General features: G+C 52.8%; 62 protein-coding genes and 1 pseudogene (1 of these 63 running past the window's edge). 17 read left to right on the forward strand and 46 right to left on the reverse strand.

Annotated elements, in window-relative coordinates:
• The 4 genes and pseudogenes from APU11_RS27525 to APU11_RS25120 form a co-directional block, all read right to left on the reverse strand.
• Positions 1 to 131, reverse strand: a pseudogene (locus tag APU11_RS27525) (DDE-type integrase/transposase/recombinase); the annotation flags it as partial.
• Between the two features lie 123 nt (positions 132 to 254).
• On the reverse strand, positions 255 to 662 hold the full coding sequence (locus APU11_RS25110) for a hypothetical protein (protein WP_060578738.1): 408 nt from the start codon (positions 660 to 662) through the stop codon (positions 255 to 257).
• 1 nt (position 663) lies between these two features.
• Positions 664 to 1242: a hypothetical protein gene (locus APU11_RS25115; RefSeq protein WP_060578739.1), complete on the reverse strand. Its 579-nt coding sequence runs from the start codon at positions 1240 to 1242 to the stop codon at positions 664 to 666.
• Complete coding sequence (locus tag APU11_RS25120; protein ID WP_060578740.1) at positions 1220 to 1576, reverse strand: hypothetical protein; 357 nt, start codon at positions 1574 to 1576, stop codon at positions 1220 to 1222. The genes APU11_RS25115 and APU11_RS25120 overlap by 23 nt, the downstream gene beginning before the upstream one ends.
• Before the next feature lie 526 nt (positions 1577 to 2102).
• On the opposite strand from APU11_RS25120, the gene APU11_RS25125 reads away from it, so the two are divergent.
• The 7 genes from APU11_RS25125 (at position 2103) to APU11_RS25155 (ending at position 5916) form a co-directional block, all read left to right on the forward strand.
• Positions 2103 to 2738 carry a type II toxin-antitoxin system RelB/DinJ family antitoxin gene (locus tag APU11_RS25125; RefSeq protein ID WP_228719179.1) on the forward strand — a complete coding sequence of 212 codons (636 nt, stop codon included), beginning with the start codon at positions 2103 to 2105 and terminating at the stop codon, positions 2736 to 2738.
• Entirely contained in the window at positions 2735 to 3418 is a 684-nt protein-coding gene (locus APU11_RS25130; protein WP_060578741.1) for a hypothetical protein, read from the forward strand. Before APU11_RS25125 ends, APU11_RS25130 begins: the two co-directional genes overlap by 4 nt.
• Before the next feature lie 44 nt (positions 3419 to 3462).
• On the forward strand, positions 3463 to 3681 hold the full coding sequence (locus tag APU11_RS25135) for a hypothetical protein (RefSeq protein WP_011091034.1): 219 nt from the start codon (positions 3463 to 3465) through the stop codon (positions 3679 to 3681).
• A 2-nt stretch (positions 3682 to 3683) separates the two neighbouring features.
• Complete coding sequence (locus APU11_RS25140; protein ID WP_004187413.1) at positions 3684 to 3893, forward strand: hypothetical protein; 210 nt, start codon at positions 3684 to 3686, stop codon at positions 3891 to 3893.
• Positions 3894 to 3961: 68 nt separating this feature from the next.
• Positions 3962 to 4600 (forward strand): hypothetical protein, encoded by a 639-nt coding sequence (locus APU11_RS29075; protein WP_239691346.1) that lies wholly within the window; start codon positions 3962 to 3964, stop codon positions 4598 to 4600.
• A gap of 144 nt (positions 4601 to 4744) precedes the next feature.
• Positions 4745 to 5065, forward strand: coding sequence for a hypothetical protein (locus APU11_RS25150; protein ID WP_004187415.1), 321 nt, complete (start codon positions 4745 to 4747; stop codon positions 5063 to 5065).
• Positions 5066 to 5067: 2 nt separating this feature from the next.
• Positions 5068 to 5916 carry a 3'-5' exonuclease gene (locus tag APU11_RS25155; RefSeq protein WP_004187418.1) on the forward strand — a complete coding sequence of 283 codons (849 nt, stop codon included), beginning with the start codon at positions 5068 to 5070 and terminating at the stop codon, positions 5914 to 5916.
• A 22-nt stretch (positions 5917 to 5938) separates the two neighbouring features.
• On the opposite strand, the gene umuC is transcribed toward APU11_RS25155, so the two are convergent.
• The 3 genes from umuC to APU11_RS25170 all read right to left on the reverse strand — a co-directional run bounded on the left by umuC (position 5939) and on the right by APU11_RS25170 (position 8432).
• A complete protein-coding gene (gene umuC / locus APU11_RS25160; protein ID WP_040119741.1) occupies positions 5939 to 7204 on the reverse strand; it encodes a translesion error-prone DNA polymerase V subunit UmuC in 1266 nt (421 codons plus the stop codon).
• The gene (gene umuD / locus APU11_RS25165) at positions 7192 to 7626 is read right to left on the reverse strand and encodes a translesion error-prone DNA polymerase V autoproteolytic subunit (RefSeq protein ID WP_059329323.1); all 435 of its coding nucleotides are present in this window, start codon (positions 7624 to 7626) and stop codon (positions 7192 to 7194) included. The genes umuC and umuD overlap by 13 nt, the downstream gene beginning before the upstream one ends.
• Positions 7627 to 7778: 152 nt before the next feature.
• Positions 7779 to 8432 carry a CPBP family intramembrane glutamic endopeptidase gene (locus APU11_RS25170; protein ID WP_060578742.1) on the reverse strand — a complete coding sequence of 218 codons (654 nt, stop codon included), beginning with the start codon at positions 8430 to 8432 and terminating at the stop codon, positions 7779 to 7781.
• Between the two features lie 79 nt (positions 8433 to 8511).
• On the opposite strand from APU11_RS25170, the gene APU11_RS25175 reads away from it, so the two are divergent.
• The 5 genes from APU11_RS25175 (at position 8512) to APU11_RS25195 (ending at position 13763) form a co-directional block, all read left to right on the forward strand.
• The gene (locus tag APU11_RS25175; protein WP_060578743.1) at positions 8512 to 8895 is read left to right on the forward strand and encodes a DUF1496 domain-containing protein; all 384 of its coding nucleotides are present in this window, start codon (positions 8512 to 8514) and stop codon (positions 8893 to 8895) included.
• A 104-nt stretch (positions 8896 to 8999) separates the two neighbouring features.
• A complete protein-coding gene (locus APU11_RS25180; RefSeq protein WP_004187436.1) occupies positions 9000 to 9395 on the forward strand; it encodes a lytic transglycosylase domain-containing protein in 396 nt (131 codons plus the stop codon).
• A 44-nt stretch (positions 9396 to 9439) separates the two neighbouring features.
• On the forward strand, positions 9440 to 10702 hold the full coding sequence (locus APU11_RS25185; protein ID WP_060578744.1) for a hypothetical protein: 1263 nt from the start codon (positions 9440 to 9442) through the stop codon (positions 10700 to 10702).
• A gap of 10 nt (positions 10703 to 10712) precedes the next feature.
• Entirely contained in the window at positions 10713 to 11663 is a 951-nt protein-coding gene (locus APU11_RS25190; RefSeq protein ID WP_004206886.1) for a DsbC family protein, read from the forward strand.
• Positions 11664 to 11675: 12 nt separating this feature from the next.
• Positions 11676 to 13763, forward strand: coding sequence for a hypothetical protein (locus tag APU11_RS25195; RefSeq protein ID WP_023302493.1), 2088 nt, complete (start codon positions 11676 to 11678; stop codon positions 13761 to 13763).
• A gap of 414 nt (positions 13764 to 14177) precedes the next feature.
• On the opposite strand, the gene dqlB is transcribed toward APU11_RS25195, so the two are convergent.
• Entirely contained in the window at positions 14178 to 14273 is a 96-nt protein-coding gene (gene dqlB / locus APU11_RS29145) for a DinQ-like type I toxin DqlB (RefSeq protein WP_004206884.1), read from the reverse strand.
• A gap of 836 nt (positions 14274 to 15109) precedes the next feature.
• Between dqlB and APU11_RS25205 the strand changes: the two genes are divergently transcribed.
• Positions 15110 to 16429, forward strand: coding sequence for an IS1182-like element ISKpn6 family transposase (locus tag APU11_RS25205; protein ID WP_004152397.1), 1320 nt, complete (start codon positions 15110 to 15112; stop codon positions 16427 to 16429).
• A gap of 249 nt (positions 16430 to 16678) precedes the next feature.
• Here the strand turns inward: APU11_RS25205 and APU11_RS25210 are convergent, their stop codons facing one another.
• From APU11_RS25210 to tnpA, 5 genes are all read right to left on the reverse strand, one after another.
• Positions 16679 to 17560 carry a carbapenem-hydrolyzing class A beta-lactamase KPC-2 gene (locus tag APU11_RS25210; protein ID WP_004199234.1) on the reverse strand — a complete coding sequence of 294 codons (882 nt, stop codon included), beginning with the start codon at positions 17558 to 17560 and terminating at the stop codon, positions 16679 to 16681.
• A 51-nt stretch (positions 17561 to 17611) separates the two neighbouring features.
• Complete coding sequence (locus APU11_RS29190) at positions 17612 to 17851, reverse strand: hypothetical protein (protein ID WP_004152395.1); 240 nt, start codon at positions 17849 to 17851, stop codon at positions 17612 to 17614.
• Positions 17848 to 18627: an IS21-like element ISKpn7 family helper ATPase IstB gene (gene istB / locus APU11_RS25220; RefSeq protein WP_004152394.1), complete on the reverse strand. Its 780-nt coding sequence runs from the start codon at positions 18625 to 18627 to the stop codon at positions 17848 to 17850. Before istB ends, APU11_RS29190 begins: the two co-directional genes overlap by 4 nt.
• Positions 18624 to 19649 (reverse strand): IS21 family transposase, encoded by a 1026-nt coding sequence (istA, locus tag APU11_RS25225; RefSeq protein WP_060578746.1) that lies wholly within the window; start codon positions 19647 to 19649, stop codon positions 18624 to 18626. Before istA ends, istB begins: the two co-directional genes overlap by 4 nt.
• A 106-nt stretch (positions 19650 to 19755) precedes the next feature.
• On the reverse strand, positions 19756 to 22785 hold the full coding sequence (gene tnpA / locus APU11_RS25230; RefSeq protein ID WP_004152392.1) for a Tn3-like element Tn4401 family transposase: 3030 nt from the start codon (positions 22783 to 22785) through the stop codon (positions 19756 to 19758).
• A gap of 109 nt (positions 22786 to 22894) precedes the next feature.
• Between tnpA and tnpR the strand changes: the two genes are divergently transcribed.
• Positions 22895 to 24610 (forward strand): Tn3-like element Tn4401 family resolvase TnpR, encoded by a 1716-nt coding sequence (tnpR, locus tag APU11_RS25235; protein WP_004152391.1) that lies wholly within the window; start codon positions 22895 to 22897, stop codon positions 24608 to 24610.
• A gap of 799 nt (positions 24611 to 25409) precedes the next feature.
• Here the strand turns inward: tnpR and repA are convergent.
• From repA to APU11_RS25310, 14 genes are all read right to left on the reverse strand, one after another.
• Complete coding sequence (gene repA / locus APU11_RS25240; RefSeq protein WP_159174305.1) at positions 25410 to 26465, reverse strand: plasmid replication initiator RepA; 1056 nt, start codon at positions 26463 to 26465, stop codon at positions 25410 to 25412.
• Between the two features lie 296 nt (positions 26466 to 26761).
• Complete coding sequence (gene repC / locus APU11_RS25245; protein WP_023893611.1) at positions 26762 to 27004, reverse strand: IncL/M type plasmid replication protein RepC; 243 nt, start codon at positions 27002 to 27004, stop codon at positions 26762 to 26764.
• Positions 27005 to 27072: 68 nt separating this feature from the next.
• On the reverse strand, positions 27073 to 27726 hold the full coding sequence (locus APU11_RS25250; RefSeq protein WP_044706695.1) for a hypothetical protein: 654 nt from the start codon (positions 27724 to 27726) through the stop codon (positions 27073 to 27075).
• A 1-nt stretch (position 27727) separates the two neighbouring features.
• Positions 27728 to 29923 (reverse strand): DotA/TraY family protein, encoded by a 2196-nt coding sequence (locus tag APU11_RS25255; protein WP_015062834.1) that lies wholly within the window; start codon positions 29921 to 29923, stop codon positions 27728 to 27730.
• Entirely contained in the window at positions 29916 to 30512 is a 597-nt protein-coding gene (locus tag APU11_RS25260) for a hypothetical protein (protein WP_015060003.1), read from the reverse strand. The genes APU11_RS25255 and APU11_RS25260 overlap by 8 nt, the downstream gene beginning before the upstream one ends.
• Positions 30509 to 31717: a conjugal transfer protein TraW gene (gene traW / locus APU11_RS25265; RefSeq protein WP_060578747.1), complete on the reverse strand. Its 1209-nt coding sequence runs from the start codon at positions 31715 to 31717 to the stop codon at positions 30509 to 30511. The genes APU11_RS25260 and traW overlap by 4 nt, the downstream gene beginning before the upstream one ends.
• Positions 31714 to 34764 carry a conjugal transfer protein gene (locus tag APU11_RS25270; RefSeq protein WP_060578748.1) on the reverse strand — a complete coding sequence of 1017 codons (3051 nt, stop codon included), beginning with the start codon at positions 34762 to 34764 and terminating at the stop codon, positions 31714 to 31716. The genes traW and APU11_RS25270 overlap by 4 nt, the downstream gene beginning before the upstream one ends.
• On the reverse strand, positions 34761 to 35255 hold the full coding sequence (locus APU11_RS25275; protein ID WP_004187480.1) for a hypothetical protein: 495 nt from the start codon (positions 35253 to 35255) through the stop codon (positions 34761 to 34763). Before APU11_RS25275 ends, APU11_RS25270 begins: the two co-directional genes overlap by 4 nt.
• Positions 35256 to 35300: 45 nt before the next feature.
• Complete coding sequence (locus APU11_RS25280) at positions 35301 to 35690, reverse strand: DUF6750 family protein (RefSeq protein WP_011091078.1); 390 nt, start codon at positions 35688 to 35690, stop codon at positions 35301 to 35303.
• Between the two features lie 16 nt (positions 35691 to 35706).
• Positions 35707 to 36237: a conjugal transfer protein TraQ gene (traQ, locus tag APU11_RS25285; protein WP_060578749.1), complete on the reverse strand. Its 531-nt coding sequence runs from the start codon at positions 36235 to 36237 to the stop codon at positions 35707 to 35709.
• 23 nt (positions 36238 to 36260) lie between these two features.
• On the reverse strand, positions 36261 to 36965 hold the full coding sequence (gene traP, locus APU11_RS25290; RefSeq protein WP_060578750.1) for a conjugal transfer protein TraP: 705 nt from the start codon (positions 36963 to 36965) through the stop codon (positions 36261 to 36263).
• An 11-nt stretch (positions 36966 to 36976) separates the two neighbouring features.
• On the reverse strand, positions 36977 to 38326 hold the full coding sequence (gene traO, locus APU11_RS25295) for a conjugal transfer protein TraO (protein ID WP_015062830.1): 1350 nt from the start codon (positions 38324 to 38326) through the stop codon (positions 36977 to 36979).
• 11 nt (positions 38327 to 38337) lie between these two features.
• Positions 38338 to 39489 (reverse strand): DotH/IcmK family type IV secretion protein, encoded by a 1152-nt coding sequence (locus tag APU11_RS27535; protein WP_072200522.1) that lies wholly within the window; start codon positions 39487 to 39489, stop codon positions 38338 to 38340.
• A gap of 8 nt (positions 39490 to 39497) precedes the next feature.
• Positions 39498 to 40211 carry a DotI/IcmL family type IV secretion protein gene (locus APU11_RS25310; RefSeq protein WP_239691347.1) on the reverse strand — a complete coding sequence of 238 codons (714 nt, stop codon included), beginning with the start codon at positions 40209 to 40211 and terminating at the stop codon, positions 39498 to 39500.
• Positions 40212 to 40278: 67 nt separating this feature from the next.
• Between APU11_RS25310 and APU11_RS25315 the strand changes: the two genes are divergently transcribed.
• Together APU11_RS25315 and APU11_RS27540 are read left to right on the forward strand one after the other, a co-directional pair.
• Positions 40279 to 40689: an H-NS family nucleoid-associated regulatory protein gene (locus APU11_RS25315; RefSeq protein ID WP_060578753.1), complete on the forward strand. Its 411-nt coding sequence runs from the start codon at positions 40279 to 40281 to the stop codon at positions 40687 to 40689.
• A gap of 28 nt (positions 40690 to 40717) precedes the next feature.
• Complete coding sequence (locus tag APU11_RS27540; protein WP_172693602.1) at positions 40718 to 40873, forward strand: Hha/YmoA family nucleoid-associated regulatory protein; 156 nt, start codon at positions 40718 to 40720, stop codon at positions 40871 to 40873.
• On the opposite strand, the gene APU11_RS25320 is transcribed toward APU11_RS27540, so the two are convergent.
• From APU11_RS25320 to mobA, 8 genes are read right to left on the reverse strand one after another with little or no spacing between them, the layout of a single operon-like run.
• A complete protein-coding gene (locus APU11_RS25320) occupies positions 40874 to 41386 on the reverse strand; it encodes a hypothetical protein (protein ID WP_011091071.1) in 513 nt (170 codons plus the stop codon). It abuts the gene before it with no gap.
• Positions 41352 to 44654, reverse strand: a complete 3303-nt coding sequence (locus APU11_RS29080; RefSeq protein ID WP_239691348.1) for an LPD7 domain-containing protein — start codon at positions 44652 to 44654, stop codon at positions 41352 to 41354. Before APU11_RS29080 ends, APU11_RS25320 begins: the two co-directional genes overlap by 35 nt.
• Positions 44655 to 44678: 24 nt before the next feature.
• Complete coding sequence (icmT, locus tag APU11_RS25330; RefSeq protein ID WP_004187310.1) at positions 44679 to 44939, reverse strand: IcmT/TraK family protein; 261 nt, start codon at positions 44937 to 44939, stop codon at positions 44679 to 44681.
• On the reverse strand, positions 44929 to 46092 hold the full coding sequence (gene traJ, locus APU11_RS25335) for a plasmid transfer ATPase TraJ (RefSeq protein WP_004187313.1): 1164 nt from the start codon (positions 46090 to 46092) through the stop codon (positions 44929 to 44931). The genes icmT and traJ overlap by 11 nt, the downstream gene beginning before the upstream one ends.
• A 10-nt stretch (positions 46093 to 46102) precedes the next feature.
• Positions 46103 to 46882, reverse strand: coding sequence for a type IV secretory system conjugative DNA transfer family protein (locus APU11_RS25340; protein ID WP_004187315.1), 780 nt, complete (start codon positions 46880 to 46882; stop codon positions 46103 to 46105).
• Entirely contained in the window at positions 46879 to 47379 is a 501-nt protein-coding gene (locus APU11_RS25345; RefSeq protein WP_004187320.1) for a DotD/TraH family lipoprotein, read from the reverse strand. The genes APU11_RS25340 and APU11_RS25345 overlap by 4 nt, the downstream gene beginning before the upstream one ends.
• A gap of 13 nt (positions 47380 to 47392) precedes the next feature.
• Positions 47393 to 49372 carry a TraI/MobA(P) family conjugative relaxase gene (gene traI / locus APU11_RS25350; protein ID WP_060578754.1) on the reverse strand — a complete coding sequence of 660 codons (1980 nt, stop codon included), beginning with the start codon at positions 49370 to 49372 and terminating at the stop codon, positions 47393 to 47395.
• The gene (gene mobA / locus APU11_RS25355) at positions 49359 to 49676 is read right to left on the reverse strand and encodes a plasmid mobilization protein MobA (RefSeq protein ID WP_004206923.1); all 318 of its coding nucleotides are present in this window, start codon (positions 49674 to 49676) and stop codon (positions 49359 to 49361) included. The genes traI and mobA overlap by 14 nt, the downstream gene beginning before the upstream one ends.
• Before the next feature lie 276 nt (positions 49677 to 49952).
• Here mobA and APU11_RS25360 point away from each other — a divergent pair, with 276 nt between their 5' ends.
• Positions 49953 to 50318, forward strand: coding sequence for a hypothetical protein (locus APU11_RS25360; RefSeq protein WP_060578755.1), 366 nt, complete (start codon positions 49953 to 49955; stop codon positions 50316 to 50318).
• A gap of 500 nt (positions 50319 to 50818) precedes the next feature.
• Here APU11_RS25360 and APU11_RS25365 read toward each other — a convergent pair whose 3' ends face one another.
• The 11 genes from APU11_RS25365 to APU11_RS25415 form a co-directional block, all read right to left on the reverse strand.
• Complete coding sequence (locus APU11_RS25365) at positions 50819 to 51355, reverse strand: hypothetical protein (protein WP_011091066.1); 537 nt, start codon at positions 51353 to 51355, stop codon at positions 50819 to 50821.
• Positions 51356 to 51487: 132 nt separating this feature from the next.
• Complete coding sequence (locus APU11_RS25370; protein WP_004187333.1) at positions 51488 to 51799, reverse strand: hypothetical protein; 312 nt, start codon at positions 51797 to 51799, stop codon at positions 51488 to 51490.
• Between the two features lie 55 nt (positions 51800 to 51854).
• Positions 51855 to 52301: a single-stranded DNA-binding protein gene (gene ssb, locus APU11_RS25375; protein ID WP_342669442.1), complete on the reverse strand. Its 447-nt coding sequence runs from the start codon at positions 52299 to 52301 to the stop codon at positions 51855 to 51857.
• A gap of 59 nt (positions 52302 to 52360) precedes the next feature.
• Positions 52361 to 52582 (reverse strand): hypothetical protein, encoded by a 222-nt coding sequence (locus APU11_RS25380; protein ID WP_004187336.1) that lies wholly within the window; start codon positions 52580 to 52582, stop codon positions 52361 to 52363.
• Positions 52583 to 52736: 154 nt separating this feature from the next.
• Positions 52737 to 53021, reverse strand: coding sequence for a hypothetical protein (locus APU11_RS25385; protein ID WP_045325057.1), 285 nt, complete (start codon positions 53019 to 53021; stop codon positions 52737 to 52739).
• Positions 53022 to 53064: 43 nt separating this feature from the next.
• A complete protein-coding gene (locus tag APU11_RS25390) occupies positions 53065 to 53505 on the reverse strand; it encodes an antirestriction protein (protein ID WP_004206916.1) in 441 nt (146 codons plus the stop codon).
• 200 nt (positions 53506 to 53705) lie between these two features.
• Complete coding sequence (locus tag APU11_RS25395; RefSeq protein WP_060578757.1) at positions 53706 to 54011, reverse strand: hypothetical protein; 306 nt, start codon at positions 54009 to 54011, stop codon at positions 53706 to 53708.
• A 61-nt stretch (positions 54012 to 54072) separates the two neighbouring features.
• Complete coding sequence (locus APU11_RS25400; RefSeq protein WP_011154458.1) at positions 54073 to 54483, reverse strand: DUF1380 family protein; 411 nt, start codon at positions 54481 to 54483, stop codon at positions 54073 to 54075.
• Between the two features lie 84 nt (positions 54484 to 54567).
• Positions 54568 to 54804, reverse strand: coding sequence for a hypothetical protein (locus APU11_RS25405; RefSeq protein ID WP_011154457.1), 237 nt, complete (start codon positions 54802 to 54804; stop codon positions 54568 to 54570).
• A 297-nt stretch (positions 54805 to 55101) separates the two neighbouring features.
• On the reverse strand, positions 55102 to 55332 hold the full coding sequence (locus APU11_RS27545) for an Hha/YmoA family nucleoid-associated regulatory protein (protein WP_004187345.1): 231 nt from the start codon (positions 55330 to 55332) through the stop codon (positions 55102 to 55104).
• Positions 55333 to 55429: 97 nt separating this feature from the next.
• Positions 55430 to 55562: the 3' end of a hypothetical protein gene (locus APU11_RS25415; RefSeq protein WP_020805654.1), read on the reverse strand. Its footprint extends 206 nt past the window's final position; the window shows 133 of its 339 coding nt (coding positions 207-339); its start codon lies beyond the right edge, outside the window; the stop codon is at positions 55430 to 55432.

The raw sequence follows: 55562 nt of genomic DNA on the forward strand, positions 1-55562 counted from the left end.
AATCGCGGGATCTGCCACTTCTTCACGTTGTTGAGGATTTTACCCAGAAACCGGTATGCAGCTTTGCTGTTACGACGGGAGGAGAGATAAAAATCGACAGTGCGGCCCCGGCTGTCGACGGCCCGGTGGATTTATACTCGCACTGATTAACAGATTAATTTTCCGTTTACTCCGACAGAAAGTTAAGTAGTAAAAATGTCTATAATTAAAAGGCGCCCTTCCTCACCAGTTGGACGCCTTTTGTGTATGCATCATCAGTAATCTGTAAACCCTGAAAGAAGTGTGATGGACACGTCGTCTTCTTCACGCGCAACCATCACCGGAACATCCTCCCAGCGTGCCACGTTTTCTCCCCACTTTTGCAGGTCAGCGCATGACAGATTGTGCCTCTGACATAACCTCAGAATGGTGTCATTCGAATACCAGTCTATGCGGGACAGGTGTTCACGGATCACCCATTCATCCCACGGCCGGCCGTCAAATGCAGGTTCACGCCGCCGCCATTCCGGATTGTTAATGACCAGATAATCTCCAACATAAATACGGTCGGTCAGCTGATATATATCAACGAAGCCAACCTCACTGTCAGGGATCACCTCCAGGAAGAGATAACCCGCTACAGGGTGTACCGCGCCCAGAAGCACCATAGGCTGAGTCACCATGTTATTCCCCCTGTTCGTCTTCAGCGGGCCGCCAGGCCCGCTGCCCTTTATAACCCAGCAGGGCTTCACACATCAGATCGGTTATACGCGCAATCGCGTAATCCGCACTGTCAGCCCGCAGGGAAATCACGGCCGTTTCCCCCCGGTGCGCGGCGTTCCAGAATCCGGGCAGCAGCGCCTGGAACCGGGCCCGGTCATCCCCCTCCGACAGCAGGGCTGCATCCGGCAGCCGTTCGCGGATCACATCTTCACCGGCCTGACGCAGGATATCGTCACGACTCCAGATGCACAGCGTTGCCGGTCCGCTGCGCATGAGGATAGTAGCGGCGTCAGCCATACTCAGAGTATCCAGCTTCAGCATCTCCATGCCCGGCCGACGCAGCACGAATCCAATCGGCCGCCGGTACTTGCCCAGCTGCAGCAGATCGTCGTCCGTAAGCAGCTCCAGGCCACGCTGCAGGACAAGATGCAGTACTTCAGCCTCTTTAATCGGCCGCAGCAGTCCATGCATCGTGTTCGCTTTGACGGTCAGCGCCTCAATGCGATTCCAGAGCTCATCATTTATATGTTTGGTGGCCACCGGAATGCTCCCCGCCAAAATAAAACCGTTTTCCATCCGCCGCTTTGCCCAGGCATACCGTGTGACCCGTGGTTATCTGGCCGGCATCCATCATGAACGGCGCGCCCGGACCGCGAAACACGCCCGGATCGACGGCGGCAGGTTCGCCGGCAACGACCGGCCGGACCATGCCCATATCGTAACTGTCCGGCAGGTTATCCGGCAGGCAGGCCTGCGTGTAGTCATCCGCGACTTTCTGCGCCTCTTCCTGCGTGGGGTAACGACCCAGCACGCCGGTGATCTCTTTTTTCAGTCCGAAGCCGTAGCCGCGAACCTTGTACGCTTCATATTCCATCCCGTTCACTCCGTTTGTCGTTGTTTACCGAATGACCACACTCTAATAAATTAGTCTTCACCGGTAAATTATAAATATTTAGATTCAGCACTAAAAGCTAATTCAATGAAGCGACATACCAGTAATCATCACGCTGCGTGACGACCGCACGATTTACCCCGCCGGATGATTCGCCCCCTTATCTTTTCACCCTGTGACTTTTACGCCTGCAACCACCGGAAAATACCTTTTCGCCGGCGCCGCTATTGCGGAAAAAACGTAAATACCGGAAAAAACGAAATCAACAGGGAGAGGAAGGCAGGGGAACGGTCGCGCGGCTGCCGGCGCGGACACCATATCTTGTGCCGTTCCCGGCTGACGGAGCCACTACATATAGCGTTATCCACAGAAACGGTGGATAAGTGGCGGTGCTGCGTAGAATACCGCTAAACCGCAACGGTGAAAAAATGTGGTCCTGCCCGCAAAAGTGCGGTACAAATGGCTGTACATTATGTAAAGCCAGATGACTGTACAAAAAGGAAGGAGCATGACCGGGTTGTTTGAACGTAAAAAACGGGCCAAAAACGCCCAGCTGACCGTGCGTCTCGATGAGCAGCTGAAGAAACGCGCCGAACTGCGTCTGGAGGCAATGGGGATGACCGCCACGGAAGCGGTGGAGCAGCTTTACCGCTTCATCGCCGATCACGGCCGGATGCCCGTCACGGAGCGTATCGTCACATTTGACATCCTGTCACAGCGCGGCCGCGCCATCGCCCTCAATCCCGCCGACGCTGTGACCGAAAACTCCCGGCGGTTTCTGCAGTCGCTGGGAGCTATGGAAGTGGTCTGCTGCGATCCCGCTGCATTTGAAAAGGCGGTGCTTGAATATTTCAGCCTGTATGTGCCCGACCAGGCTGCCTGTTTACTGGCCGGTGTACTGAACGTCACGTTCATGGTTAATGCCGCCAGTCGCGTGAAAGATGACTGGCATGACAGGCTGCTGTCCCTGTTACAGCGCGACTTTGATTTCAGCGAAGAACAGTCAGTGACGTTCATTAACAGCATCGTGGACAGCGAACATGTCGATCCTGCCATCGTCAGTCGAAATAATACGGCCTGGCGGAGCGGAAAAAGCACCGGTTCCGGCGCCGGCGAATCGCCAGAGCCGGGAGCCCCGGAATGAACAGACGCCTCCACCTCATCACCACCTGTACCCGGCGCAAGGCGGGCCGCGTGGAGGATACCGTTTTTCCGGGCGACGCTTCCCTTGATGACGCCTTTGACGGCTGGTACAGGCTGATCGCCCAGGCCGCCCGCCGTCCTGGCAGGTTGCAGGAAACGGGAGAGCTTTACCGGGGCGCACACTGGCTGCGTGCCCGCGGTATCGCGGCGCGGTGGCCGGGCATCGAGCTGTGGGCCATGTCGGCCGGTCTGGGGCTGCGCCACCATACCGATCCGGCGGTCGCGTATGAGGCAACGTTTCACGCCATGCCCTTCGCGCCGGCGACCGTCTGGGGCTCACTGACGGCACGGCCCCCGCTGGCGGGCCGCTGCGCCTCCCTGGCTGAGCTGATGCAACGCTGCCCGGACGATCGCTTTGTGATCGCCGGTTCACCCGTGTATATCAGCGCGGCTGAGCAGGATATTCTGGCCGGCGTGCCGGCACTGCATGATGCGGCCGCTCAGCTGATTATCGTGACCTCACAGGGCTATCGTGGTCCGCTGCAGCCGTTTCTGAAAAGAAGCCGCGCGGACATGATGGCGACCCTGAAATCGAACATGACGTGCCTGAATATTGCCTGCGCCGGCGCCCTGATTGACGCCATGATGCAGGCAGACGCCCGGCAGGCGGCGACCATTTAATACAGACAGAGACTGGCGCTACCGTCGCCAGAAGGGGGTTTTACATGTTCAGCATCATTTACCACGCCGGCGCAGCCGTCCTTTTCCTGGTCATGAGCCTGGCGGCCGGCGCCGGCCTCCTGCTTCATGGCCATGAATATACGACAGGTCATTTCTGGAACATGACGGGGCTGTGCATTGTGTCAACTCTCGTCTGGATCTGGGCTGTAGCTCAGGCAAAAGAAGCCTGGTACATTTCACGAAACATCAAAAAAGGACTCTGACCATGAAAGATGAAATTCGCCACGAAAAACCCGTTGAAGTGAATATACAGCTGACACACAGAGAAGCGCAGGCTCTGGCGCAACTGGTTAAGCGTCTGGGATTCAGTGACTGCCGCGGCCTGGCGACGTCAGATATTGAGGCATATCTGATGATGGATGGAATCAACCAGATCATGAAAGCACTGGCTGAAGAGGGCTATGCACCGCGATAAGGGGCCGGGACTATCTGGAATTAGCCGAAAATACGACCCTATCTCGCGGGCAGTAAGGAGAGGTTTTAATGTTATACATGGGTTTGTGCAGCTTTATGATGTTCATGGCGTTAAGTGAGATGATCCGCACGATGACGGCCATTGGCAATGGCAGTTTCGCCGGCAACCGCTTCATACCGCTCGCCTTAGTTCTGTTGACACTGGCGCTGGCATCGCCTTTCTTTGCCACATTTTATACACTGAGCCGGCCTGTTTCGATGGATGCACTCTCCAGCCTGTCCGTTGGTGCGCAGTGGGCAGGTATCGCCGCCGCTATTCTGCTGTGCATTCTGTATGGTTATCGTGCCTGGAAAAACGGCCGTTTCTGGTATACCGGTGCGGCCATTGCCTCAGTGGTGATTGCCGTTATTTTTGCCAACAGCCTGCTTTTCGTGTCCAGGCCCGATGCCGGCATCGTGGCCACTTTTGTGCTGAACAACGATGACAGTAATGACGTGGAGTGCGACCGTTCGGTACTGCTGGTTCATTACAACAAGGGAACCCCTACGGAGTGGCGCTGCCCGACCGGTATCATGTTCATGTCTGATGCGTCAAAACCCTTTCTTCCCTGGCCGGATTATCACGGCGGGCGGAGTCAGCATCTGACGACAGCACTGGATCAGATCACAGACAGCGCCATGCGCCTTGACCTAAGCCAGAAACCATAATTCTCCCGACACCAGGGAAAACAAGCCGCCGTCAAGAGCGGCATTTTCTTTTTCGGACTTCTGATTTCCCGTTATGAACACAATATTATTGATGTCTCACATCAATTAGGTTACTTTGTCATTAATTCCTTAATGATGTGACACATGAATAAGATGCAAAGTAAAGCCCCCTCGATGCGGCTCTCCGGTGTGCAAAAAGACGTATTGTTTGTTCTGTATGGTCTGGCAGAACGTCAGCTGGCGGGCCCGTTCCCGGCGATGCAGCTTTTCAGCATCCTCAATAAGGGACGCCTCCAGCCCGTTGCCGATACCAATTTTCGTCGTTCCTGCCATACGCTGAACCGTCACGGCCTGCTCAGCAAATACCGGGATAATCAGTCACTGACGCTCGCGTTTGGGCTGACAGAGGCAGGCCTGGAGATCGCCAGAGAGGTTTATCACAAACGCCTGACGGAGATGGAATAACCATGAAGAATGATGAGCTGGCCACACGACGCGCAGAGGCGATAGCCGGCGATCGGTGCTTCACGAAAGGGCGCCTGCGCGATGAATTCAGAATGAAGCCAGCTCCCGGTGCTGAGCCGGTGAAATGGTACAAAAGCGCCTATGGCGGCAAGTACGCCGTATACCGCATTGCAGACTGTGTTCCGATGCGGGAAAAACGTCCGCCGACCGAGAAGCAGCAGCAGGCCGGCCTGCGTCTTTCCGTCCTGTCCCGGCTTAACAGCACCAGTGGCCGGATGGCACGGCGGGCACACGACTGGCTGAGTCTGGCGCCGCTCTTTCTGGATACCGAAACGACGGGGCTGGGTAATACCGCGGAAGCGCTGGAAATCGGCCTGACCGATGCGGCCGGCCGGGTGATATTTGAAACCCGCCTGAAGCCGACGGTCGCCATCGAGGCGCAGGCCGCTGCCGTGCATGGTATCGATGAGCCGGCACTCAGCGGCGCACCATCCTGGCCAGATGTGGCACTGCAGCTGCGCCACGCCATCGGGGCCCGGCCAGTGATTATCTTTAACGCCCCCTTTGATACCCGCATTCTGAAACAGACGGCCGCCGCACATGGCGATCCGGCCGACTGGCTGGGAGAACTGACAGTGTATTGCGCGATGGAGCTGGCTGCAGGGTATTTTGGGGCCACCAATCGCTATGGCACCATTTCGCTGGCCAGCGCGGCCAGTCAGGCAGCATTGACCTGGGAAGGGGAGGCACACTCGGCGATCGCCGATGCACGGATGACGGCCGGGGTGGTGAACGCCATTGCCGCATACCATCTGGCATTGCTGCAGGAGCAGGAACGGCTGCAGGCCTGACAGACTGGCCTGCACATCGCTGTTATCGCATAAACGCCGCGGGAATATCCTTCCACTGCGTGGTGTAGGCCGGGGACAACATTTCACGGCGCATGGCATATTCCGGATCAATACCTTCTCCGGCGAAGAAGACCCTTGACCTTCCTTCCCTGTTTATTTTGTCGATGGTGGCCATCAGTTTTTCGCTCCCCGGCCGCACTGCAGCCGGCGCAAACAGATCCAGCTGGGTTTCATATCCCTGCAGATCGCTGAGCATCACGCCGGCTTTTGCATACCGCACGCCCTCACGCCAGATACGCGACAGCCCCAGCTGCGCCGCGGCGATGATGTCGCGTGTATCCTGGCTTGGCACGGGAAGCACTTCCGTAGCCTGGTTACTGTAGGGCACACCGCCGGCGTCATAAGCACTGCTGCGGATAAAGACCGTTACCACCTTCGCCAGGCGGTTTTCCTGGCGCAACTTTTCCCCTGCTCGTGTGGCATATTTAGTCACCGCCTGCTGCATCTGCGCCAGTTGCGTGACCCGCGCTCCAAACGAACGGGATACAACAAGCTGCTGTTTCGCGCCGGTGCCTTCCTCCAGGGCAAAGCAGGCCTCGCCACGCAGCTCACGAATGGTCCTTTCCAGCGTCACACCGTACAGCCGGCGTGCAAGACGGATATCCATCTCTGCGAGCGCCAGCGCCGTTTTGATCCCCATTGCCGCCAACCCTTTTTCGGTACGATGGCCAACGCCCCACACATCGCCGGCCGCCACCAGGCTCATCAGCTTTTTCAGTCTTACAGGATCACTGAGCGCCACAACCCCCCCGGTGGCAGGCCACGTCTTTGCGGCATGGTTGCACAGCTTGGCCAGCGTCTTCGTTGGCGCGACGCCGACTCCACAGGTGAGCGTTGTCTGGCGCAGCACTTCAGCCCGCAAAAGCTGGCCAAACGCCTGCGGCGTCATCACGCCCTCCATATGAGAGGCATCCGCAAAGAGCTCATCAATTGAGTAAACAAATGTCCGCGGCGCCAGACTCTCCACCACGGTTGCAAATCTGGCGGAGAATGAGGCGTAAAGGGTGTAGTTGGAACTGAATACGGCAACGTTATGCTGTTCCAGCAGGCGGCGGCAGCGGAAATAGGGCTCCCCGCGGCGCACGCCCAGCGCTTTCGCCGCGCGATTGACCGCAACAAGCGCCCCGTCGTTGTTGCTGAGAACGACCACAGGGCGACCTCGTAAATCAGGGCGGAACGCTTCTTCGCAGCTGCAGTACATCGAATTGACATCGATTAAGGCGTACACGGGCGGTGTCTCATGACAGTGAACGTAACCACACCCCATATCTGCAGCGCCTCCGGATCAAACCTGATTGGTGGAAAAGCCGGATTCAGCGGCATCAGGCAGGGGTAAGGGCGGAGCTGCAGCTGCTTGACCGTAAATTCATTATCGATGCTGGCAATCACGATGCTGCCGTGCCGGGGTTCTTCTGCCCGATCGACGACCAGCACATCGCCATCATGAATGCGCGCATCACGCATGGAATCGCCGGACACACGCAAGAAGTACGTCGCGGCCGGATGCCGCACACAGTAATCATGCAGGTTAAGTTCATTGGCCTCATAGCCTGCTGCCGGGCTGGGAAAGCCGGCCGCAACGGGTTCGGCAAAAAAAGGGAGTGCGTCGCCTTCCACTGAAGGCCGGGGATAAACGAGAGCCAGCGCCATAATTTAGCCTCCTACAACTGTTTATACATACAGTATATTGCAGGCTTCAGGAAACTGGCAATGCCGGCATACTGCGTGCCGGCACGCGGAGGGGGTCAGGTCAGAATGATGGCCAGACGGCCAGGAGCGTCGTCCGTGATAGATTTACACTTTCAGCCCAACAGTAAACCCAGCGCGGTAGCTTCCATATGCAGCAATACCGACAGCAGCAGGCCGCCACTTCTTATCCGGGCAGCTGATGTAATCAGCCCCACCAGGAACATTTCTGCCAGGGTCAGCAGGTTCTGATACTGCATATGCACGGCGGCAAACAGCAAAGACGTTATCAGCGCGCCCAGCCACATCGTCCAGTTGTACCTCGAACGGAAGACGTTCAGCATGACACCACGGAACAGGATTTCCTCATTCAGCGGGGCAAGGATAAAGACGGCCAGCAACGTCAGGATCACATCGGGTATAGACTTATCGGCAAAAAGTTTCGTCATAAATGGCTCTGCGGGCAGGTCCAGCACTTTACCCAGCAGAAATTCACCGACATACACCACGGCCATCGCGCCAACCAGCCACAGTGCGCCAACGTTGCGCAGCTGGCCAACGACCGGTAGCGGAGCAACCCAGCGGCGGTATACCAGGAAAACACACAGCAGGTACACCAGTACAGCACCATGACTGAAGAACAGCGTATTTTTCCCCAGCCCATAGAGCAGAACAGCCTGCCCCATGACAAACATGGCCCCCCAGGCAATGGCCCAGGCTGCCAGCAGAACCAGCATAAACTGCAGATATTTATTACGTGACTGAATCATTTTATCCCCTGTAAATTTTTAAACAGAATCGGCTTGACACTCAGGCCGGTTTTCAGACTTAATTTAAATGATACAGAAAATGATTACCGTTTTTTTTAATGGAGAAAGTGAAATGAAATCCAACACGAAGATTGCTCTTATTCTGACTGCATCCGTAATCAGTTGCAGTGCCTTTGCTCAGAGCGTATCCGCACCGAAAACCGATTCTTTACTGAGCAGCATTCTGGGTGAGCAGGTACAGACAAACCAACATCTTGTACAACTGCTGGCAAAGGATCAGGATGCCGGTATTACACTGACCCCGGAACAAAAGAAAACCTCTTGCCTGTATGAAAGTCATTACTACAGCAGTGGCGCACCACTTACCGTCGGAAAAGAAACACTCCGCTGCACGCTGAGTGGCGAAATCCCGACATGGGAAAATGCGAACGAGGGCAATATTGTCTCTGTCGAAGGCAAATAAAATCCCTCTGACAGCCTCTCAATTATCCGCACCAAAATGATTTAAAAAAATCTCCTTTTGATGGTATATTTTTTACTCGAAATAGAAATCATTAGGAGATTGTTATGGTTGATGCCCCGCCCTCAATCCCGCTGCCAACCTGCATGGTTGAAGCAGCACAGATTTATCACATTCCTCTCCGTGGATTCCTCGCCTTGTGGCTGACTGAAGGCGGAAAACCGGGAATGAAAAATAAAAACAAAAACGGCACTTACGATTACGGCGCATTCCAGATAAACACCATCTGGGCGAATAAGCTGGCGTCCGATTTTGGCGTAAAAGCGGAGCAGCTGCAGCATGACTTCTGCGCCTCTGCAATGGCCAGTGCCTACATCCTCAAATACAACATCATTCTCGAAGGGGGGGATTTCTGGCAGGGTGTCGGCCGCTATCACTCCAACACGCCGGCGCGTAAGGCCTGGTATATCGGGAAGGTTTACCAAAATTCTCTGAGGTTCTGATGCAAAACCAGCCACAACGGAAAGGAGGAGGGGATGATGGCCTGATGATTATCGGGGCCCTGCTCATCATGATCACAGTGATGTGGTTTGGCTTTCGTGATTATGTGATTTACGGAGCCTGTCGCCTGCTTTACTGGATCTACGGTGTACTGCCGGACGCCATTACACCGGGTAATGCTGCCGAGCGCCGGGACATGCTGCTGTCGGCGGCGCGGTATAACCACCAGGTTTCGCTGTGGGACTTTATCAGCGTGATGAACGACACGGCCAGCGTGCTCTTTCCCCTGTTCATTTTAATCATCGGGCTGTTCGTCTGGGTTATCTCACGCAATCCTTACTACCGTCTGACCCGTAAACTGACCATCCGGAACCTGCCCTGGGTGATGGTAAAAAACTATCCGGGGATCGCCCATATCCTCGCCCGGTTTGGCCACCTCGATCAGCTGCTGCTGAATGAAGATCCGGAAGAAGCACGCAGCGCGCAGTCACCCGTTGAGTTTGCCCAGGAACATAACCTGATTGATACCGCTAAACGCCGCCTCCGTAAAAAAGCCGCACATAAGGTCTTCCTGTCACAGGTAAACCTGGCTCCCGAAGGGGCGGCCCTTTCCCTGGCGCCCTGGGAAAAAGCACTCGCTGCCTCGTTTGTACATCTGCGGTTTATGGGCGACCGGCCAACGGCTAAATCCATTATCGACGATCTCAACCGTTCCTGCCTGCGGACTAAAGACGGCTTCCCTGATTATTCGCTGGCCGCCGGGCTCTGGACCGTCGCCAGCCAGTGCGAAGCGTTCAGAGAATTTGCAAAGGGGCGCCGCAGCTCCCGTTCGCTACTCTACGCGCTGTTCGATGATGACCTGCAGCTGCCATCCGCAAATTTCCGGTGGCTGAAAGGCGTGGACCGCACGTTATGGTATGCACTTTCAAGCGCCGGCCGCGGGAAGTTCTTCATTGAAGGAGGTGGCGTTATTGCCTGGAGTCAGTGCGAAAGTTACCGGCTGACGCTCGATGAAGAAAAGGCGGCGAAATTCCCGCCGACCGTGCGGGCGGCCGTGCTGGGCCTTGAGCTGGATCTGCTCCATTACCGCCATATTGACCGCCGCGATCCCGCCATTCCGGTCGCTCACTGGCAGGAAGACGTTATACCGCCATTTGCATTTGAATCTGACGCTGAAGCGGAAGACGAGCCGGCTACGCCGCCTGCAGCTCCGCACGACACCCCGAACAACAGTCTGCGACTGACAGACGATGAACCGACACCGGCTAAACCTCAGCCGGCAACCCGTCCCGATCACCTGGAACTCTAAGCGAGGAAGTATGAAACTCACCGTAAAAACCGATCGCAACACACTTTATCTTTCCGCTGACGGAAACTACCAGGAACAAGCCCTGCATTCCTTCCCCCTGTCAGCCTGTCATTTTGGGCTTGGCCATGATGCCGGCAGCGGTCACATCCTGACGCACAATACGTTTTCTGGTGAAGCGGTGCAGCTGTTCCGCTTTGAAAACGAATATCAGGCCATCGAGGCGCTGAACAATATCCGTAAAAAGCTGAAACAGCAGCGCGGACTCAATGCCGTGCGCCGGCTGTCTAACTTTATTTTCTGGCCAGTCGCCGCGCTGGGCTTTATCGTCTCCATCAACGGCGCGTTGATGAATATGCATCAACCGGCACAGCCACTGCAGGCAAACTCGTATGCTCCCGCGCCGGGTCTGCAGCAGCCTGCCACTGCGCCGGAGCAGCTGCAGGTTCAGGCAGCACCTGAAGCCCCTAAAAAACTGGCTGATAACGACTTGCTGTCACTGAAAGATGCCGTCACCAGCGGACGCTTTACGATCTCGCTTTCAACCGGACATAAACACACCCTGTATGTGTTTTCCGACCCGATGTGCCCGCACTGCCGCGCGCTGGAGCCCCGACTGCAGGAACTGAGCAAACGCTATAACGTCGAGATTTTCCCCGTGTCCGTTTATGGCGACCTGCGCTCGATGGTCCGCGCCGCTCCAGTACTCGATACCGGGAAAGATACCCGACTGAAAAGCTGGGAAGACACGATTAACATGGGATACACCACCATGAACCCGAAGATTGACGATCCGAAAACAGCCCCGGATACCACCGGCGCCCGCCTGGTTGACGCGAATAATATGGCATTTGCGAAATTCGGGTTTATCGGCACCCCGTCCATCGTTGCCGATTCGGGTGATGTGATCCCGGTTTCCGTCGTCAAAGACGATGCCCGCCTGCAGCAGGCAATAGGAGAATAACCCGGAGCCGCTATGCAACAGGAATCTGTAGACAGTAAAAAAGTCATCCGCCCGGATGGTTCGTTCATGGAGTGGTTCCTCACTCCGAACGTACAGTTTGGCCTGCTGGCCATACTGACCGTGCTGGGTCTGTTTCTCCCCTTTACCATGCTGCTGAGCATCCTCATCCTTCCGCCGCTGATGGTGGCATTCACGGATCGCAAATTCCGGCCACCGCTGCGAATGCCGAAAGACTGCGAAATGTTCGACGACACCCTGACCACGGAAACCCAGGCGGAATACCGTCTGGGGCCCATTCGCATCCCGCATAAGGTCCGGGAGCGGAAGAAAGCGAAGGGAATTTTATATGTCGGGTATGAGCGGGGACGCCTGTTCGGCCGCGAGCTGTGGCTGAACATGACGGACCTGCTGCGCCACATGGTATTTTTTGGTACCACCGGGTCGGGTAAAACCGAAACCTTCTATGGGTTTATCGTTAACTTCCTGCTGTGGTGCCGTGGCTACTGCCTCTCAGACGGTAAAGCAGATAACAAGCTGGCCTTCGCCACCTGGTCGCTGGCGCGCCGTTTCGGCCGTGAGGATGATTATTACGTCCTCAACCTGCTGACCGGTAGTATCGACAGGTTCGTGAACCTGGTGAAGCAGGAAAGCATCCCCGCGCAATCCAACTCAGTCAATCTCTTCAGCGTTGCCCCGCCGACCTTCATCATCCAGTTGATGGAATCCATGCTCCCCCAGGTGGGCGGGGATTCGGCACAGTGGCAGGATACGGCAAAGGCCATGATGTCGGCGCTGATCAATGCCCTGTGTTATAAGCGCGCCCGCGGCGAACTGCTTTTGTCACAGCGCACCATTCAGAAAAACATGTCGCTGCCGGCAATGGCCGCGCTGTACGTTGAGGCAAAGAAAAACGGCTGGCACAGCGAGGGTTACGCCGCGCTGGAAAGTTATCTGGAAAATACACCAGGCTTCCTGCTGGCCAACGCGGAATACCCGGAAACGTGGGAAGCCCGCGCCTTCGAACAGCATAACTACATGAGCCGTCAGTTTCTGAAGACGCTCTCCCTGTTCAATGAAACCTATGGCCATGTTTTTCCGGAAGACAGCGGCGATATCCGGATGGACGATATTTTCCACAATGACCGTATTCTCATCGTCATGATCCCGTCTCTGGAGCTGTCACGCGGTGAAGCGGCCACGCTTGGTCGTTTATATGTGACGCTGCAGCGAATGACCATCAGTAAGGACCTGGGCTACCAGCTGGAAGGGAAAAAAGAGGAAGTCCTGCTCACTCACGCGCTGAATAATCAGGCGCCATACGGGCTGATTTATGACGAGCTGGGCCAGTATTTCACCAGTGGTATGGATACGCTGAGTGCGCAGATGCGTTCACTGGAAAAAATGGGCGTATTTTCCTCCCAGGATCACCCGTCGCTCGCCCGCGGCGCGAACGGCGAGGTGGATTCGCTGATCGCCAATACCCGCGTGAAGTATTTTGAGTCGATTGAAGACCGGAAAACCTTTGAAATACTGCGCGAAACCGTCGGCCAGGACTATTATTCCGAGCTTTCCGGGCAGGAAGCGGAACACGGCACGTTTTCCAAAACGGTCCGGGAAGGGGATCTGTACCAAATCCGTGAAAAGGACCGCGTGAACATTCGTGAGCTGCGTAAGCAGACCGAAGGTCAGGGGGTAATTTCTTTCCAGGATGCCCTGGTACGCAGCGCCGCGTTTTACATTCCGGACAATGAGAAGTTTTCCAGCGAACTGCCGATGCGGATAAACCGCTTTATCGAGGTATTGCCGCCATCGCCGGCAACGCTGTACAGCATTTATCCGGAACGCAAGGATGATGAACTGGCGGAAACTAACCCGGATGCAATGCGCTTCCCGCCGATCAAGCTGTTCGGTTACGACAAAGCGGCCAACAGCCTGCTGGAAAAAATTGAGGTCTTCTACGAGCTGCAGTGTGGCGCAATTTCACCGGAAGAAATGTCGGTGTGCCTGTTTGAACTGTTCGCTGAATGGCTTGATGGAACAGAAACGGACGACGTGCTTTACCACCAGGAAGACGATCTGTTTCCGATGATCGAGATGTAACCCTGAACGCCATCGTTGTTAGAACGCTGGCGTTTTCCGTTCTCCCCTTGCCAGCGTCAGCGATTCCTGTAAGTGCAGAGAGAATGTAGTCGCTATATGTTAATGTTTGGTCGGTGGTAAGACATCGTTTAGAAATCATAAATCATTACGAGGTATTCAAATGAATAGTGTTCCGGTCGAGAAAAGACAACAAGTACCCGGTATAACGAAATGTACGTGGGAAGGGATGCCCGTTATGGTGATCGATGTCGGTTATGCCGGAAAAAGTATTATTGAGTGCTTGAAGGATATACCGCAGGAAAAGATAGACGTTGTGGGAATCAATCCTTTTGATCGGCCGCTAAACAGCTTGTAATCTGAGAGTTTGCATTAAAAGGCGGGGAGTGGTCCCCCCGCCTTTAGTTACGTTTCCGGTCAGTCAAAATACTGCCGGATCAGCTCCAGGACCGCTATCACAGCGTTAGACACTGCAACAACCGCCCGCAGAACGACGATTAACAAGTTAATCATCCGTTTGCTCCATACAGAGCAGGAACACCGCTGATCGCCCTTACGTTGCCTGTCACAGCGGCTACCTCAACGTCAATAGTTTAGGTGTTCCCGCTCCAGCCTGGGCATTGAAACAGCACCACCTGTTTTTCAACCAGGACTTTAATCCGTTCCTACCGCATATGCGGGAAGCAGGAGAAAGAACACCAACAGATTGACCCGCGCAGTATACCCTATTTCGTGCTGTTTGCATTTACTGCACTCATGGCGTAATATTTAACCGTCAATAGTTTAGGTGTTCCCGCTCCAGTCTGGGGCAAAACAAAAAGCCCGATCTCACCAGTCGGGTTTTTTTGTGCCTCCATTCTGGCAGAAATCGCATTTCCTCAAATAAGCGCCTAAAACGCTCTCTGTGGCCTTCACTGCAAAAAGAGCAACATTCCCCTGTCTTCACCCTGTTTAACGCGCCTGCGAGCGGCTGAAGTGGATAACCGCGGCTAAATGGGGGGGTAAGCGGGAACCCCAGAAAATTCCGCCATTCCGCATTGTGGAATTTTTTGGGGGGGTGGTCCGCGGCATGACGACCCGCCAAAGGCTACCGCATCTATCTGAGGCGCTGTGGCGCGACGCTGAAACCCCGGGGAATTCCGCTACTCCAGTTCCAGGTCCGCAATAGTTCGTCCAGGTCGGGTGGCGTACGCCGGAAACGCCGATTTTTCCGCAACCGTTTCTGCGTTGTCGGCAAGGTGGTCTCAGAGAGCGCTCAAGAAGCGGTTTTTCTCGTATGTTTAGCTACGGTGGCCTAGGAGCCTGCGCGGCAGAAGCCAAATCGGCGGAAGATCGAGGACGATACGGGGATGGCTGCCAGTTACCTTCCTTACCGACCCGACCAATCCTATCTGCTGCCCCCTTCTCTGGGAGAGTGGCTACCTGAAGGGCATCTTGCCTACTTCATCAGCGAGACTGTCGATACGCTGGACTTGAGCGCATTCCACGCCCGGTATGCCGGCGGTGGTCCGGGCAATCAGCCGTTTCATCCGGCGATGATGGTCAAAGTGCTGATCTATGGTTACGCGAGCGGCGTCTTCTCTTCGCGCAAACTAGCCAGGAAGCTGTACGAGGATGTCGCGTTGCGTGTGCTGGCCGCTGGAAACTTCCCGGCCCACCGCACGCTGAGTGACTTCCGTGCCCTACACCTGACCGAGCTTGAGAATTTGTTCGTTCAGGTGGTGCAACTGGCGCGCGAATGTGGGCTGGTGAAGCTTGGCACGATCGCGGTCGACGGTACCAAGGTAAAAGCCAACGCCAGCCGCCACAAGGCGATGAGCTATAAGCGCATGAAGCCGGCCGAGGACGAATTGCATTGCGAGATCAAGGCGCTGCTTGATCGCGCCAAGGCTACCGACGACCAGGAGCGTAACGAGCCGGAGCTGGACATTCCTGCCGAGATTTCTCGCCGCGAGAAGCGCCTGGAGGCGATCCAGGCGGCAAAGGCGCGCCTGGAAGCGCGCCAGCGTGAAGCGGACCAGGCCCGGGGGCGCAGCGAAGACGATGGCCGCCGGCCTCGCCATCCGGATGGCTCGGACAAGGGCGGTGGCTCGTACAAACGCGAGTTTGGTGTGCCGGATGACCGTGATCAGGAAAGCTTCACCGATCCGGACAGCCGGATCATGAAACACGCCGGTGGTGGCTCCGAGCAGAGCTACAACGGGTACACAGCGGTCGATGCCGAGCACCAGATCATCGTGGCGGCGGAGTTGACCAACTGCGCCGCGGACAGTCAGGCGCTGCTGGGCATGCTGGCAGCAGTTCAGGCCAACACCGGAGAAATGCCGGCCCAGACGCTGGCGGATGCGGGATTCCGTAGTGAGGCTGTTCTGGCAAAGGTCGCCGATCACCACGGCGATGTCATCGTTGCCCTCGGCCGCGAGGGACGTGAAGATGCCAAGGTCAATGCCAAGACCCATCCGCATACGGCGGCGATTGCGGCGAAATTGAAAACGGAGCAAGGCGATGCAGCTTACCGCCGGCGCAAGTCGATCGTGGAGGCTCCGAATGGTTGGATCAAGGCGGTGATGGGATTGCGTCAGTTCAGCATGAGGGGCCTGGACAAGGTGCAAGCCGAGTGGAAGCTCGTCTGCATGGCGCTAAATCTGAGGCGAATGGCGTATCTGTGAGGGCGAAGGTTAAATGGGGCGGCTCAAATGCACCCCAGTCGTCATAACACGCCGCGCGCCGCAAGATTGGTATCCTTGGCGCCGACGCCTTGCCAATTGCAGAGAGCGCCGCCGCCATCGTCAGTGCTCTACAGAAAACCGGTCACACGGCTCTGCCGCGCAGACTCCTAGCCTAAATGTGACAGTGGTTGGTAATCCATGCCGCCCGCAAGGGCGGCGGTGGTGGGCCAATAGATGATTTTCAGAGCCTTACTGCCCGTTGACGCCCAATCCCTCGAGCGCGAGTCTAGCCGCAGCGGCGATGACGGCCTCGCTGTGCTTGTCATCCTTGTTAGGCGCCCGGGTGTAGACGGCCAACACAATAGGTGCGCGCCCAGTGGGCCAGACGACGGCATAGTCATTTGCCGTGCCATACACTCCGCAGGTTCCGGTTTTGTCTCCGACTGCCCAGTCTGCCGGCACCGCCGCGCGGATGCGGTGGTTGCCGGTCGTGTTTCCCTTTAGCCAATCAACAAACTGCTGCCGCTGCGGCGCAGCCAGTGCAGAGCCCAGTGTCAGTTTTTGTAAGCTTTCCGTCACGGCGCGCGGCGATGAGGTATCGCGCGCATCGCCTGGGATGGCGGAGTTCAGCTCCAGCTCCCAGCGGTCCAGACGGAACGTGGTATCGCCGATAGAGCGCATGAAGGCCGTCAGCCCGGCCGGGCCGCCCAACTCCTTCAGCAACAAATTGGCGGCGGCGTTATCACTGTATTGCACGGCGGCCGCGGACAGCTCCGCCACCGTCATGCCTGTTGTCAGATATTTTTCCGAGATGGGTGACCACGGAACCAGCGCATTTTTGCCGTAACGGATGGGTGTGTCCAGCAAGCCGGCCTGCTGCTGGCTGCGAGCCAGCACAGCGGCAGCAAGAAAGCCCTTGAATGAGCTGCACAGTGGGAAGCGCTCCTCAGCGCGGTAACTTACAGTTGCGCCTGAGCCGGTATCCATCGCGTACACACCGATGGAGCCGCCAAAGTCCTGTTCGAGTTTAGCGAATGGTTCCGCGACGAGGTTGGTCAGCGCGGTGGCAGAAAAGCCAGCCAGCGGCCATGAGAGACAAGACAGCAGAACTAGACGGCGATACAGTGACATCAACGATATTCCTTGTTTGAAGGTGGAGCTAGGTGTAGCGGCCGGATGTAATCAGGCCGCTACAGCTGGGATTATCACCGAGCTTGAAAAACGAATCAGGTCGGCGTTCATGGGTCGGCCACCTCGCCTGACCTCGGCATCCACGTTACGGACGGCCTCAGGAAGTCCTGGCCAAGCCCCGACTATTGGGGCGCGAAGATAGCACCGAGGGTACGCCGGTGTCAACACCAACTGAAAACTGACCCACTTTACCCCTGAATCACCAAAGTAATACTGACCCACCTGGATCATTCGGGTTTGGAATTTTTCCTGACCACTCCCGCCTTCCTCTTGTCCTTCAAGCGGTAGCTTTCGCCGCTCAGGGTCAGGATATGGGCATGGTGCAGCAGCCGATCCAGCATCGCGGCTGTCAGGGTGGTATCGCCGGCAAACGCGTCGGCCCACTGGCTGAACGGCAGGTTCGAGGTCAGGATCATCGCCCCTTTCTCATAGCGCTTCGCCACCACCTGAAAGAACAGGTTCGCTTCCTCGCGTCCGAAAGGCAGGTAGCCGATCTCATCGATCACCAGCAGCCGTGGACCGAGGATGGCGCGGTTGAAGTATTCCTTCAGCCGCCCTTGTCGCTGCGCCGTGCTCAGTTGCAGCATCAGGTCGGCTGCCGTGATGAAGCGTGTCTTGACCCCGGCTTGCGCGGCCTTGTAACCCAAGGCGATGGCGAGGTGGGTCTTGCCGATGCCAGAGGGTCCGATCAGCACCACGTTCTCGGCCCGTTCGACAAACGCCAGACTGCCCAGCTCCTGCACCAGTGCCTTGGGCACGCCGGGGTTGAAGCTGAAGTCATAGTCCTCCAGGGTCTTGATGCCCGGGAAGCAAGCCATCCGCGTCAGCAGTTCGCGGCTGCGCTGCTGGCGACACCCCGCTTCATGCCGCAACAGGTGTTCCAGGAAGTCGGTGAAGCTGAAGTCCTCGCGCACCGCCTGCTGCGCCAGGACGGGGTAATGCGTTGCCACCCGTTCGAGTTTGAGTTGCTGGCACAGGGCGTCGATCCGCTCATGCTGGAGGTTCATCGGCAGGCCTCCCCAATTGCGTCATAGACAGACAGTGGGTGCTGGAGAGATTCCAGTGGTACCGGGCGGAGACTGTTATCCAGCAGGGGGGCCTCGTCGCACCGCACACGGGATGGCAAGGGTTGCAGGTGTTCCCGCTCCTGCCGCCAACGGTCGATGGGGCGCTCGTTCAGGGTGGCGTGGACCCGCACATTCGCCTCGTCTGCCAACCAGTCACGGACGCGTCGGTTGGCAGCAGCACAATCGAGCAGCAGCCCCGTGCCCTTCATCCGGGTCAGCAACGGGTTGTAGAAGCTCTCGCGGAAGTAGCGATTGAAGCGCTCGACCTTGCCTTTGGTCTGGGCCCGATACGGGCGACACAGCCGGATCCGGAACCCCAGGTCATCGGCCAGTTGAAGCAAGCCGGGGTGAAAACGGTGCTTGCCGTCACCGTAGGCATCGCGTTCCAGCACCACGGTCTTCATGTTGTCGAACAACACCTCGCGGGGCACACCGCCCAGATAGTCAAAAGCCAGCAACAGGGAGTCCCGCACGGACTCGAAGGATTCGTCCGGTACGAAGGTGACAAACGTCATGCGGCTGTATCCCAGCGTGGCGACGAAGGCCGACATGGGGGATCTGGCCCGGCGCAAGACCACGAAATCAGCCTGCAACTGCCGTCCGGGCTCGGTCTCGAAACGGACGGCCGGACCTGCTTCGCGGCGGGCGGGCTTGAGCGTGGCGAGGAAGGCGCGCAATAACGAGAGACCGCCGCCATACCCTTGAGCGCGGATTTCCCGATTCAGGACGGTGGCAGGCAGCCAGATGGGGTGGGCCTGCTCGACCCGTTGCCGCAGATAAGATTCAAATGGCCCCAGTTTGGTGGGGCGTGGTTCACGGGGCTGGTATCGCGCTACCGACGGATCGCGGAGGTAGCGGCGCACGGTATTGCGCGAGACCCCCAACGTGCGGGCGATGTGCCGGATGGAGTGGCCCTGTCGGGCAAGAACTCTGATTTCCACGGTTTGCTCCTGGGTCAACATCGACGGCCTCGAAAAGGCCGCCAAACTAGCCCAGGTGGATCAGTTTTACTTCGCTGGGGTGGGTCAGTTTTACACTGCTGCTAACACGGAACCGCTGAAAATTCCGTCACTCCAGTTCCAGGCCTGCGACGATCGCATCGAGATCGATCGTCTTGCCGCTGCTTTGAAAGGTGTAGTGCCCGTTGAGCAGGATGTGCCGCCATGCCGCAGGCGAAATTTTTGTGATGAGTGCCAGCGCCTTGCTGTTGCCGGCCGCCTCGTACTTGGTCACCAGCCGCGACAAGATTGCCGAGTTGTAGAAAATGATCGTGTTGGCGATCAGCCGTGCGCACTGGTTGCTGATCTCGATTTCAATGTCGGTGCGACCGGTCAGTTCCTTCTTACCGCCGACCTGGGCAATGGCCGAGCGTAGCTGATGGTAGGACTCGAGGCGATTTTGCGAGCGGTGCACGTTGCGTTCCAGTTGCGGATCGCGCAGGTAGCGAAGCGTGTAGATGCTGCGGATGAGCTTGTCGAACTCGAAGATCGCGCGCCGCGTCGGGTTCGTCGTGGTGTAGGTGCACAGCTTGCGGATCAGCGTGCCCTGCGTCATTTCCTTCAGCCCGAGTGTGGCGACGATCCGGTCGATGTTCGGCTTCTCGCGATGGATGAGATCGCAGTCGATTTTCCCGACTGGCCGAATCAGGCACGCCTGATACTGTGCTGGATCGTCAGCGCAGTAGAGTTCTTTCAATTGCGCGTTGAGGTCGGTGAAGCGCGGCTCGAACCGCCGGCCAAACCAATGCAGGATGGCGAAGTTGGCCTTGTTGACGCTGTGCATGTCGCCGGTGATCGCGGTCGGCATGATGTCCGACGTGTTGCGATACCAGATGTCGAACACGTGGTGGGCCTCGTAGTCGTGCGCGCCGATCAGGTAGCCGTTGAGCGGGATGTGGTTGCACAGCAGCGTGTAGGCGACCACGCCCTTGCCGCGCCCGAAGTACTTGCGCGAATAGCGCGCCTTCACGGTCGGCCGTTCGACGCTGAATTTCTGCCCGTCGACGGCACCGTACAGCGTTTCGAGGTCGAACGAGTAGTATGGGAAGATCGGTAGCGTGGCGATGGCGTTGCTGATGCAGTCGTTGGCCGCGTGCAGCGTTGCCTGGCGCAGGTACTGCTGGTAGCCGCTATCCAGCACGTGGTACGGGATGTCGCTGGTGCGCGCCATGACGTGGTTGCCGTGGTTCATCGCTTGCGCGATGATGACCGCCATCAGGCTGTCAGCGTCGGCGACCTTCTTCGCGTAGCGCGGCTGCATGGGCGTGAACGCCGACAGAAACTTGCACTCGTCGTTGACGAAGCGAAACACGTCGGCCACGTCGCAGAACGGAAGCTTCTCGTAGAATGCCTTTTCGCGCGCTTTCTCATTCTCGCTCTTGGGCTTGCGCCAGGTCAGTTTCTGCGTGTCCTTGTTGTATTCGAGGTGCGTCAGCTTGCCCTGTTTCAGCTCGCGGTTGAACGCCAGCCACTGCGTGCGCAGTTCGGCAGTCAGCGCATCGAGTTGGGCATGGACGGGTTGCTGCAGGAAGGGGATCTCCATTTTTGCGAGCACATCGATCTTCCTGTCCATCTCAACCAGTTCATCTGAGAAGTGCCGGTGTTGCAGGCTGTCGTCGAGGTAGAGTTCACCCGATTGGAGACGCTTCCTGATCTGGCGGTACAGCCAGAACTCGTAGCGGTCAGCGTGCAGGCCGGTTGGTTTACCGTCGGCGTCGAAGGTCAGCAGGTACGGCCGCAAGCGTTTCGGAAGTGTCGCCGCGGGCCACTCGTCGAGTGGCCGTTGCGACAGCCGCTGCTGCTTGGCAAAAACACCTTTGGCCCAGGCCAGCGCGGCAAGCCATGGACTGTCTGGATTGGAGCCGGAGAGGTCGAGCGCAACGTACAGTGGACGAAGATGGCGGCGCATGCGGTCGGCCAGCCCGTCCACCGCCTGCCACTGCAAGGCCAGCTTGCTCGCCGGCTTCACGCTCATACGCTGCGCCGTGGTTTGCAGCGTATCGCGAGGCATGATCTTGTAGGCGCGCTGCCGCACCTCGCCGAAGGGCGTGGGATCGGCCACGCTATCATCAACGTAGAGTGACAGCAGGCGGCCTACCCGCGGCGTTTCCTGCTGACGGCGCACCTGCTCGTCGGCAAAGGATTGTTTGGCACCAGCGCTGCTTTCGTCCTCCAACTGCTTCATGTGGTACGCCATCGCATCGACCAGGTTGTCGGAGAGCTGCCGGTAGCGTACCCAGGCATAGCACAGCAGGTAGAGTTGGGTCTGATCGGCCTTCAGATTGCGCAGGTCGTGGACGGTGTAGAAGTTTGCCAGGCTCGCGTAGTACAGCAGGTTCTGCTGCGAGACGTCGAGTTTAGGCAGCAGTGTCTTGGCGATTGCGTGCAGCGGCTCCAGCGTGGCGCGCTTTTCGCGCTCGCGGACCATCTGGCGCCAGCCGAAATTCTTGGCGTCCTGCTTGAGCGCCGCCAGTTGCGACAGGGTGTCATCACGGACCAGAAGCTGGCTCAGCGCGGCCTTGGCAGATTCGTCCAACGCTTGCTCCAGCAGATTGCCCAGGCGCCGGCGCTCGGCGGATAGCGTTTCGCTGACCAACTCTTGCAAGGTCGTATAGCCGGGCCGGATAATCTTGTGCTCATTGAGCCAGACGATCAGCTCGGCGGCGACGAACCCCGGCGTTACGTCACGCCGCACGGTCCGTGCGGCCTGCTGCTCGAGCTGCGGCAGGAAGGCGGCCGACCACGGCCAGTAGCCGAATAGTTTGGCGATCTGCTCGCGCTGGGTGTAGCGTTCATGCTTGGTGATCGCCTTGGGTTCGAACACCTCGCCGTGGAAATAGCGGCTCAGCACGAAAGCGCAATCGTCCTCGACTTCGTCCCAGTCGAAACTGAAGAAGGCATGCTTGGCCTTGAAGTAGCCGATCTGCAAGAGGCAATAGACCTTGGCATGAAGACTGGGCCGGCTGTTGGCAAGCGCCAACTCGGTTTCTGTCACAGCCAGATATTCCAGCTGCTGCGCATCATCGAACTCCGGCAGGCCATACAAGGCCTCCTGTTCGGCGTCGGATAGGACGCTGAGTAGCTTGTTCTTCTTGCTCATGGCCCGTTCTTGCTATCTTGAGGTTTCGTAGAAACATGGGGCATTTTCGATTCTACTGAAATAATCGTTATTATCGCGTTACTCGCTTTTCGAATCGCAACCTGTCCATATGAAAACGGGCCAGACTACGGCTTCGAGTTCTACCCCAGTCGGCTTTCCCGATGCGGATTCGCTGGCTGCCTTGCGCGGCTGGTACGCGGGACTCAGCTCTCGCGCGGCCGTTGAACACTACCTGGCGGCACGCAAGGCCGCCGGTCAATCAGCGCGAGGGATGCTGGGGCATATCCGCCGCCAGCTCATCGTTTTCGCCAACAGCCGCCACCGGCCGGATCTGGCCGACGTGTTCCAGCACGCCCCCGAAGAGCGACAGGGGCGCGCGGGTGCCGTCGAACGCGCGATCCGGCTCTTGCCCACGCTGCCGGCGCCGAAGCCCCAGATCAGCGACAGCATCGACCAGTGGCTGTCTCCGAGGACCGTCAGGGCACTGCAGGCGTACGGTATCCACACCCTCTCGGCGCTGACCGTGCGCATTCCCCGCCGGCGTGGCTGGTGGAAAGCCATCGAGGGACTCGGCATGACAGGCGCCCGGCAGGTCGAGGCTTTCTTTGCCGCACATCCGCAGCTCACCGAGCGCGCCCGGGCCCTGATCCCGATTATTCAGCCCAGCGGCATCGTGCCGTGGGAGCAGTTGCGTCTGCCGAACGAAGTCGACGGCTCGCAGGGCAATTTCCGGGCCCCGCGCAACGCTTGCACGCTGAATGCGACCAACGACTACGAGGCCGTGCAGGCCTGGCTGGCGCTGCACGAGACTGTCGCCACACAGCGCGCCTATCGCAAGGAGGCTGCGCGGCTAATCCTGTGGGCCATCGTCGAACGCGGACGGGCGCTATCATCCCTGACCACGGACGATGCAATCGCGTACCGGGCCTTTGTCCGGCACCCGACCCCGCGCGAGCGTTGGGTGGGGCCACCTCGACCACGCGATTCGGTGGAATGGCGCCCCTTCTCGGGCGGCTTGTCCGCACGCTCGGCAGCGTATGCGCTGACGGTGCTCTCGGCGCTGTTCCGGTGGCTCATCGAGCAGCGCTATGTGCTGGCCAACCCTTTCGCCGGCGTCAAGGTACGCGGTCACGCCTTGCGGCCCGCACTGGATACGGCGCGAGGCTTTACCGAGGGAGAATGGCTACTGCTGCGCGCCATTGCAGACGGCCTGGAATGGTCCTACGGCTGGTCCGAGCCGGCAGCACAACGCCTGCGCTTCATGCTCGACTTCGGCTATGCCACGGGCCTGCGCGCTAGCGAACTGGTCGGCGCCGTCCTGGGTAATGTCCGCCTCGACGAGCACGGTGACCACTGGCTGCATTTGGTTGGCAAAGGTGGCAAACCAGGTAAGGTGGCCTTGCCGCCGCTCGCGTATACGGCGCTGGACCAATACTTGGCACAGCGTCAACTGCCAGTCAGCCGGGAACGGTGGAATCCGAAAACGCCCCTGGTGGGCAGTCTTGGGGAAGACGGTAATGCCGGCATCACCGGCCCTCACCTTTGGTGCGTGTTGCGAAGATTCTTTACGCAAGCCGCTGAGGCCATTGAGGCCGATCATCCGGTCGCCGCCGAAAAGCTGCGCCGTGCCACGCCTCATTGGATGCGTCACAGTCATGCCAGCCATGCGTTGGCCCGGGGAGCTCAGCTCACCGCGGTGCGCGACAACCTACGCCATGCGTCGATCGCCACGACGTCGATGTATTTGCATGGCGATGAGCTCGAGCGCGCCAGGCAGATGCGGCAGGCTTTTGGCGCTCGTCACGTCAAGCGAGGAGTCGACTGAATTTTCATCATACGGAATGACGGAATTTTCTGGGATTCCCGCTTAGAACCCCTAAATCGATCCTCTTTTCCCTGTTAATTTTAAAACTGACAGTTGGCACAGGTGCTGATTGCCTGAAAGGCATTGCACAATATGGCAGACGATTTTCCTGCCTGACTGCCCTGCAGATGGCTCTGTGGCCACATTACCCCCTGGCTACTTCGAGCGGGCGGTGTGACGTTAGCGGCACACCGGGCGCGTGGGTAGTAGCGTTGACGTCAGGGGTGCGTGTCGCAGCCCTGCCGTCTTACGGGGGTGTTCTTAGTTACATCATCCATCATGCTTTTTTCTGCCGAGCCGTTGGCTCGGCGGGGAAAAGCACGGTGGGGCAAAGAAGAATCCGCCCTGGAGGTTTCTGCTGGCCACCCTGCCCGGCATTTGCCGGGTGCTAACCTGGGAGCATAGCGACCATTCTGGCCGTCGTGCCGCGAAGCGGCGCTGAAAGGCCAGGCATATCCCCATTATCCACAGAAAATTGTGCCTGAATAACAGTGATCTCTTTATTGAATAAACATCTTTTTAAAGAAGTTAAGAGTGTATTGCAGCTTGCTTTGACCTCGATTGCAGGTGACTTTATTTCCTCCTTTGCGGATAACTGTGGATAGTGGTGATCTCGCTGCCGGTTATCCACCGGCGGCGCCAGAACATCAAAAAATCACGATGGCCACACGTTAAAACTGGAGGAAATTTGAGCAGTCCGCGCCGGCTGGCCAGCACGAAAACCGCCAGGCGGCGGTTAGAAAATTACAGGGGGAGAAAATCAGTGATAAGCAGGGGGGCCTGCTTCCCTCTCCAGCCCCAGATCGAGCTGATACAGGTGGCTGCGTACTCGCTGGGTAAACTGATCAGGCGACAGCGCGTGCAGTTCGTCTTTCGGCAGCGTCCGTATCAGATGAACGGACATGGCGTAAGCCCGGTCGTCATAGGGCATTTCTGCCAGTGCTTTCAGCTTCTTCTCGCGCTTAGCCTTCTGAGCGGCTTCACGCCGGCGAACCAGCGTGGCGTGCATCATATTCTCATACCAGCGCCGGCGCGCCGCTTTGACAGAGATTTCTTCCGCCTGACCATGCTCATCGCGGGTTATCCAGCCTGCAGCTTCAGCGGCCACCTGTTCGGCCTGCTCCGCATACAGCTTATCGAGATCAACGCCAATTATCTTCCAGAGCCGTTCCGTCAGCACGACATGCTTGGGGAACCACTTGCGGTTAAACGGGTCCCATGTGACGCCTTCGGGCAGCTCCAGTAACCCGTACTCCATCATGTGCTGCAGCAGCCGGCAAACCCGCGGAACCGTCACCTTCCGGATCACGTTCCCTTCACTGTCCTTTTCGCTGAGCTGCCACGCCATTTTGCTGAGGTTGATAGTGTCTATATGAGTTGCCCGATCAACGGTGCTGACCATAAGCGGCACGATGGCATCAAGCAGATTCTCCCGCTCCGGGCGGAAGTCCCGCTTCCGCCCGGCCTGCTCACGCAGCTGCACGAAATACGGGTGGCGGCTGATCCGCATACGCAGACTTAACGCGCCCGTTTTGCGATCGCGGCGAACAAGGCGGTTGTAGGCATGGCCAAGCTGGCCAGGGAGCTTTTTGAAATTGTCCGGTCGGTACCAGCTGGGTTCCGGGCAGAGACACGCCGTTGAGTGCGTACCGCGACGACGGCGGGTTTTGCGCACGGGTTTGGTGGCTTCATCAAGAAGCAGCTGCTGGGGTGATTCTTTAGGGGACTGGCTTTCAAGCCAGGAGATGAACTCCGGCGAAAGACCTTCTACTGACTCAATGTCAGAAAGCTGTAGGTATGGATTCTTTTGATTCACCAGCCCCTGCACATATTGGCCGGGCTGTATTGCAATAGGGTATGCATTTGCTATAATCCTTTCTGCCAGTGGGCAGTTTGCACCCCCTGATTCTATTCTGAGCCGGCCAAAGTTCTGAGATAGGATCAGGGGGTTTTACTTTTTGTGGCTCCTGCCACTCCTAAGCGGTACATCTCCGGGCCGCTCTTCCCGTGCTAAATTCTGTAATAACCCCGTAAGGTTATGTAAACGCCGCTTAACATATCATGCGTTTCTAAGCGGGGCAATACCTGCGATCCCGCTTTTACATAGTAAGATCACTCTTCAGAATCGTCAAATTTCAATCCGTCATAATAGCTTTTCACAAGAAATTCAATAACTTCAGCCTGAGTGAGTTTTTTAACTTTTGTGATCTCTATCAACATTCTTTTTGCATCTTTGGGGAGATAAAGGTTTAACTGGTCGTGTGTTTCCCGGATACGGTTCCGGTACTCTCTCTGGAACTCCGGGTTACTCTTCTGTTCCTGGCGCTCAGTAACTCTGTTCACTCTTCCTCCCACAGCATACGACTATAACCACCTGAGTATACATGAAAAAACCGCCTTTTCAGGCGGTTTGGAAGTAAACATCAATACGTTCGTGGTAGCATCCAACCTTCATCAAGCATAGTCTTTCGCCACTGGAGATATTTTTCACCCCTGTATTTTTTATGTTGCTCATGCATCCTGGTTAACATTTCCAGCTGGCGATATGCTAGGCCGGCATTGAGCAAGATTATTTCAACAGTAGGCACATGTCGGTTCCGAAGATTCACGACAAGTTTACTATCAGTATACTCCCAAGACTCAATTGTCTCGGCCTCAAACAAAATTCTCTTTTGCTTAATAGAGGCCTGTACAGCATAAAGGGCAGCAATCCCAACAACACCGGAGTCCATATCTATACCAAAATATGTTTTCTGAGCCGGCATGTATTGTTCCTCTTTAGCCGATGGATTAAAGCATCCATAAACTCTCATGCCTGCAACGACCTTTTTGACTCCCTTACTTTTTACCTGGCGTACAACATATGTGATCAGCATGGCATCGAAAACAAGTAGAGCAACAAACCACGCCAATGCCAGGCTTCCACCTAAAGTAAGAAAGCCAGAATATACAGTCAACGGAAGACTTATTGTTAAAATAACTATACTTATGGCTACAGACAGGCGTGACAGATAGTAGCCAACACCTTTTGATTTAGCCATGTTGTTATCGACAACAGTATACGAATATCCTTTCATATCACGCCCCCGCTATACCATCTTTGTCTTTATCAACCGTATTGGTTGGGTTGAAGTTCTTCGGCCCAGAAGGACGTCCACCTGTATTTTTAGCTCCACGACCAAATGCAGCAAACAGGTCGTGAACATGATTCTGCATATCACCAAGAATTGAATCGTTATGCTTGTTACCAATCCAGCTGATGACGTAGTTAGGCATCCTTGCAGGTAATGCAAATACCCTAGCAACCATACCTGTACACATCCTTGCATAGACAAAAAGGATACCTATCATTGACCAAAGGCCAGTTGTTGAATCTGCCTGTACATTTTCCATTGCTGTTTTGAAAATATAGTTAAGCGCGGTACCAAGAGCCACAATGGCCAATGATGCAAAAATGAACCCCATTACCATCAACAGTGGTCGAATCATCACATCTATCAGGAAAATATATCCATACGTTGACCGGTCCTCATTAGTTTGGCCAATGTTAATATGGGTAGCGGCCCACAATGAAGATGCAACGATACCAGTCAGCAAAGTAACTAACCAATCCGCCATTGCGACAAACCAATAGATAAATGGCACAAATGGAAGCCAAATTGAAAGCGTTAACCCTATACAGAACAGAGCGACTAAAATCATGTATACGATCGGAGCCGCAGTTTTAATTACACCCTTAATAATATCCTTACCTGAAGTGAAGAAATTAAGTAATCCCGCCCCCATTCCAGCAGCGTTATTACCATCTGCAACACTCATTGCGACATTAACAGCTCCCCAAGCAGCTAGACCACTCTCAGCAGTAAACATCGTGTAATCACCAATGGCTTTCATTTTCAACAAGGGATTCGTTACATCGCTGTATCCATCGCCAGTGCCGTAGTTTCTAGTGGCAAGCCATGAAGTAACATTAAAGTTGAAAATTTTGGTAATCAACGAATCTGCATCACCACTTTTTGCCGCTTCTTCGATGCCTTTATTGTCAATGTTCTGGGCTAAAGCATTATCAGCAGTACCTAAAGGGGGAGTGTAGGTACTGTTTTTCAGTTGTGAATGATATGCCTGGAACAGACCTTTATAATAGTCCGTAGAACCTACATCACCATCACCACTTATCCCTGATACAATAGGTTTCAGATTAGCAACGTCCTTCAGCTCAGTGTTAGCAGTTGCCAGGGTATGATAATAAATACCAAGATATAGCCAGCCTTTTTCCTTTATATCCGACTCCATTTTCTGGAGCATATCATTGCTTCCGGCAGCATTGTCTGCAGCTTGCTGTACTTGTTGTTGGTAATCTCTTGCTGCTGTCTGAATTGCAGTTTCAACGTCAGGCAGCTGCCCATCTCCGGAACGCATTTTAGACATATAAGCAGAGTTAAATTGCTCTGCTGTATTCTTCATCTTACTCCAAAGCGAGTCTGTAGCCTGCTGTTGAACTGCATAAACAGAATCAGCGTAACCACTGGAGAATACCGAAGTCCAACCTGTAGGTTTTTGTGGTAATTTAACAGTCCCACAAACAGCAGAACCATTGTCAACTGAAATTGAGTAACTAGAATCACCAGTATTAAACTTCATCTGGCTATTACTTTCATAATGTTGGCCTGAAGCCTCCATCTGAGCTAACCCTTGATTGACACCAAGAGCGCACAAGTTCATTTCGAACATTCCTTTAGCCACAGAAGCCATTTCTGGCATAACTGGCGTTATATAAACAGCTTTGCCACTCGCTAGTTCCGACGCTGTTTTATCTGCAATAACATTGGCAGAACCTACACCTATGATTGACCCACACCACAGGAAGAGGAGTTGTGCAACGGACCATCCAACAACAGTTGGAACCAAAAGGAGCCAGCCGAATGTTGTTTTAACAAAATTGAAGGCATTATTCCCATCACCCTCTATAAACTTCCCAAGTTGCCCTGCCTGATGTAGTTTTTTAATACTGATTATCGCCATATAAATCAGCGCTAATATGGCGATAACCTCATTCACTGTGAAAAATACGTTATTTAACAACCCATCACCTGACGGACTGAAAGGATTATTTACCACTTCACCAAAAACGGTATGCAGCATCTGACGTGACAAATCACCAGACCGTTTAGCAGCCTCTGTAATACTATCAATTCCCAGATCTGCAGAATATGCCGGGGTAATGAAAAGCGATAGCGGCAACAATGCGACCAATGAGTTTCTTGACTTATTCATGCGCCCCCCGAATCTGGCCAGCTTGTTCAAAATTAAATGTATTGCGCACACCGTTATCGTTAATAAAATGTCTCAATGTACCGAATTCTTCTTCAGAATGGGCCTCATTCCGTAATTGCCAACCTAAAAATTCATAAGTCATTGCTTTTACGAACGAGTAGATACAAACAGCAAACATTAAACCAAGTGTTAATGTCACCTTCAGAAGGCTTACATTGTATTCAGTATTAACAATCAATTTTACACAGCCAGCGATTAAAAACAGGGCAACAAAAACAGCTATAAAGAAGCAACATAACCAATATTTTTTATACTTACCGGCTTTAGCTAGATGCTGTTCTAAGGGGATAGAACTCTTTTTAACAACATCCTCAAACGACTGATTCGAAGCTGATTTTTCGTCCGGAGCTTCCAAATTTTTGATTTGCTTCTTAACGAAAGAAGCCCGCTCATTGAGCAGGCTGATAGATTCCCTTAGTGATTTCCACATAAACTGAATATCACTAATTCCGGTAATATGATAAACCGCTTTTTTCATGCGGCCGGGGGATTTTGTAACTTCTTCCCCTGTTTTATTTTCGTCGGTCATTTTCTGGATACTCCCGCGTTCACACTCTCCAGCTGTGCTGCCAGCATCGGTTTGTATGTTTGATATGCGTCGTTCGCCAGGATCTGGCCAAGCAGCACATTTTGTTTCTCCAGCTGCTGTTTGGTTTTCAGCACTAACCAGTTGTTCAGATTGGCGATATTGATTTGCTCACGCATCAAATCTTCGGTGTTCTTGTTGGTCAGCGTCGCCTGGTAAGCAGGGTTGCTGTAACGGCGACCTACTTCGAATTCCTCAAACTCTCTGGCAGACATACGGTTAAGCTGTTTCGCCCTGTTACTGGCCGTCGCCTGGAAATAGGATTCGACTTCCGGCACTTTGCGTGCATCTGCAAGCGCGGCATCAGTGGCCGGGTTCGGTTTGGAGTTGGCGATCATTTCCATCTGAGGTTGTGCGGCCGCGTCGGTGAGCGCCTGGTATTGCTGAATCATGCCCAGGTAAATTCGCCCGCTGGCGCCTTTAACTTCCCCACGACTCAGCTGACGACCAGCACTGCGCAACGCGGTATTTTTCATATAGCGCAGCGCCGCATCTGTCTGTTCATCTGTAAACGTCAGATCAGGTGCCTTGCCTTCTTTGCCGGCGCCATAAAGCAACGAGCTCAGTGAGGTATCAGCCCGCGGCATGTCAGATACACTTGGGCAGAATGAAGTCCCGCCAAATGCAGCATAATCCGAACTGTCGCAGTACTGGCTGTGAACTTCGGCCGTTGAAGAAGCGTCCACGTCGGTTGCGCGTGCCGGCACTTCAAAAATGGCCTTAACATCTTTCGCAGAACTGGCGCTTCCCAGCGTTCGCTGACCGCCAGCGGCCGCTGAGGATACCCCCGCAGCGCCACCGCCAATAGACTGCGCACATATATCATCCGGAACACGGTACTTATCCTGTGCCTGTAGCAGCCTGTCATTACGCTTTTGCTCGACTTCGAACTGTCGGTTAGTTTCAGCCACCTGCTGCATTAATGCTGCCTGGCGGTCGCCCTGCTGGCTGATCGCCGTACCAATGTTTATCAGCGTCGCCTGGATGTTACCTAACATGGTATTGATTGTGCCCAACGCCGGCATGACCTGTTGTGTAATGGGAACGCTACTGTTAACGTTAACCGTATAGGCAAATGCTGACTGTACGCTGAAGGCCAGAATTGAAACGGCCATCACTAACCGTTTTGCTTTTCCGATTTTTATCATCTGAATCCCCTTCTCACATCAGAAATGATTTCTTTAGCGAGCTTCATCGCCATAGTTTGTGATTCTTCTTCAGAATCACGTTCACCACCCTGATTGACTACCATTTCATCTATAATACTTGATGCACTTCCCATAGGGAATCTATTTGCTAACACTTCCCTTGCCTGTTTCGTTCCAAGCTCTTCATAAAGCACATCTCTTAATGCTCTGTCTTTTGCAGAAGAGTTCAAAGCCCAAAGCAGTTTTGGACCTAATGTATTTTTCAGAATATGGCAAATTAGACCACGTTTTGTTTTAAAAATACCTAGAAATGCAGTACCACTTCCGTCCGGATAAACCCCTTGCGGAAGCTGTCTGAAACGACGCAGGATATCGGCCGGGATGTTGATCTCTAATTGCTTCAGATACTCTTCATCCCCTTCCGTCAGGCGCATCATAAACAGGCTGTTCATGGTTTTAAGCACACTCGAAGGCATATGGCTCAGATACTGAGACGAGAACGCAGTACGGACATTGAATTTACGATCTTCAAGGTCAGCAGTATTCAGCGCATTTTGAATAAAGTCGATGCCGGCAAAGTTATGACACTCATCATAAAAGGTATGTTTAACCTCTTCTGAAAGCTCCCTGATGCGCGCCTGGTGATATGCCCTGTACTGCTCCGGTAAAGCAGGAATGAAGGTTTCTGCGGACTGAGGCAGGTAGTAGTTACGCACAGCCATCTGGCGCGCAAAAAGATACATAATGCCGGACTTGAGCTTACCTGCAGGTGTCGTTCTGTCACCGAGGACGTTTTGCATATCCAGGATCGCAATGCGAGTCTCCGGGCTGAAATCATAAACCGTGATCCCAGAGAAAATGGCATACTCAGCTGCAGCAGCCTGGAAACAACGTGCAACGAAGCCTACTACAGGCTCACTCCCATTAACTTTTACGTCAGCGTATTGGTTTTTAAATGATTCAGTTTGTAGTTCAGCAATAAAATCGTGAATGGTTGGCACAGCATAACGTTGAGCAACCGTCGCAGCATGAAGATATTTTTTAGCAAACAGCTTATCAACGACTTCCCACCATGTAGCTCTTTCAAACCAGTCTTCACCGAGCTCTTTATCCAGACCTGATTCTTTCAGAGCTTCATTAATCACCGGGTCGTTATACTTAAACAAGTTAGCACTTGAATGCGCTTTTGCTTTGTATACGTTTGATACAACCTTACTGACGATTTGGCCAACGCTCATTGCATCTGGCGGCTGGCCAATTGCCGGATCAATACAGAATGCGTTAAGCATCTGCTTTAAGAATACTTCCTCAAACTGCGTCAGATACCTTGAACCTAACTGCGTATCGCAGATGTTAATACAGTGCGATTCGTCATTGTTCAGGGTGATACTGGCAATCTGGTGACGTTTCTCTGCCGGCAGCTCAGCGCTAATCAGATCGGCGATACCTTTTGCACTGTAGCCCTTATCAATGATGGTCAGATAAGGCAGTTTTTTATCAGCCCGGTAAATCGAACTCAGGTTAAGGCGGTTGGCCAGCACGCTTTTACCGGAACCAGGAACACCGGTGATGACATCGGTAAATTTCTCCTGCAGGGGACTGGCGATTTGATAGGGGAACAGCTTGCCATCGAGCGTGATGAAGTTGATATTGCCTTTACCATGCCAGGGGCTGGCCGGACGTTCAAACGGTAACATCCGCAAGCCTTCACTCAACGGCGGATAATGCAATGAGCCAGGTGTGGCCGTCGTCAGCCCCGGAACGGATGCAATCAGTGCGCTACCTGGATTACCATACGTCCTGGACACACCTGATACACCCCAGCCTTCAATCGCCTTAGTTAAAGCCGCCAGGTTGCGTTTGGCTTCATCCTTAGTGTCACCCCAGGTGGCAAAGTTGATGGCCATGATAGCCGTTGGATCGGTTTCGCTCTGGGCCCCGACATAATCCATATCACGCGCGATAGTACCGAGTGAGGGAATGAAACGAAGGAAAGAGATGATCACTGATGGCCAGAACAGTGCTTTTTTGCCCCCGCCCATAAAGTCATATTTTATCCGGTACGGGATTTTCCGGTTAATCGCGTTGAATAACTGCTTAAATTTGACAGGGTGAAGTGGTGGTAACTCAAGGGCCACAGAGCCGTAATACTTGCCATCGCAGTAAATCAGGCCACCATCTTCTTCCAGTTCCCCTTCCATGATCTGGATATTCAGCCGCGGCGGCAGCACGGAGTCGATATTGCCTTTCCGTGGAGCGCCATAAACTCGCAGATTTTGGTCAAACGGCGTGCGAGGGTACCAGTTTTCTGATGTTGAGTTCCGGAACAGCATCTGACGCATCATTGCGCCGGCGTGTTTGACATCGAGGACATCAACCAGAAGCCCCATCCCCGACTCATCATCCCCCTGAAGCATACCAATCAGCCGCCAAAGCATCGCGTCATGCGTGATCTTCAAACCTTCAAGCTGAAATTCGATTGGGTTCTGACTGAAGCGAGTCTGCGGGATATCCTTCATTACGCCGGCAGCTTTTGCCTGCTCGTTTTTAAGTTCATCCTTCGCAATCATCCCCTTCGAGGTATACAGCACGATGTAAGCGCGTTCACGGCTGTAATGGGCAGCGATTTTTTTTGCGTCATCGGCGATCAGGTCTTTAATGTCTATCTGCAGGCGCTCTATTGCTGCTACCTGCGGTTTATAAACATTATTCAGCTCTTCCTGGTTCTTGGTAAAGTCGCGCTCAAACACCACAGACAGCTTATGGCCACTGTTAATAAAGGAATTCGACAACGAGTTTGAAAGGTGCATGATGAAGTCATTAAACGACTTCTCGTCAAACGATGATTTAGCGCCCTGAACCTCAATAACGGTAAGAAAATCGTTGTTCTTCGTGGTCAGTATGTACGGAGCCCTGATTTCAGGATGCTCAACGCGATCCTGCGACGTAAGCCCTACAACCGTTGTCAAATCACAGTATTTTAACGAGTCATTTGACGTAAGATTGCGTGAGATACCTTCGATCACATCCTCAAAGAAAGAAATCATTTAAAACCTCTCTTACCCTTGTAAATTTCATTCCAGTCACTTACATCCGGCAATTCGTCTGACTCTGCGACAGAAGTGACAAACTCATCGTCAAAATTCATGGGAAGTAACTGATGGTGTTTTTTTATCAGGTGCAGTAAATCGTATCCATCATCACTGCCGGTTTCGTTTAGAACTACGTCAGTTGTGCTGAGCAATATCTGTTTAAGTTTCTGTGCCTTTTCACGGTAAGAATCGTCCGTTGACTTTTCCGCCTTTGCAATTGAGCGAAACAACAGGCTGTAGAGTTTTCGGTTTGTATTTCTCTTCAGCAGAAGTCCGGTTTGAGTTTCTAGTTTCATTTTCTCCGGGTGTTCGAGCGACAGGCATACAGAGCAAAGCATTCTCTCTTTCTGTCCATCTTCTGCGAGGGAGAAAACATCTTTGCTCTTTATCCCGCACACATGGCATCTGGCAGGTTGTTCATTCCTGGTGAGCTTAAAATCTTTCATGGGGGAACTCCGGTATTGGCCCCGCAAGGCGGGGCCGAAGGGACATTACAGGGTTGCGTCAACGCCAACAGTTGAACCAACAGAAGAGATCCATGCGGTCAGGCCGACCAGGCAGGCACCAACAACCATTGACCAGAAGATGAAGCTGCCACTGATATCTTTCCCGCGTTTGTTTTTAAGGAAAAGAGAAACAAGCCCGACAATAAAGAACACAACACCAATGACTTTACCGCCGGTAATCAGACCAGGCTGGGTACTGGCAAGACCTTCCGTGAAGGTATTGATTTTCTCCCAGACAGTCGTTTCAGCCGCAGCCTCTTTGCTCAGTAATGCCAGCGGCAATACCACTAACGATTTTGCCACCGTTCCGCGCAGCTGATACGCTGCGATGGATGCAGATAATGCCTTGTCTTTGATAAGTTTAACAATTTTCATAAAGTATCCTTTTTGATTACCAGTGAATGTTTAATGTGCTCTGCAACGCATCGAGCGTTTGTGTATCGAACATCAGAAGTAGTCCACATACAATTTTCACAATGGATGCCCCTCTCGTACCCGAAGCTGACAGCTCCGTATGGCCCTCAAGGTAAGAGTCTTTCAACCCCTTTATACCCCTGTAAAAAAAGTATGCGCCGAGAATTCTAACAATCCCCAGCACTGCGTTGACTGCTGCGGCTCCCATGCCAAACGTAGATTCGCTCGCATAACTGATGGGTCCGAAGCTAACATCGCCAAATCCTAAAGTGGCACCGCCTGAGTTCATCTGTGCCTTCAACGTGATGAGGCATACACAGAAGATGATACCGGCAAAAATTCTGCCAACTTCCACACCTTTTGTTGAATGCCTGGCCTGCTTCCGCAGGCTCATCAGATATCCAATAACACCAATGATCCCAACGACTGCAGCGACACCTATGATTAGCCTTGTCAGCGGTTCCTGACCACCGTTAGCAACCTGAATTAATACCGATTCTAAATCCATAGTTTCGCCTTTTTGGGTCCTGTTTAGCGGATAAGGCCTTTACTTGTAGTAACGATTTTATTTTCAGTATCGATACCCGTAATGGTGACTCCGCCAAGTTGACTACCGACCTTCACAGCATACGTCTGGTTTTTGTATTTTACCCAAGCAAGATCGCCAGATAAATCATTAATTGAAAAACCTCTCAACAAAGGTAATGCCTGCGACGTTGCCCCCGAAATTGTTCCACTCTGATTACCAAATGAAGGCCCATAACCAGCGGCTTTCATTTTCAGTTCCTGAACCTGATTGTTCAGATTTTTGATTTGTTCATTAGCGCTTTGTAACTGACTGGAAAGGATCATCATTCCATTTTTAGAAGTTGATTCTATCGCGTCCAGCCGTTCCTTTTGCTGCAGCAAAATCCCGGAAATTTGCTCGCGGAAGTCACCAGAATCCTGCCCGGCAGGGGCAGCCTGTACGTTCTGACGTTGCCCTGAAGACTGGATCGTGCCATTCCCGGCCACAGGCGCAGTGTCACTATCGGAGCCCCCAAACAACCAGACTAAAAGCAGGATAGCTATGACAGCGATACCACCAATCCATGCATAGTCACTAATCTTAAGCGGCTTTTTGTTTGCTTTTGCTGCTGGCGTCACTGTCGGTTTTGGCTTTTCAGCAGGCTTGGCAGACACCGGTTCCTGGGCAGGAGCTGCTTCGTTTTTATTGTCTTCTTCAAACAGATTCATTATCAATCTCCTTAACGGTAATACGGGTTACTGGAGCCATACCCGTAGCCGGGGTAGCTGGGAAAGTTTTGCTGAGGGTAATTTGGAGCCGGTGGTTGTGGCATCTGCTGAGGCGGCACACTGGTGAGTGTCGGAGTAGCTTGCTGCTGCGCCTGCTCTGCAGAAGCATTTTCCATATTCTCGCCACAGTCGCTTTCATACACCGGCGCGACAAACTGGATGCCTATGAGCTGATTACGGTCAACCGTAACCTGCTTCACCGGCAGACGGGCTGCATCGTCAGCCAGGACACGCCCTGCCTGTTCACCCATCCCGCCAATAATGGTACCGGCTACAGCCTTCCCGTTCGGTGTGCCAGTTGAGCGGTATGCGTTCCCGCCGTCAGTGATAATCATCTGCGAATTGCTGTCCGCATACAGCTGACCAGTTCGGCCTAATCCGTTAGCGACAGCCGGCAGAATAATACGGCTGAACCAGCGGTTATTTACATTTGAGGAAACGGCCGCGCGCAACGAGTCGGAAGCCACGCCATACGCATCGACCTTACACTGCACTCCGTTCAGCTCCATGCCGGTGAAGTGAATTCGAATACCATCGCCGGCAAGACGGTTTTGGCCAGAATAGAATTTGGCGCCGGCCTGCGCTCCAGTTGGAACATGGGCAATAGCAATACTGTTCTGATCGTCACTGTCCATCGCCGTATCCATTACTGCCGGCACAAGCGTGTAAGCCGATACAAGTCGGGCTCCTTTATCTTTGGCCTTATTCTTCGCCCCCTGTTGTTTTTCAGCATCCGGCTTTTTGTTCTGCGGATAGACCGAATCGGTCCACCCTGAGAAGGTACCGCCGTTCTTGTCATTTCCTTCTGCTCCCAGAGGGGTTGCAAGAGCAACACCCGTGACAACTGGTGTTCTGGCCTGGTCTATTTTCTGCAGTAACGTAGCCACCGCTTTAGCCTGACGCTCACGCTCTTTCTGCTCAGCATCATTCGCCTTACTGTTATCGCCCGACGGCTTTGCTGACGATTCCCACGAATATTTTGGTGGCGGTGCTTTGGTGCCGTAATCAACGGCCACCGGATTACTGGCTGACAACGTGGAGATGAAGCTATCCCCTGTGAGAGCCGCTTTATCTGAATTATCAACATTCCACTCATTCAGCAGCTTGTTGTATTGGGGATCATTAGCTTTTTCCCTGCCAGTTTTCCCTTCCAGCCCCTGGGCTTTCACCTGCGACCCACCCGTTGCCGGCTCATCTGATGAGCCAAACAACCAGTACCCTCCCAGAAGCGCCACCACTGCAGCAGCACCACCGACGTAGAGCATCATTTTTCTGGTTTCTTTACCTTTATCTGTAGCCATCGTCGTTCCCCTTAATTCAGCTCAACTTCAACGTCACGCGCCTGACCATTAACAGAAAAAGTCAGCACTGGTGTTGCCGGCAGCACGTAAACATGTGTGCCATCGATAGCGGAAAGCGTTTTTTCAAACTCATCCTGCAGCTGCATGTTACTTCTGACGTAGAGCTCATCACCGATCTGCCAGACTTTGGTACTCCCTGGCGCGTTTTTAAGTTTCAACCGCTGAGCATCTTCAGGCGGGATGCCATCGAGCACGCTCTGCAGCTGCTTGTCATACAGTGAGATTTTTTTCTCAGGCGTAGCGGTATAAACCGGTGTGTCAGGACTGCGCTTCGGGATACGGAGATCCAGACGATAATCAACATCAACGGTTTTTGATTTAACGGAGGGTTCTGCCCCCTTCACGTTAATAATGACCGGCGTGGCCAGCCCCTTCAGAAGCACTGTGATGTTCCCGCTGGCATAGGCATTGGTCGGCTGGATTGTGAACACCGCCGATCCTGGAATATAGCCAACACACAGTTCACCACCTGAAGCACAGGGACTCGCATTATATGGAGGGGCACCTAATACCCAGGGGTGTCCGGTTGCATCTGAAAACGTCACTGTCGTTGCCTGGTTTGGAAATACCCGTACCTGCGGAATGGATGCGCCAGCTGACAGTGATACCGTCTGGCTTGAAATTCGTGGGATCGGCGTTAATGGTGAGGTTTTGGCCGCCGCGCTCATATCTTCCATTGCGCTGCGGGCCGACCGCACCTGACCAGGGGTAATAGGCTGGATCTGCTGCAGAACAGGTGCAGGTAACTCTTCCAGTGTCTGCGGATTAACATGAGTAACCTGCTGCTGTGGTGGAGGAATCTGCGGCATGGGTGCAGGAGGCAGTGCAGTCGTTGGCCGCTGTTGGGCCTGTGCCTGTGGTTGTTGGCCTTGCGCCTGCTGCTGACCTTGTTCCTGTGCTGTTTGCTGTGGAGGCTGTTGCACCTGTGACTGCTGATTTACGGGCAACCCGGAACTGGCCTGCTGCCATTGAGCAATATCACCACCAGGCACAGCTGGCGCCGTTTGCTGCGGTGCTCCATTACCAGTTGGTGCATCAGCTGCAGATACAGAATTTGCCGAAAACAGTGCGGCCATAAGTACAGTTAACAGTTTAATCTTCATGATTGACCTCAGTAGTTCCGGGGTTTGAGAATGGCCTGCGCTACTTGAATACCCCGTGGATCTTCGTCTTCTTTGACGCGGCGTACCTGAACCATCAAATCGTAAGGTTGTGGTCTGTAGTCCTGAGCCTGACCAACAAGCTGAACAGTCACCGGAATGCGGTATTGCCAGGCATAGGTTTTGGTGCCACGGATAAGACCTTCCGTGATCAGGGTTCCAGGAGTTGTGGAAAGTTTTACGTTCAGACGTTTTTCACTGATATCTTTCAGCAGCCCACTATCGGACAGCGCTTTACGGAAACTAACGTACCCTTCAGCGCTAAAATCGCCGCGGACGCTGGTTAATTGGTTTTCGTAATTCACAAAGTTCAGTGAAAGCGATTTGATCATTGTACGGTTGGCAAAGTCCATCACCTCTTCCGCCGTGTAAGCGGGTTCATCGGTTGGATGAACTTCTGTGATCATGCCCCCATTCGTTGCAATATATTTGGTTTTTTTCTGGTGAAGCCAGTAACCCTGAAGACCAATGATAATGATTGCGACTAATATGATTAGCGTTTGAATCAAAATTACTTTTAAACCATGTTTCGATACGATTTCTTGTACCGTTCGGTTACTCTCTTCAGCCAGAGCTGGAGCAAGGGCGTTGCTGCCATCATCAACGACTGAGTTTTGATCCGAGTCAGTTTGATCCATAATATTTTCACCATTTTGTGTTTTCATAGAGTTTCTCTTTTCAAAAGTTTGTGTTAGAAAATCACGCAGATCGTTAATGAACAATGAGGTATACATGAGCGAACATAATGATTACGAATCCTGTGCAGTTATCATGTGCGAACGACGAAAAGCCACCGCCGTTTTGCGCAAAATCCCGCCAGAAAACCTTGAACAACTCATTAATATGTGGTCCGACATTGCACAGGGAATGATCGAGAAATTTAGGGAAGAACAGAAGGCCACTGAAGAGAAAGCCGCAGCCACAAAGCGGTTCATGGAAGAACACAATATTACGGCTGATGAAGCTCTCCAGATCTTCGAAAATCTCTTTGGTCCGTCCACGAAAAGTAAATCCACTTTTGGAAAAGTGAAGTACCGGATCGAAGTTGATGGAAAGTCCATAACCTGGACAGGAAAAGGTCGCCGACCTGCAGCGTTTGCCGAGATGAGCGACGATGAGCTCAAAAAATATGAAATCAGCTGAAGACTGGCTGCATACTGTCAGACGTTTCATGAATGAAGATTCGCTTGATACGTATGTAGACTCAAAACGTGATGTTCTACCTGCCACAGAATTTATGCGTTTACTAACCGCGGCGGAACACCGCCGCGTTGAAATACGAACCGGCAAGCTATTCGATAAAATCCCGAAAGGACTCTTCCGGTAGTTACAAATGGAACGGGAATGCATCACTGTTTGCATCCTCACCACTTCCACTCGCAGCTGCAGGATTGTTTAATTGCACATTTTTAGAAGATGCGTTGGGCAGGATACCTGACGTATCTGGCAGTCGGGATGAAATCGTTGACCACGGGTCCAGCGTCGTATTAGTCAGGCTCCCCCACTTCTCATTAATCTTCGATTTAACCGTATTGCATACCTCATCCTTCACCTTATCAATAATGTCGCTGATAGACGGAAACTGTGGGATTTTAAGTGATACCGATAGCGACCCCAGGCACTGTCCGAGAGAATCAGACGTACTGGATTCGCTTTTTGCGGCGTTGTTAATCCTTTCCACTTCCTGCTTATAGGCAGCATCTGCACCAGCTTTTGCCAGTTCGTATGCTGCACAGGTCTGTGTGGCTGCAAATGAGCTTACAGAAATGCAGGAAAACCCTACTGCAACGAGTAGGGTTTTTGTTTTATGGCCGAGGCGCTGACTTTGCGACTGGTGCATGAGTCTGTTCTCTCCTTTCATCATCTTTTCTTTTTGCAGCATTTGAAGGATGAAAAAGCTGCTTCATTACTGTTTTGTTTTTTACCTCATCTGAGGCCGGTTGTAAATGCTGAGGCTGTTTTTCATTTGCAATTGTGTTTTTGTAAAGCAGGTTTTTACCACCCTGATCAACATGGCCATAGCCGTGCAAAACAATTCCACTTTCTGCATTCTTATTTATTGCTGAAAGTGTCATATACGTTTTCCAGTTTCCGTCTTTATCAATACGCTTGTTCACTTTACCAATTACGCTATGGTACTCGCCAGATTCCTTATCCTTTGCGATCCCCTGCATGAATCCTTTACGAGACTCAACAAGGTAATAATCCGGGCGTTCGCCTTTTTTATGCGGTGCGACCAGCAAAGGTGTACCCGCGGTTTTTGACTCTTGAGGGAGTTTATAGCCTGTGGGTTTAGTCATGCTTTCAGGAGCTGGCTTACCATTCGGCAGGAACCAATACAGTTCTTTTTCAGGCACGGCCTCACGGCTGAGATCAACACCGGTAATCTGCTGAATTGTTGTGCGGAGCTTCTGAAAGGTTGCAGCATCATACGGAACCAGTTCAGAAGGCTTATAGGCCTGTTCATTCCCTGCTGTTGGCTGTGGGTATACAGGTTTTACTTCCCACTCATTACGTTTGGTCTGGATAGTTTCATAACGAACGATCTTGTTGCTTTCATCACGGACAGGTGCATTCACCTCAACATCCACAAATCCCAGCTTTCTGACTGTAACAAGACGTTCGGTGTCTACACCAGCATCTTTAACCGCTCTCTCAAGGTCTTTCCCCCAGAGTGTCTTCTCTCCATGTTCATTTTTGAGGGTGACAAAGTAGTTCATGGATTCATCATCTTTCCACTCATACTTAGCACGTCCATGCGCGACGATAACGCCTTTCTCCCAGGATTCACCCGCAGCTTTATCTTCCTTTTGAGTATCAGATGCATTCTGCTTCTTCGGCTGTACAGAGGCCGATTCTTCCCAGCGCATTCCATTCTGCTGAACTGATGAATTTGTCTTTTCGTTTGCCCCTTCCTGCTTATTCGCATTTGAATCAGCAACATTTTCTTTTGCCGTTTCTTTTGCTGTTTCATTTGCTTTTTTGAGTTCGAGCAATTTAACCCTTTGTTCTGGGTTAGTCAGTTTCACCTCTATGTTGTATTCACTGATAAGGTTAAACACTCGCTCTTTAAATTCGTCACTGCCGGTGATTTCAATACCACGATGATGTTGCTTATCCGCGGTTAGAACGGCCGCCAGGATCATCTCGTCACTCTGGCTGGCTTCAGGGGTAGCCATACGCAGATGTGAGCCGTAATCGTAAAACGCATCCTGTCCATCAAGCGTATACGCCGTATAGTCTTTCTCTGCTCTGTACCCAAACCGGGCAATTAACCCTTCCAGGTCTATACGTTCTTTTGGGGGCGTTTCTGCATTATCGTTGGTTGCCCAGCGTATGCCGTTTTCCAGTTCTTCGTTTGTTTTTTTCTTCTCCTCGGTTTCATTTTCAGCCGGGGCGGTATTAGCTACAGATTCGCTGGGCGCTATCCTTTCAGGCTTTTGCTGAGCGGAGTCAGTTGTTTCACCGCCAAAGGCCATCATAGCGGCATACGCCTCAAGATCACTGGCGCTATTACTCTCTTCATCATCGCCGTCTCGATCTGTTGGTGCGGTGTATTCCGGTTCAGCAGCTGCAGGGGTGCTGGACACCGGCACAGCTTCCTCCGGTTCGTCAGCTGCAGGGGCGCTGGCCTCCGGCGCGGTTTCCTCCGGTTCAGCAGCTGCAGGGGCGCTGGCCACCGGCGCGGTTTCCTCCGGTTCAGCAGCTGCAGGGGCGCTGGCCACCGGCGCGACTTCCACCGGTTCAGCAGCTGCAGGGGCGCTGGCCACCGGCGCGGCTTCCTCCGGTTCAGCAGCTGCAGGGGCGCTGGCCACCGGCGCGGCTTCCACCGGTTCAGCAGCTGCAGGGGCGCTGGCCACCGGCGCGGCATTTTCAGGGGCTGCAACGGCAGCGCTGTCAGTCGAGCTGTGATTAACGTCAGTAATGTTCGGGTTATCAGTCGGCATAGTGTCTACCCTGTTTATTTGATTAATGGCTCCTTCTACCTGCAATCTGACTTGCTCCAGCCCTTCAGAGACATGCAAATCGTTGTAGTCAGTAAGCCCTTCTTTCGGGTTGCTAAAGGCAGGGACCAGAACATGGCCGGCAGTCAGCTCTGCAGCTTCTGTCGCTTTTTCTAGTCCAACGTTCTCGTCTTTATAAATGTCATTGTCAGCAAGGAAGTAATGAGTGCTGTTTGGAAAGGCGTCTTTCAGGCGGCCAGCAACTTCCACCATGTTGCCGGCATTAACCGTCATGATCACAGGCTGATTGATGGCTTCGCTGATACTGGCTGCTGTCGCATATCCCTCGGCATAAAGCAGGTTGTCACCATCCTTCAGTTGGCCACCCACAACGAAAAAACTCCCCCATGCCTGGCCGTCTTTTTCAAGGTGTTTACTACCGTCGGACCAGATGCGCTCAAGGGTCCTGAACTCGCCATCAGCATTAAACAGGGGGATCACAACGTTGCCCCGCTCATCAGCTTTAAGGCCGTTAGCGGCAATGACCTGTTTGTTTTTCAGGTATGCCAGATCTCCCGTGGCATCCGGAAGCCGGTTATATTCTTCCATCAACCGGTTAGCAGTCTGATCAAACTTATCCGCTTGCGCTGCAGCTCTTTGTTCACGCCTTGCCGCAGCATCAGCACGGAGCATGGCCATTTGTTCAGGGTTAGGGGCTGCGCCGGTAGATACCCATTTCTGAATTTCACCACCGTTCTTATAGTCCCTGTACCACCCTGCAGGTCGGCCATCCAGAAAGGCGGCATACACCCCCTTTCTTGAACCAGCTTTACCGTCCACGGTATCGACATAATGCTTCTGGCCATCGAACTCTATGGGGTCTTTGATAATGGCACCGCGCTCTTCAAGCCACGCCGTAAATTCATCTTCAATGGCTTGAATATCCAGGGGCGGTTCTTCGATCACTTTATTGGGGTCAAAAATCCACTCTTTCAGCCGGCTCAGGTTGGCCCCCGGCTGTGCATACCACACCTTTTCTTCCTTCACGTAGTCCAGAGCATTACTGCCATCAGCCAGTTTGCCGGCCGCACGTATTGCACGTTGGCGATCGTCAAAGGGAATACTCAGACGGGTTCTTTCAGTTGCAATTTCAGGTTTCGCCATACTGTCTACCCCTGTAGTTATGTGTTATCGCTGAGAGCGCCGGTACCACCACGGCCGCCCGGTAAGTTTTTTCCCGCGGATAACCCGGAGAATGACCTGGTACAGCACCGGTAACGTGTAGCCCATCATGGCCAGCAGAAAGTAAAAGAGAACCACACAGGTGCAGATAACAAAGGTTTTTACTGACGGGAACGGAAACCAGATGAAGTACACAAGAAACGAGATAACAGGCACACCAAAAACCGTCAGTGGCCGGCCGGCATAACGCCATTTGTTAATGTCCATACTTGCCCTCTTTTAACGCCAGATAGTCCATATATCCTGCGACCTCGATGACTTCCGCTTCGTCGATCAAACCTTCCTGGTGCATTGCCCAGGCGTTCTGAATCAGACTGCGGTTTTCAGCGATCAACAGGTCGTCGATGTAGCGGCCCCACTTGCTGTAATCAACGTCATAGAGTTTGCGGCGCAGGCTGTTATCAATGACGAGATATTCACGGACAGCCTTGCGCCGGCCGTCTTTTGTTTTAAGCAAGCGTTGCACGATGATGTAAGAAAGGATACTCAGCAGGTCAAAGGCGGCAGCTTCACGCATTTCCGGCGGATAGTTCTGCAATGATCGGGAAATGGCTTCTCCGACCGTTTTGACGTGCAGTGTGCCAAGACAAAAGTGGCCGGATTTACCTGCCAGTACAGCAGCTTCAAATGACAGGCGGTTAAGGAGCTCACCAACCCCCATAATCTTAGGAGAACGACGGAGCCCGGAGAGAGTGATAAAATTGTGGAAGGAATCAATATCGCGCCCAATCTGTGACTGTGCCGGCGCCGGAGCAATCCAGTCTCGACTTCCCAGGCGATACTCGATGGGATCTTCAACCGTGATGATTTTCCGGTCCTGGTACGTTTCACCGCAATACTGGAAGATGCTGGCCATCAGGGTTGACTTGCCCGATCCCGTCTCGCCGCATATCAGTCCGAGGCCGGCAGCCGGCAACAGAGAATTAAACAGGTCCGGCTCAATACCCATTTGTTTAAGCTGAGGAATAACCTCATTCAGAACACGGAGTGTCAGAGACATTGCCGCTTCTGTTTTATAAATATCGGCCTGAGTAAAGTTCGCGCGGAACCGGCGGGTTTCGCCGCGGCCGAGTCCAATCGTGCCCGCTTCATCACCTCTTAGCTGGATAGCGGTATTAACGACCGCAGCACTTTTCAGCGTCCCTTTGATCTCCTGACCGAACACCTTATCAACGGTACGTTCCAGCTCCAGGTTGTCGAGCGGGTAAGATGTCATGGGCAACTGGCGCCCATGACGTTCTACCCAGATTTTATCTCCGCCCTGCAACAGAATATCGGACACTTCATTGTTTGAGCAGTGTACGAGAAAACGTTCCAGCGTCTGGGGCGTCAGCGTTGGACCAAAATTGAATGCTTCCATCTACTGCCCCTTAACGTATGGTCGGTTTCCAGCTGCGTTTGTTGATGTCAAACTCAGCTTGCTGCTTCATACGTTTCGTTTTATCGCCCAGCATGAGGCGGTTTTTATCCCCTGTAACTGTTTGCTGCTGCTGTGTGATGACTGGAGCCTTAATCATGCCCTGCTGCAGTAGCGTGCTGTAGCGCAACATGCCGGTGTAATCCCGTGTGAGGCGATTGAAATTAGCAGTGAATATCTCATCAGCTTTTTGGCGACCGTCAGACCAGCCCAGCGCGACAGCTTTTTTCCAGATATCACGTTGTTTCCCGTCCTTCGGCATTGCAGCCGGTTCAGGCAATTCGATCCGCTGCGCCATCAGCCCGGTCAGAAGATAGCTTTTCCAGGTCGGTGGGTTACTGACAAAGCGCGCCGGCACCACAATGTCATAGGCACGGTTGGCCGTTCGGATTTGCTCATTGGTAATGTGTGCAACGTCTTTAGCTTCAGCAATGACCGGAGGCAGGTAGCCTTCAGAAGAGATCAGCGGCTGGAACGAATACATGTAATCAAGGTTGCTGCGCTGATTTTCCAGCGCGGCGCGAATTTCTTTAGCGCGTTCTGCCTTTCCGCCGCGAAATCCAATGGTGTGCGCTGCGTCGTTTAGCATACTGCCAGTAACATCGGCCTCATCGTCACTTTGGCTTGGCGGGTCCATGTAGTAATCCAGGCCTTTAACATCGGAGTCGTCCGCGCGTGCAACGTTTGCAGCAAGTAGCGGTAACGTCAGAAGCACGATCAGTTTAAGTTTCATGGGCGGGTCCCTCTGAGGAATGAACCTTTCTTCGATGGTGTGAGGTAAAGCAGCTGCAGTTCACCGGGTTTCTGGTTGATGGTGGCACGGTACTGCGTTTGTTGTCGGATCAGGGTCAGCAACTGTTCAAACGTAACCTTCGAACCACCAACATCGATATTGAGTGGAAGCGGTAACTTGATCCCCTGGCTGGTGAATTGAAGGCCACGCTGTTTAGCCAGTTGCTCCAGTAATTCGTAAGCATCACCCTGCCAGCTCACACGAACATACTGACTGTTTGCATTGATAATGGTAGGGAATTTGTAACGGGTCCTGTTAATGGCTCCAGCCTGGTAAAGCTCATCCTGTGCGAGTTTTATCTTAATGGCTTGCTCACGCAATTCCTGATCTACCAGCTGCTGTGCAGAGATTTGTTTTTCCTTTTCGCTTTGAGAGGCACACCCGGCAAGAGCTAACACAGAAACGGCCGCGAGGACCGTTTGCATTTTGATTTTCATTTCTTACTCCATTTTACTTCGGATTGAATTTGTCGTCGCTTTCACTTCTGAATTGCATTTCATTTTTACTATTATTTTGCTCACGAATCAAACGATGTTTCTCGTTTTGAGCATACGCCTGCTGAGCGGCATCTGTGAAGTTAATGCCCTGCGCGACAGGGTGATTGTGGTTCACAGCTGCATCGACGATACGATTACAGCACAGTTCCTTAAACTCGCCGTCACCATCAACACGAACAGATTTGGCTTTACCAGCAATCGTTAATGCAATTGCAAGGTCAGCCGTTTTCTCTTTGTCGATTCCATTACTTTCTGTCAGCACAATATGACCACGATCAGCCGCTACCGGTTTACCGTCGCGCTCAAAGATAACAGTACCGTCTTTCAAAAGCCGTGGCTTGACACCATGACGTGCTGAGGCCATTACGGCCACATCATCACGATCATGACTGGTGATGGCGTTAAAGGTACGGTTGAACCCGATCTGCTCAACCAGTTGCTGTTTATACTTCTCCTTCTTCCTGGAGGAATAGGCAAAGCCCCTCATTTGGCAGAGCGCTGCCTTATCACCCTTCAGTGCTTCCTGTTCGACCCACTCCCGGTAAGAAAGCCGTGGGTTAGCCGCCCTGAAGCCGTTGCGTTCTTCACGCAAGCTAAGACGCAGATTGGCAACCGCCTGCAGGCGTTTGAACTCAGCCAGGTTGTACATCAGCTTTCTGGTATGAGGATCTGAAACAGAATGCCGGACGTTATTTTTCACCAACCGGGTATGTTGGGCAATTTTCCGGTATTCATCGGCGATGCGATCCTTATCCGGAGAATATATCGGTAAATTGTTCCGGTAGGCGCGATAGCGACCCTTGAGCAGCATTCTTTCTTCTGCGCGCTCAATTTTACGCTGCAGACGTTTATTGGCATCTCGACGATAAGCACCAGGGGTATATGCGGTTTTAAATACCGATACTTTGGCCGGTTCAATATGTGAAGGCTGGTATTCACCAAAGCGCTCTTCCATCGACTTCAGGGTATATTGTGCCTTGTTAAATACCAGACTCGCCTTAACAGCCGTCTTCTGGTTTTGATGTTCGTGGGTAATTACGTAGCCCTTTTTCCCCTGTGCTTTTTCGACACGAAGACCGATGTCTGCAAATGTCTTATGCACATCATCCCAGCTTTTGGCTTCACGAAGCCCAGCTGAAACATGGATCAAGTTTTGACGACTACCGCCTACCTGTTCATCACCAACGATATAGCGATAGAGCGTTTCAACCCCCTCTTTATTCTCCATCTTGTTGATGCGATCGAGTGAGCGCCAGTTGCCCCGCTCTTTCTTGCTGTGAGGGTTCCGGACAATCTGTTGACGGTCATTAACCACATATGCACCGTTTGAATGGGACCAACCATTCTTCAATTCCAGTAAGCGGCACGCCTGGTGAAGTGTGTCTTTGGTAAAGCTCGATGAGGCTGCTTTATATGTCTGGGGATTGATGCGATTGACAGCAACATGCACATGCAGGTTATCTGTATCCCGGTGGATGGCAGCAACATACTGGTGATCGGACATGCCCATCGATGCCAGTGTAAACTTCACTGAATCGAAAACCTGATCATCATTCGGCTTTTCATAGTCAGGCCATGAGAGAACATAGTGCATAACCGGATCTTTACAGCGTGTGCTTTGCTGAGAAACTGAATTCATTTCCTGTGCTGCACCATCGAGCGAGAAGGTATTGTACTGGCAGGTAACATCACCAACCACAACACGCTGTACACCTGGCTCAACATCCACCGGTGTGCTGATCACTTTCTGCTTACGGGTCAGGTAATTGTTTAACCCTTCGAACATATCCGATTTAACAGCTAAAGCCGTCTCAGGAGTAGGCTGAACTGTATCAGTCAACTCCTGAGACGGCTTGTCTGCCATGTACTTAATCAGCTGACCAAAGCTGGACTTTTTGTCCCTTCGGCCCTCAATGATTTTAGGTATCACCATCCATCTCCTGTTGCAGTTTCTGTGCGGCCTTTTTGACCTCAATCAGAATCTCTGAATACTCCTTGCTATGAACCCCGGCACCTTCGTTAAACAGATGTTTTTGAAGGGCTGTTATCTTTACAAGAGCGGCAAGTGCATTGTAATTCCCTTTCGATTGAATGCGCTTTCCAAGCCCAGATTTGATAAGATATTGACTAAGACTAAGCCCTGCTTCATGGGCCTTATTGGACAATGCATCTTTAATTTCTGCTGTGCAGCGGAAATGGATTTGTGCATCTGTTTTTCGTGACTCACTACGACTCATCTAATAGCTAACCTCGTTAGGGGGTGTCGGGGCTTGCCCTGACCAAGACGTTTTTGCGTCACTGCCGGCGTGCCGGCGGTGTACCAAAAACACATCTTGTCCCGTACTTAAATACCTCATTGAATTCTACCATCGGCGAGGTTTGAAAGCCAGCAGCGAAGGGCCTGGCAGGCAGAGCAATTGAATCGTGCCGGGCATCATGTAAAATCACCCGAATAGCCTTGATCGGTTTTCTCCGGTTCGGCATGGCCGATTTTGACATTATTGGGAGGGCATATGCCTGCAAAAAAGAAAGCATTTTATAGCAGTGAGGACATCGGAAAATTCAAAAGCATTCTCGACGACTTGCCTGATGTGACGTCAGAAAGGCTTGAGAAAAAGCACGTACTCGATGAGCTTAAATCTGACATTAAGAAGCTGAAAGATTCGAAAGGATATGAAGATAAAGAGATACTGAAATTCCTCAACGATGCGGGTTTTTCAGACGTTACATTACGTGATATCAAGGACATTACTGCCGGACGAGTTGGAAAAAAAAGAACCAGCAACAACCGAAAAAAAATCACTGGAGTTCACGAAGAGCAGCGCACACAAAATGGCTCTACCGGTCAGAATCCTGACGCTTCAGGTCCGCAGTATTAACCTTCACCTTTCACATATAGCATCCCACATTATGATATAGCTCCCGGCCTGTCAGGCCGGGCATGGGTGCTGCCTGTTCGTGTAATTGTGCGTGCATACTTGTCACCGTTCCGGTGACAAGGGCACTCATTGGCCGGAAAAAATTTTCCGGTTCCGCTGCGATGCAGCGCTCAATGGTGCGCACGTTCAGGACCACGATCCGCCCTTGATCCCGATAAATTTACAGGGAAAGGAGTCCGGGCACGGATATTAAAAAGGGGCGCATACAGCGCCCCTGAGACAGTTACAGATTACATCGCGGTTTCTTTAATCCGCCGGAACACTGCCAACCAGAAACGGAAGTGATCCCATTGCGCTGCGTTCATCGGATGCGACTTTGTTTGCACTCCGTTTGCGACATCTTCAGCATAGTGTATAATCCACAACGGCATTTTGAACCTCACAATTTAAATTGCCTACCCAGCCGGATTGTTGGCGCAATCCGGCACCTTTTCTGGATTTCAATGATTCATCACCTCCTTCACATCCAGAACCAAAAAGTTATCGTTAGCGTGACGCTGCCCTACGATGAAAACAGCATCAAAGCGACTTACTGCAACTACGTTTAGTTTGCCTGTAACCTCCTTTCCGTTGATGTTGATGGTTTCATAGAGCACCTCGTATTCCTTCGCAGAATCGGAATACTTCTGCTCTTTCCAGTTTTCTATCTGTGCGATCAGCTCCGGGGCCAGCTGCTGACGAACACGGTTTAGTTCATAGTCACGATTGAGAATCAGGCGGTAATCTTTAATTAGCTGGTTGATAACCTTGTTCTCATCCCACTCGGATAGCAGTGGGCACTGTTCGCACTGTATAACACCATCTTCAATCAGTTTTTCTCTGATGCCATTAACTACCTGTACAGCACTTAATTCACTGTCATAGTTCTTTTTAATTTCTTCGCTTCCCGGATATACCATAGCGACATCATTAAAATGGCTTACGATTAATTCTGACACAATAAGGGTATAAACCTCATAAGGGTATAAGGTCGCCATAATATTCTCTCCACGTTATTTACAGAGCGTTTTAATCAATATCCACTTTTAAACTTCACGATTATTATACGTCTAATGAGCCATTACAGGCAAGAAAAAAATGCCCCTTTTCGAGGCATATTTTTAACCGGTTTACCACTCCCAAACGGTCAGTTCTGGCACCTGTTCTGCATCCCGGTCAAACCAAATCCAGTCGAACCCGGCACCATTTAACGCGGCTATATTATCCAAAGCACTTGCACTGATCCCCGCCCTGGTTAATTCCACTCGCCATTGTTCAGTAGCAGAAATACGCAATATCCACCCATAGCGATTTTTCTCGATCCAGAACAAACCTTGACCGGACAAGTCATCGTTACAGACCTTGTCCAGTAGTTCCGCGTCTTCTTTTTTTACATGGCCGGTACTGACGACCGCCACCCGATATTGTTCACTGATATTCATACTCCCCCCTCTGGATTGGCGGCCCGCGTCCTGCGGGCCGTTCTAACTCAAATACTCACTGCGGGTAATCATTCATATCCGGGAACGGCGGTTCATCATGATTTTCAATGCCTCCCTGGCCTTCTGCACCGGTGTTACGTGGCCCAGCTCCCGGCAGCATCTGCATTTCGCCGTTATTATCGATCACAATTTCCTTATTGCTGCGCATTTTGCCGTCTGTCCCTTGCCATTTGTTATTACGAATGCGCCCGACAAAATACAGCATCATACCCTTTTTGAAGTACTTCCCAGCTGCTTCGGCTTTCTTTCCAAAAATGACAATATCATGCCATTCCGTTTCTTTTTGCTCCTTCCCTTCGTTGTCGCTATAGCTGATTTCTGTAGCCAGCGTCAGGCTCGCAATGGCCGTTCCGTTTGGGGTGTAACGCACTTCTGCATCTTTGCCAGCACGCCCCATCAGAATCACTTTGTTTTCGCCACGTTTCCACATAATACACCTCATATATTTGATGTTTATCAGTAAAAAATGGGAGGATTAAGGGGGATTTCTCCCCCTCTTTATCAGTAAAACTTCACGTTCGATTTCAGGGCTTTTTCAAAGTCTTTTACAAAGGAATTTGCAAAAGTGTAATCACGATGAATAAGCTGTTTTGTTTTAGGATTTCGCCACTCAACCTGCACTGATTCGGCTGAGTATTCGATCACCTCGATTTGATTTTTTACACCGAGATAATCAGCAATTGCCATTACGGCATTCACTTTTTTTTGGTCTGCTTCTTTCATTTCAACTCCTTCGCCAGTCGGGGCGCTACCGCGAAAGACTCAACTGCCTTTCGATGTAATAATTATACGTCTAATGAGCCATTTAATCAACTCATTAGACGTATTTTTTTAATTTTATTTTGTTCAAATATGAACATTTAATGATGCCAGATATCTAACATAATGGCTTGAATTTGGCCTTGTTGTAGGTGATCCGGTAGTCTTTGCACTTCCCGTTCTGCCGCAGGAACTCCAGCGAGACAACGTTAGCAGCGGCAAAATTGATGCACATAATGCTTTCCAGCGCCTCGAACAGGTCGGCCCCATTGGCAAGCGGAAACCACAGATCGTTGTCGTTACCGCTTAATTTTTCATGAAGACAGAAATGCACAGCACGCACGCCGCCAAATTCCGTAACCAGCACCGTATTGCTGGCGCGAATATCAGTTAGTGTTAACATTTTTCCCCCTGTCAGTATTGGCCCCCTCGCGGGGGCCGCCGTTTCAGTCAATCGCGCGGTAAATCAAACCGGCTTCGGCGTGCTGGTCGGCATATAATTTGAGCTTTTCCTGCTGGGTGATCAGCATGTCGCAGATGTGCTCATAGCCGGCATCATGTGCGTGCCAGATCATGTGGTTCAGGGTGAACAGGGTCAGCACGATACCGGTAGCTTCTGCGGACAGTTCCCCTTCGAACCAGTTACCGCTAACCGATACCGTGAAGCGCTCTGCGCTCAGTGGGTACATGAAGCCGCTACCGCAAGACAGTTCGACGAACTCCCAGGAACCGCCTTGATAATCGGCGCAGAGAGAACGTGCGTGGTTGTAGACACCGGCCTCACCTGTGAGATACCAGGCGCCGAACAGGCGTGGCAGAAAGGCCATGCGGCGGTTATTGGGGATAATGCGTGCAGTGATGGCGGGTTGATTCAGTTCAGTAGACATTTTCTGTACTCCTGCGCCAGTCGGGGCGCTACCGTCGAAAGACCGGATTGCCTTTCGTTGTGATTATTATACGTCTAATGAGCCATATTAATCAAGCAAAATATTCCCGCCTGCCTGAATATTTTCAGGCGGGAGAACTCTTTCCCCTGTCCATTTTTGGGGGCAGGATCACGCCTGCCCCCTTCTGATTCACATGATTACTATGACTTTGTTTCAGCGTTAAAGTGTACGGCTGCGATCCTGACCAACGGGATCACCGCGCTATCCTCATCGAGCACACGAAAATTTATCGCTTCCCCCAGGTGCATCAGGTTAGCGATAAAATCAACGATGATTTCGGAAACCGGGTGTCCGTCGCAGTCCTGCTCATTCAGGCGCGCAAACAGCGCCAGCGCCTTAGCGGCCTTGATTGCCCGCTCTTCGTTTTCTTCGTCCATACTGCCGAAACACCATTGCCCCTTTTCAATCAGGGCCAGCGTGTCGTAATAGGCTTCATTCTGGGACATGTTTTTTCCTCCTGCGCCAGTCGGGGCGCTACCGTAAAAGTTCGCTGCGTTACTGCGTGAATTAGCCGTTAATCACCTTCGTGATGCACTCCAGCGCCTCAGACTCCTGCGGATAAAGTCGGCGTGCAGCTCCTTCACCAGACTGGATTTCTTCCAGCCGGATAAACTGCGCCGCCAGCGCCACGACTTTTTGCAGCGCCTCGGCATTGACCTCTATTTTTCGATCGCGGGCGGCATCTTCGCGCACCTGCTTTGCCAGGCTCCAGACGGTATCTTTTCCGACGCCATAACGGCTGTGTGAACTGCATTCCGCGATTTCTGCCAGAACGGCTTCGGCCTCATCGTCAGTGAGGTTCATATCACTGGTGCAGTCATGGACATCTTCAGCAGTCCAGATCAGAAGGCTGATCCGCTGCTGTGGTTCAAAACTATCGAGAAGCCTTGCGCAAATTTCATTTACGTTACCGTGCATTGTAAAACTCCTGCGCCAGTCGGGGCGCTGCCGCGAAAGACCGGATGCCTTTCGATATGATTATTATACGTCTAATGAGCCATATTAATCAAGCGATTTTTCGCGCTCATAGCTGCTACAGGCAACGCTATAGCCGTTTGCATCCAGTTCTGAAGGCCAGTCGTCACGCCCGCAACCTGACAGCAGGCAGGCGCTGAGGTGCCCAGGGCGATAATCGAGATGCTGGCATGAGGCGCAAAGGTCATCATCTGAGATTGAGCGGCCTGCACAGATAGGCGGCGCTCCATCAGTGGGAATTTCTCGAATATGCAGCGTTGTCACTTTTTTTACTCCTGCGCCAGTCGGGGCGCTGCCGGTTAGCGATGCAGGGGGCTGTCGCCCCCTGCGGCGGTTCAGTCCTTACCCTTATCCTTCATGACTTTAATCAACCCGGTAATGGCTGTAATGAGGGCGGCCACGGCCGTGATAATCTGAGGGAGGTTATGGAGGATTTCAGAAGAGGTCATAATGCACCTGTAAGGCTGTTTAGGAAGGTACTGATTTGAATCAGTAAAAACATTATACGTCTAACGAGCCATATATGCAAGCAAAAAAACGCCCCTTGTAGGGGCGCTGTGATTATTTTACATACTGCCAGACATGCGGCGGGATCTTATCCCAGATGCGTCCCGATGCCAGCTCTGCGCGGCGATGGTCGGCGGCAGCCTCAAAAGCCTCGGTGTCCTCCGGCGGCACCTGTCCACGATCCCGCATGGATTCGTACATTTTTTCCAGTGTGTCCGGGTTACGACTGCGCCGAAAACGGAGAAGGTAAAAACGCCTCCGCGCCTGATAAACTGTTTCCGCCATGTATCTGCGTCCTGAGCGCCTTGTTATTTCGCATAGTATTCACGTTTTGGTTGAATAAGTCTTCGACTATACGCCCCTTGCGGGGCGTAGCAGGCGGTCAGCCCCAGGTGCTGTAAAAATGGCTTTCGTTAGGATCGGTCTTATAAGCCTGTTCGTACTCGTCAATGCTGACAGACGGATGCTCATGGTTTTCACGGATGCGACGGGTCACGGGTTCGCCTTTAAAGTCG

The organism is Enterobacter sp. 50793107, from assembly GCF_001463365.1.
GTDB classification, from domain to species: Bacteria; Pseudomonadota; Gammaproteobacteria; order Enterobacterales; family Enterobacteriaceae; genus Enterobacter; species Enterobacter cloacae.

Bases quoted from the DNA above. Each gene is read 5' to 3' on its own strand.
- tnpR (WP_004152391.1), top strand. From the start codon at position 22,895: ATGAAAACGGGCCAGACTACGGCTTCGAGTTCTACCCCAGTCGGCTTT.
- APU11_RS25190 (WP_004206886.1), top strand. From the start codon at position 10,713: ATGAAACTCACCGTAAAAACCGATCGCAACACACTTTATCTTTCCGCT.
- traO (WP_015062830.1), bottom strand. From the start codon at position 38,326: ATGGCTACAGATAAAGGTAAAGAAACCAGAAAAATGATGCTCTACGTC.
- APU11_RS25170 (WP_060578742.1), bottom strand. From the start codon at position 8,432: ATGATTCAGTCACGTAATAAATATCTGCAGTTTATGCTGGTTCTGCTG.
- APU11_RS25210 (WP_004199234.1), bottom strand. From the start codon at position 17,560: ATGTCACTGTATCGCCGTCTAGTTCTGCTGTCTTGTCTCTCATGGCCG.
- APU11_RS27540 (WP_172693602.1), top strand. From the start codon at position 40,718: ATGAATGAAGATTCGCTTGATACGTATGTAGACTCAAAACGTGATGTT.
- APU11_RS25125 (WP_228719179.1), top strand. From the start codon at position 2,103: ATGACCGGGTTGTTTGAACGTAAAAAACGGGCCAAAAACGCCCAGCTG.
- traQ (WP_060578749.1), bottom strand. From the start codon at position 36,237: ATGGATTTAGAATCGGTATTAATTCAGGTTGCTAACGGTGGTCAGGAA.
- mobA (WP_004206923.1), bottom strand. From the start codon at position 49,676: ATGAGTCGTAGTGAGTCACGAAAAACAGATGCACAAATCCATTTCCGC.
- APU11_RS25395 (WP_060578757.1), bottom strand. From the start codon at position 54,011: ATGTCCCAGAATGAAGCCTATTACGACACGCTGGCCCTGATTGAAAAG.
- APU11_RS25140 (WP_004187413.1), top strand. From the start codon at position 3,684: ATGAAAGATGAAATTCGCCACGAAAAACCCGTTGAAGTGAATATACAG.
- tnpA (WP_004152392.1), bottom strand. From the start codon at position 22,785: ATGAGCAAGAAGAACAAGCTACTCAGCGTCCTATCCGACGCCGAACAG.
- APU11_RS25175 (WP_060578743.1), top strand. From the start codon at position 8,512: ATGATTACCGTTTTTTTTAATGGAGAAAGTGAAATGAAATCCAACACG.
- APU11_RS25310 (WP_239691347.1), bottom strand. From the start codon at position 40,211: ATGAAAACACAAAATGGTGAAAATATTATGGATCAAACTGACTCGGAT.
- APU11_RS25380 (WP_004187336.1), bottom strand. From the start codon at position 52,582: ATGAAAGAAGCAGACCAAAAAAAAGTGAATGCCGTAATGGCAATTGCT.
- ssb (WP_342669442.1), bottom strand. From the start codon at position 52,301: ATGAGGTGTATTATGTGGAAACGTGGCGAAAACAAAGTGATTCTGATG.
- APU11_RS25280 (WP_011091078.1), bottom strand. From the start codon at position 35,690: ATGAAAATTGTTAAACTTATCAAAGACAAGGCATTATCTGCATCCATC.
- APU11_RS25365 (WP_011091066.1), bottom strand. From the start codon at position 51,355: ATGGCGACCTTATACCCTTATGAGGTTTATACCCTTATTGTGTCAGAA.
- APU11_RS25340 (WP_004187315.1), bottom strand. From the start codon at position 46,882: ATGAAACTTAAACTGATCGTGCTTCTGACGTTACCGCTACTTGCTGCA.
- istA (WP_060578746.1), bottom strand. From the start codon at position 19,649: ATGTTGACCCAGGAGCAAACCGTGGAAATCAGAGTTCTTGCCCGACAG.
- traW (WP_060578747.1), bottom strand. From the start codon at position 31,717: ATGATAAAAATCGGAAAAGCAAAACGGTTAGTGATGGCCGTTTCAATT.
- APU11_RS25400 (WP_011154458.1), bottom strand. From the start codon at position 54,483: ATGCACGGTAACGTAAATGAAATTTGCGCAAGGCTTCTCGATAGTTTT.
- APU11_RS29075 (WP_239691346.1), top strand. From the start codon at position 3,962: ATGTTATACATGGGTTTGTGCAGCTTTATGATGTTCATGGCGTTAAGT.
- APU11_RS25260 (WP_015060003.1), bottom strand. From the start codon at position 30,512: ATGACCGACGAAAATAAAACAGGGGAAGAAGTTACAAAATCCCCCGGC.
- APU11_RS25180 (WP_004187436.1), top strand. From the start codon at position 9,000: ATGGTTGATGCCCCGCCCTCAATCCCGCTGCCAACCTGCATGGTTGAA.
- APU11_RS25390 (WP_004206916.1), bottom strand. From the start codon at position 53,505: ATGTCTACTGAACTGAATCAACCCGCCATCACTGCACGCATTATCCCC.
- APU11_RS25370 (WP_004187333.1), bottom strand. From the start codon at position 51,799: ATGAATATCAGTGAACAATATCGGGTGGCGGTCGTCAGTACCGGCCAT.
- APU11_RS27535 (WP_072200522.1), bottom strand. From the start codon at position 39,489: ATGAAGATTAAACTGTTAACTGTACTTATGGCCGCACTGTTTTCGGCA.
- APU11_RS25255 (WP_015062834.1), bottom strand. From the start codon at position 29,923: ATGAATAAGTCAAGAAACTCATTGGTCGCATTGTTGCCGCTATCGCTT.
- dqlB (WP_004206884.1), bottom strand. From the start codon at position 14,273: ATGATTAACTTGTTAATCGTCGTTCTGCGGGCGGTTGTTGCAGTGTCT.
- APU11_RS25250 (WP_044706695.1), bottom strand. From the start codon at position 27,726: ATGAAAGGATATTCGTATACTGTTGTCGATAACAACATGGCTAAATCA.
- APU11_RS25135 (WP_011091034.1), top strand. From the start codon at position 3,463: ATGTTCAGCATCATTTACCACGCCGGCGCAGCCGTCCTTTTCCTGGTC.
- APU11_RS25185 (WP_060578744.1), top strand. From the start codon at position 9,440: ATGATTATCGGGGCCCTGCTCATCATGATCACAGTGATGTGGTTTGGC.
- APU11_RS29080 (WP_239691348.1), bottom strand. From the start codon at position 44,654: ATGGCGAAACCTGAAATTGCAACTGAAAGAACCCGTCTGAGTATTCCC.
- APU11_RS25120 (WP_060578740.1), bottom strand. From the start codon at position 1,576: ATGGAATATGAAGCGTACAAGGTTCGCGGCTACGGCTTCGGACTGAAA.
- APU11_RS25360 (WP_060578755.1), top strand. From the start codon at position 49,953: ATGCCTGCAAAAAAGAAAGCATTTTATAGCAGTGAGGACATCGGAAAA.
- APU11_RS25270 (WP_060578748.1), bottom strand. From the start codon at position 34,764: ATGATTTCTTTCTTTGAGGATGTGATCGAAGGTATCTCACGCAATCTT.
- APU11_RS25195 (WP_023302493.1), top strand. From the start codon at position 11,676: ATGCAACAGGAATCTGTAGACAGTAAAAAAGTCATCCGCCCGGATGGT.
- traI (WP_060578754.1), bottom strand. From the start codon at position 49,372: ATGGTGATACCTAAAATCATTGAGGGCCGAAGGGACAAAAAGTCCAGC.
- istB (WP_004152394.1), bottom strand. From the start codon at position 18,627: ATGAACCTCCAGCATGAGCGGATCGACGCCCTGTGCCAGCAACTCAAA.
- APU11_RS25110 (WP_060578738.1), bottom strand. From the start codon at position 662: ATGGTGACTCAGCCTATGGTGCTTCTGGGCGCGGTACACCCTGTAGCG.
- APU11_RS25150 (WP_004187415.1), top strand. From the start codon at position 4,745: ATGAATAAGATGCAAAGTAAAGCCCCCTCGATGCGGCTCTCCGGTGTG.
- APU11_RS25345 (WP_004187320.1), bottom strand. From the start codon at position 47,379: ATGAAAATCAAAATGCAAACGGTCCTCGCGGCCGTTTCTGTGTTAGCT.
- APU11_RS29190 (WP_004152395.1), bottom strand. From the start codon at position 17,851: ATGATCCAGGTGGGTCAGTATTACTTTGGTGATTCAGGGGTAAAGTGG.
- traJ (WP_004187313.1), bottom strand. From the start codon at position 46,092: ATGGAAGCATTCAATTTTGGTCCAACGCTGACGCCCCAGACGCTGGAA.
- icmT (WP_004187310.1), bottom strand. From the start codon at position 44,939: ATGGACATTAACAAATGGCGTTATGCCGGCCGGCCACTGACGGTTTTT.
- APU11_RS27545 (WP_004187345.1), bottom strand. From the start codon at position 55,332: ATGGCGGAAACAGTTTATCAGGCGCGGAGGCGTTTTTACCTTCTCCGT.
- APU11_RS25385 (WP_045325057.1), bottom strand. From the start codon at position 53,021: ATGTTAACACTAACTGATATTCGCGCCAGCAATACGGTGCTGGTTACG.
- APU11_RS25130 (WP_060578741.1), top strand. From the start codon at position 2,735: ATGAACAGACGCCTCCACCTCATCACCACCTGTACCCGGCGCAAGGCG.
- traP (WP_060578750.1), bottom strand. From the start codon at position 36,965: ATGAATCTGTTTGAAGAAGACAATAAAAACGAAGCAGCTCCTGCCCAG.
- APU11_RS25155 (WP_004187418.1), top strand. From the start codon at position 5,068: ATGAAGAATGATGAGCTGGCCACACGACGCGCAGAGGCGATAGCCGGC.
- umuD (WP_059329323.1), bottom strand. From the start codon at position 7,626: ATGGCGCTGGCTCTCGTTTATCCCCGGCCTTCAGTGGAAGGCGACGCA.
- APU11_RS25320 (WP_011091071.1), bottom strand. From the start codon at position 41,386: ATGCACCAGTCGCAAAGTCAGCGCCTCGGCCATAAAACAAAAACCCTA.
- APU11_RS25205 (WP_004152397.1), top strand. From the start codon at position 15,110: ATGGCTGCCAGTTACCTTCCTTACCGACCCGACCAATCCTATCTGCTG.
- APU11_RS25275 (WP_004187480.1), bottom strand. From the start codon at position 35,255: ATGAAAGATTTTAAGCTCACCAGGAATGAACAACCTGCCAGATGCCAT.
- APU11_RS25315 (WP_060578753.1), top strand. From the start codon at position 40,279: ATGAGCGAACATAATGATTACGAATCCTGTGCAGTTATCATGTGCGAA.